The organism is Chromobacterium sp. Ag138, assembly GCF_055181315.1.
Genome location: NZ_JBUPWA010000001.1, coordinates 3,649,760 through 3,707,430, shown reverse-complemented (window position 1 = coordinate 3,707,430; position 57,671 = coordinate 3,649,760). Strand labels below are relative to the sequence as shown.

At 65.2% G+C, this 57,671-nt stretch carries 44 protein-coding genes and 2 tRNA genes (1 of these 46 cut by a window edge); 10 read left to right on the top strand and 36 right to left on the bottom strand.

What is annotated here, in order from left to right; translation table 11 throughout:
- The 6 genes from ACY3GB_RS17350 to gltB form a co-directional block, all read right to left on the bottom strand.
- Nucleotides 1–74, bottom strand: partial view of an NAD-dependent 4,6-dehydratase LegB gene (locus ACY3GB_RS17350; RefSeq protein WP_463089833.1) — the 5' portion only. It extends 937 nt beyond the left edge of the window; 74 of the gene's 1,011 nt are visible here — the first part of the coding sequence; it begins with the start codon at nt 72–74; the stop codon falls past the left edge of the window.
- Nucleotides 75–93: 19 nt separating this feature from the next.
- Complete coding sequence (gene gmd / locus ACY3GB_RS17345; protein WP_463089832.1) at nt 94–1,215, bottom strand: GDP-mannose 4,6-dehydratase; 1,122 nt, start codon at nt 1,213–1,215, stop codon at nt 94–96.
- Between the two features lie 20 nt (nt 1,216–1,235).
- Nucleotides 1,236–2,162 (bottom strand): GDP-L-fucose synthase family protein, encoded by a 927-nt coding sequence (locus ACY3GB_RS17340; protein WP_463089831.1) that lies wholly within the window; start codon nt 2,160–2,162, stop codon nt 1,236–1,238.
- Between the two features lie 5 nt (nt 2,163–2,167).
- Nucleotides 2,168–3,640 (bottom strand): mannose-1-phosphate guanylyltransferase/mannose-6-phosphate isomerase, encoded by a 1,473-nt coding sequence (locus ACY3GB_RS17335; RefSeq protein ID WP_463089830.1) that lies wholly within the window; start codon nt 3,638–3,640, stop codon nt 2,168–2,170.
- 316 nt (nt 3,641–3,956) lie between these two features.
- On the bottom strand, nt 3,957–5,372 hold the full coding sequence (locus ACY3GB_RS17330) for an FAD-dependent oxidoreductase (protein WP_463089829.1): 1,416 nt from the start codon (nt 5,370–5,372) through the stop codon (nt 3,957–3,959).
- A gap of 65 nt (nt 5,373–5,437) precedes the next feature.
- On the bottom strand, nt 5,438–9,886 hold the full coding sequence (gltB, locus tag ACY3GB_RS17325; RefSeq protein ID WP_463089828.1) for a glutamate synthase large subunit: 4,449 nt from the start codon (nt 9,884–9,886) through the stop codon (nt 5,438–5,440).
- Between the two features lie 281 nt (nt 9,887–10,167).
- Here gltB and ACY3GB_RS17320 point away from each other — a divergent pair, with 281 nt between their 5' ends.
- Nucleotides 10,168–11,685, top strand: coding sequence for a phospholipase D-like domain-containing protein (locus ACY3GB_RS17320; RefSeq protein WP_463089827.1), 1,518 nt, complete (start codon nt 10,168–10,170; stop codon nt 11,683–11,685).
- 480 nt (nt 11,686–12,165) lie between these two features.
- Nucleotides 12,166–14,424, top strand: coding sequence for an Orn/Lys/Arg family decarboxylase (locus ACY3GB_RS17315; protein ID WP_463089826.1), 2,259 nt, complete (start codon nt 12,166–12,168; stop codon nt 14,422–14,424).
- Between the two features lie 61 nt (nt 14,425–14,485).
- Here ACY3GB_RS17315 and ACY3GB_RS17310 read toward each other — a convergent pair whose 3' ends face one another.
- Both ACY3GB_RS17310 and ACY3GB_RS17305 read right to left on the bottom strand, forming a co-directional pair.
- Entirely contained in the window at nt 14,486–15,409 is a 924-nt protein-coding gene (locus ACY3GB_RS17310; protein WP_463089825.1) for a diguanylate cyclase domain-containing protein, read from the bottom strand.
- A 129-nt stretch (nt 15,410–15,538) separates the two neighbouring features.
- Nucleotides 15,539–16,168 (bottom strand): LysE family translocator, encoded by a 630-nt coding sequence (locus ACY3GB_RS17305; RefSeq protein WP_225548541.1) that lies wholly within the window; start codon nt 16,166–16,168, stop codon nt 15,539–15,541.
- A gap of 131 nt (nt 16,169–16,299) precedes the next feature.
- Here ACY3GB_RS17305 and ACY3GB_RS17300 point away from each other — a divergent pair, with 131 nt between their 5' ends.
- Both ACY3GB_RS17300 and ACY3GB_RS17295 read left to right on the top strand, forming a co-directional pair.
- Nucleotides 16,300–16,854, top strand: a complete 555-nt coding sequence (locus tag ACY3GB_RS17300; protein ID WP_463089824.1) for a GNAT family N-acetyltransferase — start codon at nt 16,300–16,302, stop codon at nt 16,852–16,854.
- 116 nt (nt 16,855–16,970) lie between these two features.
- Complete coding sequence (locus ACY3GB_RS17295) at nt 16,971–17,585, top strand: LysE family translocator (RefSeq protein WP_463089823.1); 615 nt, start codon at nt 16,971–16,973, stop codon at nt 17,583–17,585.
- A gap of 118 nt (nt 17,586–17,703) precedes the next feature.
- On the opposite strand, the gene ACY3GB_RS17290 is transcribed toward ACY3GB_RS17295, so the two are convergent.
- Together ACY3GB_RS17290 and ACY3GB_RS17285 are read right to left on the bottom strand one after the other, a co-directional pair.
- Complete coding sequence (locus ACY3GB_RS17290) at nt 17,704–18,495, bottom strand: ferredoxin--NADP reductase (RefSeq protein WP_463089822.1); 792 nt, start codon at nt 18,493–18,495, stop codon at nt 17,704–17,706.
- A gap of 34 nt (nt 18,496–18,529) precedes the next feature.
- A complete protein-coding gene (locus ACY3GB_RS17285; protein WP_463089821.1) occupies nt 18,530–18,775 on the bottom strand; it encodes a hypothetical protein in 246 nt (81 codons plus the stop codon).
- Nucleotides 18,776–18,822: 47 nt separating this feature from the next.
- Between ACY3GB_RS17285 and ACY3GB_RS17280 the strand changes: the two genes are divergently transcribed.
- Nucleotides 18,823–19,758 (top strand): isoaspartyl peptidase/L-asparaginase family protein, encoded by a 936-nt coding sequence (locus ACY3GB_RS17280; RefSeq protein ID WP_225548536.1) that lies wholly within the window; start codon nt 18,823–18,825, stop codon nt 19,756–19,758.
- On the opposite strand, the gene ACY3GB_RS17275 is transcribed toward ACY3GB_RS17280, so the two are convergent.
- Together ACY3GB_RS17275 and ACY3GB_RS17270 are read right to left on the bottom strand one after the other, a co-directional pair.
- Entirely contained in the window at nt 19,755–20,810 is a 1,056-nt protein-coding gene (locus tag ACY3GB_RS17275; RefSeq protein ID WP_463089820.1) for an NAD(P)H-dependent flavin oxidoreductase, read from the bottom strand. The two genes, ACY3GB_RS17280 and ACY3GB_RS17275, sit on opposite strands and share 4 nt — an antisense overlap.
- A gap of 57 nt (nt 20,811–20,867) precedes the next feature.
- Complete coding sequence (locus tag ACY3GB_RS17270) at nt 20,868–22,013, bottom strand: trans-sulfuration enzyme family protein (RefSeq protein ID WP_463089819.1); 1,146 nt, start codon at nt 22,011–22,013, stop codon at nt 20,868–20,870.
- 233 nt (nt 22,014–22,246) lie between these two features.
- On the opposite strand from ACY3GB_RS17270, the gene ACY3GB_RS17265 reads away from it, so the two are divergent.
- Nucleotides 22,247–24,010, top strand: coding sequence for an AMP-dependent synthetase/ligase (locus ACY3GB_RS17265; RefSeq protein ID WP_463089818.1), 1,764 nt, complete (start codon nt 22,247–22,249; stop codon nt 24,008–24,010).
- Between the two features lie 48 nt (nt 24,011–24,058).
- Here ACY3GB_RS17265 and ACY3GB_RS17260 read toward each other — a convergent pair whose 3' ends face one another.
- From ACY3GB_RS17260 to ACY3GB_RS17210, 11 genes are all read right to left on the bottom strand, one after another.
- The gene (locus tag ACY3GB_RS17260; protein WP_463089817.1) at nt 24,059–24,721 is read right to left on the bottom strand and encodes an amino acid ABC transporter permease; all 663 of its coding nucleotides are present in this window, start codon (nt 24,719–24,721) and stop codon (nt 24,059–24,061) included.
- Between the two features lie 72 nt (nt 24,722–24,793).
- Complete coding sequence (locus ACY3GB_RS17255) at nt 24,794–25,579, bottom strand: transporter substrate-binding domain-containing protein (RefSeq protein ID WP_463089816.1); 786 nt, start codon at nt 25,577–25,579, stop codon at nt 24,794–24,796.
- Nucleotides 25,580–25,745: 166 nt separating this feature from the next.
- Nucleotides 25,746–26,708, bottom strand: coding sequence for a GumC domain-containing protein (locus ACY3GB_RS17250; RefSeq protein WP_463089815.1), 963 nt, complete (start codon nt 26,706–26,708; stop codon nt 25,746–25,748).
- Between the two features lie 114 nt (nt 26,709–26,822).
- Nucleotides 26,823–27,914 carry a redox-regulated ATPase YchF gene (ychF, locus tag ACY3GB_RS17245; protein ID WP_463089814.1) on the bottom strand — a complete coding sequence of 364 codons (1,092 nt, stop codon included), beginning with the start codon at nt 27,912–27,914 and terminating at the stop codon, nt 26,823–26,825.
- A 69-nt stretch (nt 27,915–27,983) separates the two neighbouring features.
- Complete coding sequence (gene pth, locus ACY3GB_RS17240) at nt 27,984–28,565, bottom strand: aminoacyl-tRNA hydrolase (RefSeq protein WP_463089813.1); 582 nt, start codon at nt 28,563–28,565, stop codon at nt 27,984–27,986.
- Between the two features lie 92 nt (nt 28,566–28,657).
- The gene (gene rplY / locus ACY3GB_RS17235) at nt 28,658–28,945 is read right to left on the bottom strand and encodes a 50S ribosomal protein L25 (protein ID WP_046156691.1); all 288 of its coding nucleotides are present in this window, start codon (nt 28,943–28,945) and stop codon (nt 28,658–28,660) included.
- A 59-nt stretch (nt 28,946–29,004) separates the two neighbouring features.
- Entirely contained in the window at nt 29,005–29,988 is a 984-nt protein-coding gene (locus tag ACY3GB_RS17230) for a ribose-phosphate pyrophosphokinase (RefSeq protein WP_021478224.1), read from the bottom strand.
- A gap of 89 nt (nt 29,989–30,077) precedes the next feature.
- A tRNA-Gln gene (locus ACY3GB_RS17225) sits at nt 30,078–30,152 on the bottom strand.
- A gap of 6 nt (nt 30,153–30,158) precedes the next feature.
- Nucleotides 30,159–31,013 carry a 4-(cytidine 5'-diphospho)-2-C-methyl-D-erythritol kinase gene (gene ispE, locus ACY3GB_RS17220; RefSeq protein WP_463089812.1) on the bottom strand — a complete coding sequence of 285 codons (855 nt, stop codon included), beginning with the start codon at nt 31,011–31,013 and terminating at the stop codon, nt 30,159–30,161.
- A 56-nt stretch (nt 31,014–31,069) separates the two neighbouring features.
- Entirely contained in the window at nt 31,070–31,612 is a 543-nt protein-coding gene (gene lolB / locus ACY3GB_RS17215; protein ID WP_463089811.1) for a lipoprotein insertase outer membrane protein LolB, read from the bottom strand.
- Nucleotides 31,609–33,357 (bottom strand): tetratricopeptide repeat protein, encoded by a 1,749-nt coding sequence (locus ACY3GB_RS17210; protein ID WP_463089810.1) that lies wholly within the window; start codon nt 33,355–33,357, stop codon nt 31,609–31,611. Before ACY3GB_RS17210 ends, lolB begins: the two co-directional genes overlap by 4 nt.
- Nucleotides 33,358–33,448: 91 nt before the next feature.
- On the opposite strand from ACY3GB_RS17210, the gene mutM reads away from it, so the two are divergent.
- On the top strand, nt 33,449–34,261 hold the full coding sequence (mutM, locus tag ACY3GB_RS17205; protein WP_463089809.1) for a bifunctional DNA-formamidopyrimidine glycosylase/DNA-(apurinic or apyrimidinic site) lyase: 813 nt from the start codon (nt 33,449–33,451) through the stop codon (nt 34,259–34,261).
- A 45-nt stretch (nt 34,262–34,306) separates the two neighbouring features.
- On the top strand, nt 34,307–35,122 hold the full coding sequence (locus ACY3GB_RS17200; RefSeq protein ID WP_463089808.1) for a lysophospholipid acyltransferase family protein: 816 nt from the start codon (nt 34,307–34,309) through the stop codon (nt 35,120–35,122).
- A gap of 4 nt (nt 35,123–35,126) precedes the next feature.
- On the opposite strand, the gene ACY3GB_RS17195 is transcribed toward ACY3GB_RS17200, so the two are convergent.
- The 4 genes from ACY3GB_RS17195 to ACY3GB_RS17180 all read right to left on the bottom strand — a co-directional run bounded on the left by ACY3GB_RS17195 (nt 35,127) and on the right by ACY3GB_RS17180 (nt 39,615).
- Nucleotides 35,127–36,296 carry an SGNH/GDSL hydrolase family protein gene (locus ACY3GB_RS17195; RefSeq protein ID WP_463089807.1) on the bottom strand — a complete coding sequence of 390 codons (1,170 nt, stop codon included), beginning with the start codon at nt 36,294–36,296 and terminating at the stop codon, nt 35,127–35,129.
- The gene (locus ACY3GB_RS17190; RefSeq protein ID WP_463089806.1) at nt 36,293–37,285 is read right to left on the bottom strand and encodes an SGNH/GDSL hydrolase family protein; all 993 of its coding nucleotides are present in this window, start codon (nt 37,283–37,285) and stop codon (nt 36,293–36,295) included. The genes ACY3GB_RS17195 and ACY3GB_RS17190 overlap by 4 nt, the downstream gene beginning before the upstream one ends.
- Nucleotides 37,286–37,301: 16 nt before the next feature.
- Entirely contained in the window at nt 37,302–38,705 is a 1,404-nt protein-coding gene (locus ACY3GB_RS17185; RefSeq protein WP_463089805.1) for an MBOAT family O-acyltransferase, read from the bottom strand.
- Nucleotides 38,706–38,781: 76 nt separating this feature from the next.
- A complete protein-coding gene (locus ACY3GB_RS17180; RefSeq protein ID WP_463089804.1) occupies nt 38,782–39,615 on the bottom strand; it encodes a symmetrical bis(5'-nucleosyl)-tetraphosphatase in 834 nt (277 codons plus the stop codon).
- Nucleotides 39,616–39,734: 119 nt separating this feature from the next.
- Between ACY3GB_RS17180 and ACY3GB_RS17175 the strand changes: the two genes are divergently transcribed.
- A complete protein-coding gene (locus ACY3GB_RS17175; RefSeq protein ID WP_463089803.1) occupies nt 39,735–41,759 on the top strand; it encodes a UvrD-helicase domain-containing protein in 2,025 nt (674 codons plus the stop codon).
- A 260-nt stretch (nt 41,760–42,019) separates the two neighbouring features.
- Here the strand turns inward: ACY3GB_RS17175 and ACY3GB_RS17170 are convergent, their stop codons facing one another.
- Complete coding sequence (locus ACY3GB_RS17170) at nt 42,020–42,763, bottom strand: c-type cytochrome (protein ID WP_463089802.1); 744 nt, start codon at nt 42,761–42,763, stop codon at nt 42,020–42,022.
- A 137-nt stretch (nt 42,764–42,900) separates the two neighbouring features.
- Here ACY3GB_RS17170 and ACY3GB_RS17165 point away from each other — a divergent pair.
- Nucleotides 42,901–42,977, top strand: a tRNA-Arg gene (locus ACY3GB_RS17165).
- Between the two features lie 272 nt (nt 42,978–43,249).
- On the opposite strand, the gene ACY3GB_RS17160 is transcribed toward ACY3GB_RS17165, so the two are convergent.
- The 8 genes from ACY3GB_RS17160 to recC all read right to left on the bottom strand — a co-directional run bounded on the left by ACY3GB_RS17160 (nt 43,250) and on the right by recC (nt 57,514).
- Nucleotides 43,250–45,112, bottom strand: coding sequence for an ABC transporter ATP-binding protein (locus ACY3GB_RS17160; protein WP_463089801.1), 1,863 nt, complete (start codon nt 45,110–45,112; stop codon nt 43,250–43,252).
- A 161-nt stretch (nt 45,113–45,273) separates the two neighbouring features.
- On the bottom strand, nt 45,274–45,483 hold the full coding sequence (locus ACY3GB_RS17155) for a hypothetical protein (RefSeq protein WP_463089800.1): 210 nt from the start codon (nt 45,481–45,483) through the stop codon (nt 45,274–45,276).
- Nucleotides 45,484–45,766: 283 nt separating this feature from the next.
- The gene (locus ACY3GB_RS17150; RefSeq protein ID WP_463089799.1) at nt 45,767–46,648 is read right to left on the bottom strand and encodes an NUDIX hydrolase; all 882 of its coding nucleotides are present in this window, start codon (nt 46,646–46,648) and stop codon (nt 45,767–45,769) included.
- A gap of 106 nt (nt 46,649–46,754) precedes the next feature.
- Entirely contained in the window at nt 46,755–48,452 is a 1,698-nt protein-coding gene (gene recD / locus ACY3GB_RS17145) for an exodeoxyribonuclease V subunit alpha (protein ID WP_463089798.1), read from the bottom strand.
- Between the two features lie 32 nt (nt 48,453–48,484).
- Entirely contained in the window at nt 48,485–49,207 is a 723-nt protein-coding gene (locus ACY3GB_RS17140) for a substrate-binding periplasmic protein (RefSeq protein ID WP_463089797.1), read from the bottom strand.
- Entirely contained in the window at nt 49,200–50,684 is a 1,485-nt protein-coding gene (pap, locus tag ACY3GB_RS17135) for a polyphosphate:AMP phosphotransferase (RefSeq protein ID WP_463089796.1), read from the bottom strand. Before pap ends, ACY3GB_RS17140 begins: the two co-directional genes overlap by 8 nt.
- 51 nt (nt 50,685–50,735) lie before the next feature.
- Nucleotides 50,736–54,320, bottom strand: a complete 3,585-nt coding sequence (recB, locus tag ACY3GB_RS17130; protein WP_463089795.1) for an exodeoxyribonuclease V subunit beta — start codon at nt 54,318–54,320, stop codon at nt 50,736–50,738.
- Nucleotides 54,317–57,514, bottom strand: a complete 3,198-nt coding sequence (recC, locus tag ACY3GB_RS17125; protein WP_463089794.1) for an exodeoxyribonuclease V subunit gamma — start codon at nt 57,512–57,514, stop codon at nt 54,317–54,319. The genes recB and recC overlap by 4 nt, the downstream gene beginning before the upstream one ends.
- Between the last annotated feature and the right edge of the window lie 157 nt (nt 57,515–57,671).

The following is a 57,671-nucleotide window of genomic DNA, read 5'->3' as shown; positions in this document are numbered from 1 at the left end:
AAATGCTCGACGAGGTGGGAGCCGATGAAACCGTCAGCGCCAGTGACGAGGATTTTCTTGCCTTGCAGTTTCATGATCGTAATCCGCGTCGCATCATTCGTTGTAGTCGTAGGCCTTGAAACCGGCCTGTTTGATCAGGTGGTCGCGGCAGGCTGCTCGGTAGTCGCTCACGACCATCTCGCTAACCAGTTCGCGCAGCGTGGTTTTGGGCGTCCAGCCCAGCTTCTGCCCCGCGCGGGTCGGATCGCCCAGCAGCGTCTCGACTTCAGTTGGGCGAAAATAGCGGGGATCGACTTTGACGATGACATCGCCGACTTGGCATTTGGCTTTGTCACCAGTCACTGCCGTGACGCGGCCGATCTCATCCACACCTTCGCCCTCAAAAGCAATGGTGATGCCCAGCTCGGCGGCGGCAAACTCGACAAACTGGCGCACCGAGTACTGGACGCCGGTGGCAATCACGAAGTCCTCGGGCGTCTCCTGCTGCAGCATCAACCACTGCATCTCGACGTAATCACGCGCATGCCCCCAATCGCGCAGCGCGCTCATGTTGCCCAAGTAGAGACAGTCCTGCAAGCCTAGGGCAATGCGCGCGATGGCACGCGTAATCTTGCGCGTGACGAAGGTTTCTCCACGAATCGGACTTTCATGATTGAACAAAATGCCATTGCAGGCATACATGCCATAGGCTTCACGGTAGTTCACCGTAATCCAGTAGGCATAGAGCTTGGCCACGGCATAGGGGCTACGCGGATAGAATGGCGTGCTTTCCTTCTGCGGCACCTCCTGCACCAAACCATAAAGCTCGGAGGTACTGGCCTGATAGAAGCGTGTTTTCTTCTCCAAACCGAGAATGCGAATGGCCTCCAGCAACCGCAGGGCACCGATGCCGTCAGCATTGGCGGTGTACTCGGGCTCTTCGAAACTCACCGCTACATGGCTCTGCGCCGCCAAGTTGTAAATTTCGTCTGGCTGCACTTGCTGAACGATGCGAATCAGGTTCGTGGAATCGGTCAAGTCGCCATAATGCAGCTTGAAACGTTGGTCCGGGTCATGCGGGTCTTGATAGAGATGATCAATGCGATCGGTATTGAAGAGACTCGTACGGCGTTTGACACCATGCACTTCATAACCCTTGGACAGCAGGAACTCCGCCAAATAAGCGCCATCCTGGCCTGTAATACCGGTGATAAGAGCGACTTTCTTGTTCGACATCGTGTTCTTTCTTCGCAAAATCAGTATCGGAAAGGAGCAGCTTCATAGGCCAAACGTAGCCCTTCGCTCAACTGGGTGCGCGCACGCCAGCCCAGCGCTTCCAGACGGCCAACGTCCAGCAATTTCCGCGGCGTGCCATCTGGCTTGGACAAATCAAATACGATGCGCCCCTCAAAGCCCACAGTCGCCATCACCATTTCGGCCAGATCGCGGATGGTCACATCCTCGCCGGTACCGATGTTGACCAGGTCGCCGTCGTAACCACGCTCCATCAGATGAACGCAAGCATCGGCCAAATCATCGACATAAAGGAACTCTCGGCGCGGCTCGCCGCTTCCCCAGACCACGCACTCCTTGTCGCCGCGCAACTTGGCCTCATGCGCCTTGCGCAGCAGAGCCGGCAGAACATGGCTGCTGGCCAGATCGTAATTGTCGTTGGGGCCATAAAGGTTGGTGGGCATCACGCTCACGTACTGTCTGCCATACTGGCGGTTGTAGCTCTCCGCCAGCTTGATGCCCGCGATCTTGGCGATGGCGTAAGGCTCATTGGTCTGCTCCAGCAATCCGGTCAGCAGATACTCTTCCTTGATGGGCTGGGGGCAGTCCCGCGGATAAATACAACTGGAGCCCAGGAACATTAGCCGCTGCACACCCGCCAAATGCGCGCCATGGATGAGGTTGGCCTCTATCATCAGGTTCTGATAGATGAAATCAGCGCGCTGAAGGTTGTTGGCTTGAATACCTCCCACCTTGGCAGCGGCGATGAAAAGGTAATGCGGCTTCTCACGAGCCAGAAAGTCATGTACCGCGCGCGAGTCGAGCAGATCCAGATCAGAACGGTTGGCGGTAAGGATGCTTGTGTAGCCCGCGGCACGCAGTCGTCGCACAAGCGCGCTGCCAACCATGCCACGGTGGCCTGTTACAAAAATCTTGCTATCTTTGTCCATGCTGCTCACTGCCGACCATAGGTATCTTCGAAGCGCACGATATCATCTTCACCCAAATAGCTCCCAGACTGTACCTCTATGATTTCCAATGGAATCGTTCCCGGATTAGCCAACCGGTGAACCTCGCCCAGGGGAATATAGGTCGACTGATTTTCTGTCAACAGGATGACGTTGTCGCCATTAGTAATCTCAGCGGTGCCCTTGACCACAATCCAATGCTCGGCACGATGGTGGTGTTTTTGCAAACTCAGGCTGGCCTTAGGCTTGACCTGAATGCGTTTGACTTTGAAACGCCCCCCCTCGTCAAGACTGTCATACCACCCCCACGGACGGTGAACCTTGCGATGCAGCGCATACTCGTCTCGCTTTTTCTGCCCCAAGGCGCTGACAACGTGCTTGACATCCTGGCTGCGAGCCTGATCCACGACAAGTACCGCGTCAGGCGTTTCAATAACGATAACGTCGGCCACCCCAACCAGGCTGACTAGCCGGCTGGTTGCATGCACAAGCGTATTGCGGCTGTCGATTGCCAGCACATCTCCAACATGCGCATTTCCCGACTCATCCTTCGGCAAGACTTTCCAAACCGCATCCCACGCGCCCAAATCGCTCCAGCCGGCATCCAGCGGCACCATCTTAATATCGAAACGGCTGCCCGGGCAGCGCTCCATCACGGCATAGTCAACGGAATCGGAAGGGATTTTGGCAAATTCGGCTTTGCCGGGCCTGATGAATTGCGCATCGACCGTGCGTTGAGCCCAAGCCACATCAGTCGCATCCAAAATATCACGACGAAACTGCTCCAGCGCCTTCAACCACACAGAAGCCTTGAGCACAAACATCCCGGCATTCCAATAATACCCGCCCTCAATCAGATAGGACTTGGCGGTTTCCTCATCAGGCTTCTCAACGAAACGCTTAACAACTTGGGGACCAATATTTGCATCGATACTCTTGATCTGGATATAGCCGTAACCCGTTTCCGGACGGTCAGGCACTACACCCAAAATCACTATCGCATCGTTTGCAGCCTCTCGGATCGCCAACTGCGTTGCCGATGCAAACGCTGCAGCGTCCGTCACGATCTGATCGGCGGGCGTCACAACCAGAACCGGATCATCGCCACGCTCGATTGCAGCTAACGCCGCCAGCGTCAGTGCCGGCGCCGTATTACGGCCGATCGGCTCAAGCAAGGCGGCTCCCAACTCGATGCCGACTTCACGCAACTGTTCGGCGGCGAGGAAGCGATGATCCTCTCCGGTAACGATAAGCGGAGGGACAACATTCAGATCAGCGTCGCCCAAGCTGGATAGACGCTGCGCGGCTTGCTGAAACAGGCTTTCCTGACCATCCAAACACAGAAACTGCTTCGGGAAACCAGCTCTGGAAAGCGGCCACAAACGGGTGCCTGAGCCGCCACATAGAATGACAGGCATGACTTTAATCACAATTTTTGTCCCCTCTGCCTGCTTGATCAACTTCTAATTTCAGCATCCTGTCCCCTGCTTGCATATCAGAAAAGCCTTAGGCAATCCTACTCGCCGACTTCACATACCACACGTTCAGCAAACACGAACAAGAGTACTGAATGGTGAACGGATTCTAGTGAAAACAACCATTAGGGGGAAGAGGCTTCCGAACTTTTAGGCAGTATGGCGTTGAAGTCCAACGCCAAGCCTTGACGCATATCGTCTAATGGATGATCACAAGCACATGCCGTGGCGATAGGAAACGCTCGCGGCAACCTCAATACATTTTCGATGTGCCCAAATTAGAAAGCGTGATCCCGATTGGCTACCACACCCCTAAATACCCCAGCATCCCCTCCGCGGCCTGCCTGCCATCGAATACTGCCCTAACGACAAGATCCGCACCTCGGACCATGTCCCCGCCGGCAAACACCTTGGGATTGCTGGTCTGATACTTGTACATGCTATGCGGAGCGGCTTGCGTGCGGCCATTGGGCGCCGTGGCTATGCCGTGCTGTTCCGACCACGGCGCCGCTTCCGCCTGGAAACCGAAGGCAATGATCACATGGTCGCACTCTACGATTTCTTCGCTGCCCGGCACCGTCTCGGCGTTGCGGCGGCCCTTGGCGTCCGGCACACCCAGGCGGGTTTCGGCCAGCTTCACCGCCAGGGTGCCGCCTATCATCGGTTCGATGGACACCGGCTGGCGGTTCCACAGGAATTCGACGCCTTCTTCGCGAGCGTTGCCCACCTCTCGCTTGGAGCCCGGCATATTGGCCTCGTCGCGACGGTAAGCGCAGATCACGCGTTTCGCCCCTTGGCGGATGGCTGTGCGGTTGCAGTCCATCGCCGTATCGCCGCCGCCCAACACGACAACTCGCTTGCCGCGCATCGATATCGCAGCCTCTCCTGCCGGCAAAGTGCCAAGGCTTTGGCGCACATTATTGATCAGGTAGGGCAGCGCCTCCAGAACGCCCGGGCTGTCTTCTCCCGAGAAATTGCCGCGCATGTACCGATAAGCTCCCATGCCCATGAAAATGGCATCATGCTTTTTCAAAAGCTTATCGATGGAAATATCCTTTCCAACCTCGGTATTCAGCACGAACTCGACGCCCATGCCTTCCAATATCTCGCGGCGACGGCGCACAACATCCTTTTCCAGCTTGAACTCCGGGATGCCGAAGGTCAGCAGCCCGCCGATTTCTTCGTAGCGATCATACACCACGGCCTTGACGCCATTGCGCGCCAGCACGTCGGCGCAGGCCAAACCAGCCGGACCCGCGCCGATCACGCCCACCGTCTTGTCCGTCCACGCCACCTTGGACATGTCCGGCCGCCACCCCGCCTTGAACGCCTCGTCGGTGATGTATTTCTCGATGCTGCCGATGGATACCGCGCCGAAACCGCTCTGGTTCAGCGTACAGGCGCCTTCGCACAGCCGGTCCTGCGGACAGACTCGGCCGCAAATTTCCGGCAGGCTGTTGGTCTGATGCGATAATTCGGCCGCTTCGAACAGACGGCCCTCCTCCACCAGCTTCAGCCAGTTTGGGATGTAGTTGTGCACCGGGCACTCCCACTCGCAGTACGGATTGCCGCAGGACAGGCAGCGCCCGGCCTGATCGGCGGCGTCCACCGCGTGCAGCGGCTGGTAGATTTCCTTGAATTCGATCTTGCGGACCGAGGCGTCGATCTTGTCGCCGGGGTTGCGCGACAGCTTCATGAACTGGAATACATCGGACATCGTGTTCTCTCCCGCTAGGGTGGGCGGCGCCGCGCGCCGCCCTGTATTTGGATGGCTGCCGGCGCTTAGTCTTTGAGCAGGCTTTCCAGCTTGGCGGCCTTGGGCTTCACCAGCCAGAAGTAGTCGACGTAGTCGTCGAAGTTCTGCAGCATCGCGCGGCCGGTTTCCGAGCTGGTCAGCTCCACGTGCTTGGCGATCTTCTCCAGCAGGTAGGCGCGGTACATGCCCATCGCCTCGCCGTTGATCAGGTGGATGTCGATCAGCTCGTTGTTGTAGCGGTAAGCGAACTTCTCGTTGGGGTCGTAGACGAAGGCGAAGCCCCCGGTCATCCCCGCGCCGAAGTTGTAGCCGGTCTCGCCCAGCACGATCACGGCGCCGCCGGTCATGTATTCGCAGCAGTGGTCGCCCGCGCCCTCTATCACCGCCAGGGCGCCGGAATTGCGCACGCCGAAGCGCTCGCCGGCGATGCCGGCCGCGAACAGCTGGCCGCCGGTGGCGCCATACAGGCAGGTATTGCCGATGATGATGGACTCGCTGGCCTGGTAGCCGGCATCTTTCGGCGGATAGATGGTGACGCGGCCGCCGGCCATGCCCTTGCCGACGTAGTCGTTGGCGTCGCCTTCCAGCTCCAGATGCAGGCCCGCGGCGTTCCATACGCCGAAGCTCTGGCCGGCGCTGCCGGCGAACTTGACCTTCAAGCAGCCGAAGGGCAGCCCTGCCGCGCCGTGCACCCGGGCGATCTCGCCGGACAAGCGCGCGCCGATGGAGCGGTGGGTGTTCTCGATCGGATAGGCCAGCTCCAGCATCTGCTTGTTGTGGATGGCCGGCAGCGCGTCCTGCAGGATCCGCTCGGCCAATTCGCCCTTGTCAAAGGAAGGATTGCTGTCCGACACGCAGAAACGCGGCTCGCTGTCCGACACCGTGCCTTGCGACAGCAGCGGGCTCAGATCGAGCCGGCCTTGGCGCTCGCTCTCGCCTTCCAGCACATCCATCAGGTCCATGCGGCCGATCAGCTCTTCCATGCTGCGCACGCCGAGCTTGGCCATCCACTCGCGGGTTTCGCGGGCGATGAACAGAAAGTAGTTGACCACCATGTCCGGCAGGCCGGTGAAGTACTTGGAGCGCAGCTTGATTTCCTGCGTCGCCACGCCAGTGGCGCAGTTGTTCAAATGGCAGATGCGCAGGTACTTGCAGCCCAGCGCCACCATCGGCCCGGTGCCGAAGCCGAAGCTCTCCGCGCCGAGAATGGCGGCCTTGACCACGTCGAGGCCGGTTTTCAGGCCGCCGTCGGTCTGCACCCGCACCCGGCCGCGCAGGCCGTTGGCGCGCAGCACCTGCTGCGCCTCGGACAGGCCGAGCTCCCACGGCGAGCCAGCGTACTTGACCGAAGTCAGCGGCGAGGCGCCGGTGCCGCCGTCGTAACCGGAGATGGTGATCAGGTCGGCGTAGGCCTTGGCCACGCCGGCGGCCACGGTGCCGACGCCGGGCTCGGCCACCAGCTTCACCGACACCAGCGCCGACGGGTTCACCTGCTTCAGGTCGAAGATCAGCTGCGCCAGGTCTTCAATGGAATAGATGTCGTGGTGCGGCGGCGGCGAAATCAGGCTGACGCCTTCTTTGGCGTGGCGCAGCCGCGCGATCAGGCCCGACACCTTGTCGCCGGGCAGCTGGCCGCCTTCGCCCGGCTTGGCGCCCTGGGCCACCTTGATCTGCAGCACTTCGGCGTTGACCAGGTAGTGCGGGGTGACGCCGAAGCGGCCGGACGCCACCTGTTTGATCTTGGACATCTTCTCGGTGCCGTAGCGCGCCGGGTCCTCGCCGCCCTCGCCGGAATTGGAGCGCCCGCCCAGGCGGTTCATCGCGATGGCCAGCGCCTCGTGCGCCTCCGGCGACAGCGCGCCCAGCGACATGCCGGCCGAGTCGAAGCGCTTGACGATGGCCTCCACCGGCTCCACCTCGTCCAGCGCAATCGGCTCGCCGGCCAGCTTCAGTCGCATCAGGTCGCGCAGCATCGCCACCGGACGGGTGTTCACCGTCTCAGCGTATTGCAGGTAGACGCCGTAATCGCCGTTCTGCACCGCTTTCTGCAACAGCTGCACCACGTCCGGGTTGTAAGCGTGGTACTCCTCGCCATGCACGTATTTCAGCAGGCCACCCTGGTTCAGGCTGCGCATGGGGTTGAACGCCAGCCTGGCCAGCTGTTTCTGATCGGCCTCGAAATCGGCGAAATTGGCGCCGGAAACGCGCGATACCGTGCCCTTCAGGCACAACGCCACCACTTCCTCGTGGATGCCCACCGCTTCGAACAGCTGCGCGCCGCGGTAGGAAGCGATGGTGGAGATGCCCATCTTGGACAGCACCTTGAGCAGGCCCTTGTTGATGCCCTTGCGGTAGTGCTGCAGCGCCTCGTTGGCTTTCAGCTTCACATCGCCGTTGCTCACCAGCTCCAGGATGGTCTGGTAGGCCAGGTAGGGATAGACGGCGGTGGCGCCGTAGCCGATCACGCACGCCATCTGGTGGGCGTCGCGCACGGCGGCGGTCTCCACCACGATATTGGTCTTGCAGCGCAGGCCGGCGTCGATCAGCGCGTGATGCACGGCCCCGGTGGCGAACAGCGCGTGAATCGGCAGCCGCGCGCCGGTAGCGTGGCGGTCGGACAGCACCACCACCACCGTGCCCTCCTGCACCGCTTCCACCACGTGGCGGGCCAGACAGGAAATCGCCTCGCTGAGCGTGGTCTCGTCCGGGTCGTAGCACAGGTCGAAATTGGTGGCCTTCAAATACGGCTCCGGCCGGGTGGTGACGCGGGTGAACTTCTCGTGGCTCAGCACCGGGCTGCGCACTTCCAGCCGCTTGGCGTGCTCGGCGCTCTCCTCGAACATATTGCGTTCCGGGCCGAACACCGTGTTCAGCGACATCACCACCGCCTCGCGGATCGGGTCGATAGGCGGGTTGGTCACCTGGGCGAACTGCTGGCGCAGGTAGTCGAATGGCGAACGCACCTTTTGGCTTAGCACCGCCATCGGCGTGTCGTCGCCCATCGACCCCACCGCCTCCTGGCCGTCGGCGGCCAATACGCGCAGGATCTGGTCGCGCTCTTCGCGGCTGAGGTTGAACAGCTTCTGCAGCCGCGCCAGCTCATCCTTGGACAAGGGCTCGACGCCGGCGTCGTCCTCGATCGACAGCTCCAGATACTTGGCGCTGTCCTTGATCCACTGCCGATACGGCTTGGCGCTCTTCAATTGCGCGTCGATGTCTTCCGGCATCAGCAGCTCGCCATTCAACAGATCGGCGCCGAACAGCTGGCCCGGCTTGACGCGGCCTTTCTTCACCACATCCTGGGCCCGGTAGTCCCACACGCCCACTTCGGAAGCGATGGTGAGGATATTGTCCTTCGTCAGCACCCAGCGCGCCGGGCGCAGGCCGTTGCGGTCCAGCATGCAGGCGGCGTAGCGGCCGTCGGTCAGCACGATGCCGGCCGGACCGTCCCATGGTTCCATGTGCATGGAGTTGAATTCGTAGAAGGCGCGTAGGTCCTTGTCGGTGCTGTCCACGTTCTGCCAGGCCGGCGGCACCAAGAGGCGCAGCGCGCGGAACAGCGGAATGCCGCCCATCAGCAGGCCTTCCAGCATATTGTCCAGGCTCATCGAGTCAGAGCCGTCGGTCTGGACGATGGGGCGCACCGCGTCCATGTCGAGGTGCGGTGAGTCCATGATGCGCTCGCGCGCGCGCGCCCAGTTGCGATTGCCCTGCACCGTGTTGATCTCGCCGTTGTGGGCGAGGAAGCGGAAGGGCTGGGCCAGCTTCCACTGCGGCCAGGTATTGGTGGAAAAGCGCTGGTGGAACACCGCCAGGCTGGACTCGAAACGCGGATCGGCCAGATCCAGGAAGAAGCGCGGCAGATTGTCCGGCGTCACCAGGCCTTTATAAGAGATGGTGTGCGGCGACAGCGTGGGCAGATAGAAACAGGGATCGTCGTCCCGACAGGCCTTTTCCGCCTGGCGGCGGCCCATGTACAGCCGGCGCTGGAAGGCCGGCTCGTCCATGCCGAACGGGCAGTTCACGAACACCTGGGAGATCGCCGGCAAGGACGCCAGCGCGGTGTCTCCGCAAGCGGACAGGTCCAACGGCACGACGCGGAAACCGGCCACCTCCAGCTGCTGCGTTTCCAGATGCTCGCGCAGGCGGGCCAGGCTGCGCTCGCCGATGGCGCGGTCCGGGTGGTGGAACACCAGTCCGGCGGCGTACACTGACTTCAGCGCGATGCCGGCTTCGCCGGCCACCTCGCGCAGAAATCCATCCGGCTTCTTGAACAGCAGGCCGCAGCCGTCGCCCGATTTGCCGTCCGCCGCCACCGCGCCGCGGTGCGTCAGCTTGGCCAGCGAGGAAATGGCGGTGGCCACCAGCCAGTGGCTGGGCTTGTCGTCCAACTGGGCGATCAGGCCAAAGCCGCAGCTGTCCTGCTCGAACTCGGGTTTATACAATGTGCCTTGCAGGCGGCTCTGTCTGTCCATTTCTCTGCCCATTTATACTTTGTAGTGATGCGTTCGATTCTACGGGCAAGATCGCGCCAGCCGCAAGACCGTTTGGCGCAGCGCAACAATCATTTGATTTCAATCATTTGAAGCGCAATGACTTGTTTTGATATGTAATTCCACTACTCGATTACTGCATTTTTTTTGAGTTTTTGAGACAAAAATTTTCAAAAAAACGACAATGTTTCTCCTTGAAAACCAGATACAAAGTAGCCATTCTGGCAATATTTTGTATTCTGTCAGACAAAATTCATAAAATCATGAACCGAGACGAGCAGTCGCAACAGACCCTGCAATTCGTCCGCCAGCTGGCGGAACAGGCGCTTTCCCGCTCCGCCGGCGCGCCGCTGGTAGGCGGCAATCAAGTGAGCCTGCTGTACGACAGCGCCGAGAACTTCCCCGCCTGGGAAAAATCCATCGCCGCCAGCCAGGATTCTGTCTTCATTGAGATGTATATTTTCGCCAATGACCAATTTGGATTTAAAATACGAAATATCCTTATAGATAAAGCTAAATCAGGCATCCAAGTTTGCCTGCTCTATGATTGGCTGGGCAGCTGGCGCGCTCATTTGTCCAGTTTCTTCAAACCCTTGCTGGAGGCAGGCGCCGAAGTGCGCGCCTATCATCCGCCCAGCCTGAGCGCCGGGCTTGCGCTGCTGGGGCGCAACCACCGCAAGATGATCATCGTCGACCGGCGCGAGCTGTTCGTCGCCGGCCTGTGCATCAGCCAGAGCTGGCAAGGCCAGCCGGACAAGGATCTGGCGCCGTGGCGCGACACCGGCCTGACGCTGCGCGGCCCCTTGCTGGCGCCGGCGCTGGCTGCCTTCGCCGACAGCTGGGCCAGCTGCGGCGAGCCCTTGGACGCGCGCTGGCTGGCCCCTGCCGATACGCAGCCCTGCGGCGAGGCGGCGGCGCGGCTGATCGCCACCACGCCGTCCACCGCGCGGATGATGCGGCTGGACCTCTTGGTGGCCAGTTTCGCCCGCCGCACGCTGTGGCTGACCGACGCCTACTTCATGGCCACCAGCCTCTACCTGTCCGCGCTGAAGCAGGCGGCGCGGGACGGCGTCGACGTGCGCCTGCTGGTGCCCCGCTCCAGCGACATCCGCTGGATCGCCGCCGTGTCCCGCACCCAGTACCGCCCGTTGCTGGAGGCCGGGGTGCGGGTGTTCGAATGGAACGGGCCGATGATCCACGCCAAGACCGCCGTCGCCGACGGTCGCTGGGCCCGCATCGGCTCCACCAACCTCAATCTGTCCAGCTGGCTGGTCAACCGCGAGCTGGACATCGCGCTGGAGGACGCCGGCCTGGCCGGGGAGCTGGCCGACCGCTTCCTGCAGGATCTGGAACAGTCGACCGAGATCGTGCTGCACCAGGAACGGCGCAAACCGGTGCCGCGCCCGGTAGGCAAGCAGGAAAAACGGCCGCGCGGCACGCCGAAGGAAATGGCGCTCAGCAGCGCCAGCGCCGCGGCGCGCCAGGCGATGCGCATCGGCGACGCGCTGGGCTCCGCGGTGCGCGGCAGCCGGATGGTGGAAAGCAGCGAGGCGCCGGCCTTCCTCAGCATCGGCGTCGCCCTGTGCCTGCTGGCGCTGGCCATCGCCTACTTTCCGTGGCTGGCCGCGGCGCCGCTGGTCGCGCTGCTGGCTGCCGGCGGCCTGGCGGTAGTGTTCAAGGCCGCCGGCCTGTACTTGGAAAAACGGAGGAAAAAACAACAGTTGCGGCTGGCGCAGTCTCCCTCCGGCGACACCCGGGATCCTCCCGCCGACTGCCAATGAAAACAGCCGCTTAACCGCCCCGGAAGGGCGCTCGGACAGGGCCATTGCCCTCCTCTTGCCTCAGGCGATTGTTCAAGGCGCGATTTTTTCACGTCATCCACCGCAGCGCACAACAACATGGCAGGCAAAAGGTCTACAATGCGCGCTTCTTGGGATGTTCTCCAGGCCGGCTGACGTGAAGCGACCGATGGTCGCCAGGTACGGACCGCGGCGCAAAGCGACCCTGTTTTAGATCGGCTGTTCCGCGCCTGGCGCGGCGTTCCGCCTGTTGACCAGACACGGCTCGCCCTCTCACGGCAAGGCACAGTCCACTATTTCGCGCCTCAAGGCCAGCCTCCAGGGCGGCGGCGAAGACCCGTTCTTCTGCCCGTGCGTACAGATCTGCGCCCCACGCGCACCTAGCGACATTGCCGCGGCAAAGTCCGGTGACGCCACCGGTCCCGCTGCAGTGTCCGAGTTAACAGCAACAAGGACTCAGGTATGCGTTTTCACTTCCCCATCGTGATCATCGACGAGGATTTCCGCTCGGAAAACACCAGCGGCTCCGGCATCCGCGAACTGGCCGCCGCCATGGAGGCGGAAGGCATGAGCGTGATCGGCTACACCAGCTACGGCGACCTCACCTCCTTCGCCCAGCAGCAGAGCCGCGCCGCCGGCTTCATCCTGTCGATAGACGACGAGGAGTTCCAGACCGAGGATTCGGCGCAGCAGGCGCTGGGCAACCTCTACGGCTTCGTCGCCGAGATCCGCCGCCGCAATCCGGACATCCCGGTCTACCTGTACGGCGAAACCCGCACCGCGCGCCACATCCCCAACGACATCCTGCGCGAGCTGCACGGCTTCATCCACATGCATGAGGACACGCCGGAGTTCGTCGCCCGCCACATCATCCGCGAGGCCAAGAGCTATCTGGACAACCTGGCGCCGCCGTTCTTCCGCGCGCTGGTGGACTACGCCTACGACGGCTCCTACTCCTGGCACTGCCCCGGCCACTCCGGCGGCGTGGCTTTCCTGAAGAGCCCGGTGGGCCAGATGTTCCACCAGTTCTTCGGCGAGAACATGCTGCGCGCCGACGTCTGCAACGCGGTGGACGAGCTGGGCCAACTGCTGGACCACACCGGCCCGGTGGCGGCTTCCGAGCGCAACGCCGCCCGCATCTTCAACGCCGACCACCTGTTCTTCGTCACCAACGGCACCTCGACATCGAACAAGATCGTCTGGCACAGCTGCGTCGCCGCCGGCGACATCGTGCTGGTGGACCGCAACTGCCACAAGTCCAATCTGCACGCCATCATCATGACCGGGGCCATCCCGGTGTTCCTGATGCCGACGCGCAACCACTACGGCATCATCGGCCCGATCCCGAAATCCGAATTCCACCCGGACACCATCAAGAAGAAGATCCTGGCTAATCCGTTCGCGCGCGAGATGCTGGAGAAGCACCCCAATCGCAAGCCGCGCATCCTGACGCTGACCCAGTCCACCTACGACGGCATCCTGTACAACGTCGAGGAGATCAAGGGCCTGCTGGACGGCGAAGTGGACACGCTGCACTTCGACGAAGCCTGGCTGCCGCACGCCTGCTTCCATGATTTCTACCGCGACTTCCACGCCATCGGCGAGGGCCGTCCGCGCTGCGAGGACAGCCTGGTGTTCTCCACCCAGTCCACCCACAAGCTCTTGGCCGGCATCAGCCAGGCCTCGCAGATCCTGGTGCAGGACCCGCAGAACCGCCAGCTGGACACCGCCTGGTTCAACGAGGCCTACCTGATGCACACCTCGACCAGCCCTCAATACTCGATCATCGCCAGCTGCGACGTGGCCGCCGCGATGATGGAACAGCCGGGCGGCCAGTCGCTGGTGGAAGAGTCGCTGGTGGAGGCGATGGAATTCCGCCGCGCGATGCGCAAGGTGGACGAGGAATACGGCCGCGACTGGTGGTTCAGCGTCTGGGGCCCGGACGACCTGTCCGACGACGGCATCTGCGACCAGAGCGACTGGACGCTGCGTCCCGACGAGCGCTGGCACGGCTTCGCCGGCATCGAGGACGGCTTCAACATGCTGGACCCGATCAAGGCCACCGTGCTGACGCCGGGCCTGGACGTGGACGGCAGCTTCGAGGAAATGGGCATCCCGGCCGCCATCGTCACCAAGTACCTGACCGAGCACGGCGTGGTGGTGGAAAAAACCGGCCTGTACAGCTTCTTCATCATGTTCACCATCGGCATCACCAAGGGCCGCTGGAACACGCTGATCTCTCTGCTGCAGCAGTTCAAGGACGATTTCGACAAGAACCAGCCGCTGTGGCGCGTGATGCCGGAATTCGTCGCCAAATATCCGCAATACGATCGCGTCGGCCTGCAGGACCTGTGCCAGCGCATCCACGGCCTGTATGCCAAGCACGACGTGGCGCGGCTGACCACCGACATTTACCTGTCCGACATGGAGCCGGCGATGCGGCCGGCCGACGCCTTCGCCATGATGGCGCACCGCGAGATCGAGCGGGTGCCGGTGGACCAGCTGGAAGGCCGCGTCACCGCGGTGCTGCTGACGCCGTACCCGCCGGGCATCCCGCTGCTGATCCCGGGCGAGCGCTTCAACAAGACCATCGTCGACTACCTGCGCTTCGCCCAGGCCTTCAACCGCGAGCTGCCGGGCTTCGAAACCGACGTCCACGGCCTGGTGGCGGTAGAGGTGCAGGACCGCAAGGTTTACTGCGTCGACTGCGTCAAGCAATAAGACGGGCAGCCGGAAACGACAAAGGCGGGAGCGATCCCGCCTTTTTTCATGCCCGAACGCCTTACAGCCGCACGCGCCAGGTGTTGCGGCCGCCGGCCTTGGCTTGATACAAGGCTTCGTCCGCCCGCCCCAGCGGCGCCGACAGATCATCGCCGGCGCGCAGCAGCGACATCCCGATCGAACAGGTGTAGGAAAACCCCGGATCATCCGCCAGCGGCCGCGACGACTGCACATCGGCCAGAATCGTCCGGATCAGGGCCTCCGCCTGTTCCAGACCGCTGCCCGGCAACAGCAGCAGAAACTCCTCCCCGCCCAGCCGCCCCAGGCTGTCGTGCGGCTTCAGCAAGGGCTGCAGCCTATGCGCGAAATCGCGCAGCACCGCGTCGCCGGCCAGATGGCCTTTCAGGTCGTTGATCAGCTTGAAATTGTCCAGGTCCAGGATGGCCACCGCGGCCGCCTGGCAGGCGCCGCCATGGTATTGCTCCACCAGGCCGTCCATCTGCTGCAGGATATGGCCGCGGTTGCCGATGCCGGTCAAGGGATCGGTCAGCGCCGCGCGCTGCGCCATGTCGCGCGCCTGCCGAAGCTCGCGCTCGCCGACGCGCAGCTCGGTGATCTCGCTGCCGACGCACAGCATCCAGCCGCCCGACTGCGTGGTCTCGGTCATCCAGATCCAGCGGCCGTCGGCCAGATCGGTTTCGAAGGCGCGGAACGGCAGCTTGGCGCGGCGCGATTTCGCCGAGGCCAGCCAGGATTCGAAATCCCGGGTCTGGATCTGCGTGCCCTGGCGATTTTGATAATTGCGCCGCATCATCCGCTCCCAGCTGATGCGCTCGTCCGGCGCCACGCCCAGCGCCGCGCAAAAAGCCGGGTTGGCGTAGCGCAGGCAATCGCGCTCGTCGAACAGGGAGATCAGCAGCGGACAATCCCGTTGCAGCGACATCAGGCGGAAGGCGATGTCTTGGTCTTCTTCGGCAGGCTTCATACACTGGCATCCGGCGGCACCCGGGCCGATGGACATCGGCCCGCCGCCGCCCATTGCGGACGGCGGTCATAAGCCATGGTAGAGCAAAACCGGGGCGGGATTAAGCGCCGTCGCCCGGACCCTCCCCGTTCACTTCTGCCCCGCCGCCAGCAGGCGCAAGGCCAGGCCGCCGAATACCGTCGCCAGCAGATACTGCGGCCAGCGTCCGCCGCCGCCTCCCGCCAGCATGCGGCCCATGCGGCTGCTGGCGACGATCACCAGCGCGTTGACGCAGAAAGCGACCGCGTTCAGCACCGTGGCCAGCAGCATGATCTGCAGCGCCACCGGGCCGGCCTGCGGCTCGACGAACTGCGGAAACAGCGCCAGCACGAACAGCGCCATCTTGGGATTGAGCAGATTGGTGGTCAGCCCCTGCAGCGCGATGCGCGCCAACGGCTTGCCGTCGGCGCCGGGCGCGGCCGCGCGCAGCACGCTCTTGCTGCGCAAGGTGGTCCAGGCCAGGTACAGCAGATAGGCGGCGCCGGCGATGCGCACCGCGTCGTAGGCCACCGGCACCAGCACGAACAGCTGGGCCAGGCCCAGCGCCGCCAGCAAGGCGTGGCAATAGGTGCCGATCTGGATGCCGAACAGCGTGGCGAAGCCGGCGCGCAGCCCCTGTCCCGCGCTGCGGCTGGCGATCAGCAGCATGTCCGGGCCAGGCGTGGCGGCCAGCGCGAGACAGGCGAGGGAGAACAACAGCAGGGTGGACAGGGTGGGCATGCGCGGGGCTCCGTTGTCGGTGACGAAGGCATTCATCATACCGGCATCATCCGGACGCGAACAGCCGCGCGTCCAGGTTTGAAGAGCGGCGGCGTTTAGGGTATACCTATTTGTCCTGACCAGGAGAATGAATGGACTTCCCCATCCTGCATACCCCGCGGCTGGCGCTGCGCGAAATCACGCTGGACGACGCGCCGGCGCTGCTGGGCATCCACGGCGACGCCGACGCGATGCGCTGGTACGGCACCGATCCGCTGGCCACGCTGGAGCAGGCCCGGCAGATGGTGGAGAAGTTCGCCGGCTGGCGAAACCTGCCCGCGCCCGGCGTCCGCTGGGGACTGGCCCTGCGCGAAGGCGGCCCCCTGATCGGCAGCCTCGGCCTGTTCAAATGGAACCCGGGCTGGCGCTGCTGCACGCTCGGCTATGAACTGGCGCGCGGCCTGCAGGGGCAAGGCCTGATGAGCGAGGCGCTGCGCGCCGCGCTGGCCTGGGGCTTCACGCATATGGAGCTGAACCGGATAGAAGCCCAGGTGCACCCTGACAATCTGGCTTCGCTGAAGCTGCTGGAACGGCTGGACTTCAAGACGGAAGGCCGCGCCCGCCAGGCCGGCTTCTGGCTGGGCCGCTACCAGGACCTGATCAATCTGTCGCTGCTGCGCGAGGAAAGCGCGCTGGCCGCGGCTTAGCGCGGCTGACAAAATGCTGTTTCATGCCTGAGGCAGGGCGCGCCGACGCAGACAGTACGGCCAGTCGGCGCAACGCGGCATCAGGATTTCTATTTGCGGCTCTTGGGAGAAACCCGATGCACCACTATCCGTTGTTCCTGCTGATGGCCAGCCTCGCCATCCTGACGCCCGGCCCCGGCGTCCTCAACTCGCTGGGCAACGCGCTGCGTTTCGGCCTCAGGGGCAGCCTGCCCGGCATACTCGGCGTCGCCGGCGGCAGCTTCATCGTCGCCGCGCTGTCAGCCACCGGCCTGGGCCTGCTGCTGGCCACTTCCGCGCTGGCTTTCACAGCATTGAAGTGGCTGGGCGCCGGCTATCTGTTCTACCTGGGGATCAAGCTGCTGCGCGCGCCGGCCTTCCGTTTCGACGCGCCTGAAGCCGAACGGACCGGGCCGTGGCGGCAATTCGCCGGCGGCATGCTGCTGCAGTTGAGCAATCCCAAGTCCATCTTTTTCTTCCTGGCCATCTTCCCGCAGTTCATCGCCGCCGGCAGCGCCCATTACACCAGCGACTTCCTGCTGCTGGTCAGCAGCTACAGCGCTTTGCTGGTGCTGATCCACAGCGCTTACGCCTTGCTGGCCCACTCGCTGCGGCGCTGGCTGGACAACGAGCGCGGCGGCCATCTGATCAACAAGGCCAGCGGCGCCAGCTTCCTCGTGTTCGGCAGCCTGCTGGCCGCCTCCAACCGTTAAGCCGCTGGCAAAACCCAGCGAAGCGCCTGAGGCAAGGCGCGCCGACTCAGGCAGTGCAATCAGTACGGCAAGTCGGCGCAACGCGGCATCTGGGGATTTTGTCGGCGGCGCCCAGCGCTTACCAGCCGTTTTCCAGCACGATATGGCCCGGCGCGTTCTGCCGGGTCATCCGGTAGCCCATCTTCATCAGCTGGCGGTGGGTGTCCTCCACCATCTTCGGGTTGCCGCACAGCATGAAGCGGCTGTGCTCCGGCGACATCTCGATGCCGGCGCGTGCCGCCAGCTCGCCGCTTTCCAGCAAGGCCGGCACGCGCTGGCTCAGCATGCCCTCGGGCGCATTGCGCGTGACCACCGGCAGGTATTGCAGCTTGTGGCCATGCTCATGCCACAGCGGATGGCCGCGCAGCGCGGCTATTTCGTCCTGGAACGACAGCTCCGCCGCCTCGCGCACGCAATGCGCCAGCACGATGCGCTCGAAGCGCTGCCACTCACCAGGCTGCTTCAGGATGGACAGGTAGGGCGCGATGCCGGTGCCGGTGGCGATCAGCCACAAGTCCTTGCCGGCCGGCAGCCGTTCGGCCTGGAAAAAGCCCATCGCCCGCTTGTCCAGCATCACCTCGCCGCCCGGCTGCAACTTGGCGAGCCGGGAGCTGAACAGCCCGTCCGGGACCACGATGGAATAGAAATCCAGGAACTCGTCGTACTCGGCCGAGCACATCGAATACGCGCGCCACACCTGGCCGCCGTTCTCCAGCGGCAGGCCCAGCCGGGCGAACTGGCCGGCCGCGAAGCGGAAGCCGTCGGGCCGCGTCAGCCGGAAGCTGATCAGCTTGTCGGTCCAGCGCTTCATGTCGGTGATGGTTTCAACGGTGTATTTCTGTTGAATCTCGGCTTCCAGCGCGGCGTCCATCTTCACTCCAATTGTTGAGTAATTTACTCGACAATTATGCTCCCGCCGCTCCCCGCTTGCCAAGCCAGTCCGCCAGTTGCGGATGCAAGGCCTGCTTCCGCAAGGCCTGCGACGGCGTGGGCAGCAGTTCCGCCGCCTCCGGCCCCAGCCGCCAGGACTCGGGCAGCGGGGCCTCGCACAGCGCGCAGCGCTCGCCATCCAGCCGCATCTCGCCCAATGGGCGCAACGGCAAGCCGGCCACGCCCATCGTCTTCGCTGCGCATCGCTGGCGAACTCCCATCAAAAGCCTCATGCTAACAGTCCACCCGCCACCTTGGAGATCGACACATGACCATCGCCCTCGCCTTGCACGGCGGCGCCGGCACCCTGCGCCGCAGCGACATGGACGCCGAACTGGAGCGCGCCTACCGCGCCGGCCTGGAACAGGCTTTGGAGGCCGGCCACGCGGTGCTGCGCGGCGGCGGCTCGGCGCTGGACGCGGTGTGCGCGGCCGTCTGCGCGCTGGAGGACGATCCGCTGTTCAACGCCGGCCGCGGCTCGGTGTTCAATCTGGACGGCAAACAGGAAATGGAGGCCGGCGTGATGGACGGCAGCCGCCAGGACGCCGGCAGCGTCGCCGGCCTTTCCGGCGTGCGCAACCCGGTGCTGCTGGCCCGCGCGGTGATGGAGCGCACTCCCCACGTGACGCTGGGGTATGCGGCGGCGGAGGAGTTCGCCCGCCGGGAAGGGTTGGAAATGCGGCCACCGGAATACTTCCACACCGACAAACGCTGGCAGGCGCTGCTGGCGGAAAAGGAAAGACTGGCCAACGGCGGCTCGGACGAGGACATCTCCGAGGACCGCAAGCACGGCACCGTCGGCGCGGTGGCGCTGGACGCGCAAGGCCGGCTGGCGGCGGCCACCTCCACCGGCGGCCGCACCGCCAAATGGCCGGGCCGCATCGGCGACACGCCGGTGATCGGCGCCGGCACCTGGGCCGACGCCCATTGCGCGGTGTCGGCCACCGGCCACGGCGAATACTTCGTCCGCGCCGCCGCCGGGCACGAGATCTCGGCCCGGGTCCGCCACCTGGACGAAACCCTGGCCCAAGCCTGCGACGCCGTGGTCTACGGCCAGTTGCTGACCATGGGCGGCACCGGCGGCGTGGTCGCCGTCGACCGCTACGGCCGGGTGGCGCTGCCATTCAATTGCGAGGGGATGTACCGGGCGGCGATAGACGGCGCGGGCTTGCGCACCGTCGCCATCTACCGCGGCGAAGACTAGCGGTAGGCGGCCTGCCATTCCGCCTGCAGCTGGGCGATCAGCTCCGCCGCCGGCAGTTCTCGTGCGTCGGCGACGCCCTCTCCCGCCCACAGCGACATCAGCTCGCTGCGGCCGGCCTTGGCGGCGGCGGCGCGCATCGCACCGGTGAGCGCGTTCATCACCGGATAGGCGGGCAGTCGGTCCTGCCACGGCGCCATCTCTGCCATGTAGCGGTTGTCCAGGCCGCGCGCATAGCGGCCGGAAAACGCCCGGGTCAGCCGGGTGGACCCCGGCTTCGCCGTCGCCAGCGCCTGTTTCCACAACTGAGAGATGCCGGACTCCGGGCAACGCAGGAAAGCGGTGCCCAACTGGCAGGCGACGGCTCCATGCCGCATCGCCGCCGCGATGTCGCGGCCGTGCATGATGCCGCCGGCGGCGATCACCGGCAGCGGCAGGTTCTGCGCCAGCTCGTACGCCAGCGACAGCATCGGCCGCAGCGACTGCCGCTGCTCGCCGATGAAGGTGCCGCGGTGGCCGCCGGCCTCGCGCCCCTGCGCGCACACCGCGTCCGCGCCCAGCGCGGCCCAGGCCAGGCCCTCGGCCAGATTGGTGGCGGTGCCGACCACCAGGATGCCGGCGTCGCGCAGCGCGCGCATCTGCGCCGCGTCCAGAATGCCGAAGGCAAAGCTGGCCACCGCCGGCTTCAGCTCCAGCACCGTCTCCAGTTGCTGGTCGAAAGGCTGGCAGAAGCTGTCCGGCGCGGCGGGCGCCGCCAGGCCCAGCTCGGCGTGCCAGGGCTTGAGCAGGTCCAGCGCCAGCGCCAACTCATCCGGACTGGGCTGCGGCCGCCCCTGGACGAACAGGTTGATCCCGAACGGCTTGTCGCTCAAGGCGCGGATCTTGTCCGCCTCTTTCCTGATCTGCGCCGGGGACAGCAGCGCGCCGGCCAGAAAACCCAGCCCACCCGCCTCGCCCACCGCGGCCGCCAGCTGCGGCGTGGTCGCGCCGCCGGCCATCGGCGCCTGTATCACCGGCAACTTCAGTTGCAAGTGCTGCCATCTCGCTGCAGACATCCGTATTCTCCTTGTTCTAGGGTCTCGCCAGCTGTCCGTGCCCCGCGCCCGGTTCGATCAATCGCGCAGCGCCTGCGTCAAATCCTCCAGAATATCGTCCAGGTCCTCGATGCCTATCGACAGCCGCAAACCGCCCTCGACGATGCCCAGCGCCGCCTTCTGCTCGGCCGGCATGCCGCCATGGGACATCGTGTAGCTGTGGTTGACCAGCGACTCCACGCCGCCCAGCGACTCCGCCAGCGCGAACAGCTTCAGCTTCTGCGCGACGCGGCTGGCCGCCTCCCGGCTGTTGTCCTGCAACTGGATGCTGATGATGCCGCCGAAACGCCTCATCTGCCGCTTCGCCAGCTCATGCCCCGGATTCTCGGGCAGGCCGGGGTAAAACACCTTGGCCACCGCCGCTTGCTCCAGCAGCCAGGCCGCCACCTTCTCCGCGCTGTCGCAATGGCGCTCCATGCGCAACGCCAACGTCTTGATGCCGCGCAGCGTCAGGAAGCAGTCCTGCGGCCCGGGCACCGCGCCGGCGGCGTTCTGCAGAAAGCGGATGTCGTGGTATAGCTTGTCGTCGCTGACCGCCACCAGGCCCAGCAGCACGTCGGAGTGCCCGCCCAGGTATTTGGTGGCCGAATGCACGACGATGTCGGCGCCGAGCAGCAGCGGCTGCTGCAGGTAGGGCGTGGCGAAGGTATTGTCCACCGCCACTTTCACGCCATGGCGGCGGGCGATGGCCGACAGCGCGGCGATGTCGGCCATGCCCAGCAAGGGGTTGGTCGGCGACTCCAGCCACAGCAGCCGCGTGGCCGGCGTGATCGCCGCCTCCATCCGCGCCGGGTCGGACAGGTCGACAAAGCTCACCTTGATGCCCGCCGGCTGCATCACCCGGGTCAGCAAGCGGTAAGCGCCGCCGTAAAGGTCGGCCACCGCGATCACCTCGTCGCCGGGCTTCAGGCAGGCGCGCAGCACCGCGTCTATCGCCGCCATGCCGCTGGAGAACGCCAGGCCGTGCCTGGCTTCCTCCAGACTGGCCAGGCAGTCCTGCAGCGCGCTGCGGGTGGGATTGCCGGTGCGGGCGTAGGCGTAGCGCAAATCTTCGCCGACATGGTCGAAGGCGAAGGCCGAGGTCTGGTACAGCGGCGGCATCACCGAGCGGTTGTGTTCGGCATTGTCGTAGCCGACATGGATGGCGCGGGTAGCAAATTTCACGAAAATCCCTCTAAATCATGAGCTTGGGCCAAATTGCCCGACAATCAAACCCTAACCCCTTGCAAATCATGCATTTGCCATGCTCATTTCATCACGATGCCAAAATTTCAGGTCAATTGCGAGCAAATATCGGCAAATTGTCCTGATTTTCGCCAAGCTAGCGCCGTTTTTTACTTTACAGCGGCGGCCAATAGGGCTATTTTGCTGCGTTTCGCATTAAAACCATCGTTTGCATGAAGCTAGAACGCGTTTTTGACATCTTGTCCCATCAGCTGGCCAACCATCCGCGCCCGGACTGCCTGGCGGCGAAATCCGGCAAGGCCTGGCGGCAATTGTCGACGGCCGAGGTCCGGGACACCGTCAACCGCGTCAGCCTGGGCCTGATGGAAATGGGCATCCAGCGCGGAGACAAGGTGGCCATCGCCGCCGACAACAGCATCGAATGGGTGCTGGTGGATATCGCGCTGCAACAAATCGGCGCGGTCAGCGTGCCGCTGTACCCCACCATCACCCTCGATGATGCACGCTATATCCTGGCGCATGCCGAGGTCAAGCTGGCTTTCGCCGGCAGTGCTGCATTGCAACGAAAACTGCACGAGGCATTGGGCAGGCTGTCCTGCCCGATCTACGGCCTGGCCGACATCGACGGCGCGCCATCCTGGCGCGAGATCGCCGAGCGCGCGCGCCTGGAGCGGATGGCCGAGCTGGACGCGCTGCGCGACGCCACGCGCGCCGACGACGTCTATACCATCATCTACACCTCCGGCACCACCGGCCGCTCCAAGGGCGTGATGCTGAGCCATCGCAACGTGCTGAGCACCGTGGTGGCCACCGCCGCCTTCACCGGCCTGCCGCAGGGCCGCTGCCGCGCGCTGAGCTTCCTGCCGCTGTCGCACATCTTCGAGCGCGCCGGCGTGTTCTATTACCTGTACAGCGGCACCGGCATCTATTTCGCCAGCGTGGAATGCCTGTCGTCGGCGCTGGCCGACGTCAAGCCGCACACCTTCAGCTCCGTGCCGCGCGTGCTGGAGAAGGTGCACGAGAAGCTGGTGGGCAAGGCGCGCGACCTGACCGGCGCCAAGCGCCGCATCTATCAATGGGCGCTGGCCCGCGCCGAGCGCTTCGACCCCAACCGCCGCCGCTCGCCGCTGGACGCGATCCAGCACGCGCTGGCCGACAAGCTGGTGTACAGCAAATGGCGCGCGGCGATGGGCGGCGAGCTGATCTCCATCAACGTCGGCTCCGCCGCGCTGCAGCCGCGGCTGGCGCGGATGTTCTGGGCCGCCGGCATCGCCGTGGCAGAGGGCTACGGCATGACCGAGAGCTCGCCGGTGATCTCCGCCAATCCTTTCACCGCCCGCGGCGTGCGCATCGGCAGCGTCGGCCTGCCCCTGCCCGGCGTCGAAGTGCGCCTGGCCGACGACGGCGAGATCCTGGTGCGCGGCGACAACGTGATGTCCGGCTACTACAAGGAGCCGGAACAGACCGCGGACGCGCTGCGCGACGGCTGGCTGCATACCGGCGACATCGGCGTGCTGGAAAACGGCTACCTGCGCATCACCGACCGCAAGAAGGAAATGTTCAAGACCAGCAACGGCAAGTACATCGCGCCGCAGGCGCTGGAGAACAAGCTGAAGGAGTCGGCCTTCATCGACCAGATCATGGTGGTGGGCGACGGCCAGAAGTACGCGGCCGCGCTGATCGTGCCGCTGTTCGAGAAGCTGAAGGAATGGTGCGCCGAGCACGGCATCTCCTACACCACCGACTGCGAGATGAGCCGCCACCCCAAGGTGGTGGAGCTGATCGACCGCGAGGTGAAGCGCTTCAACCGCTACTTCGGCAGCTGGGAGCACATCAAGAAGTTCTCGCTGCTGGACAAGCCGTGGTGCGTGGACGCCGGCGAGCTGGCGCCGACCTTGAAGCTGCGCCGCAAGGTGATCACTGAGCGCTGCCGCGCCTTGATAGACGGCATGTACGGCATGCCGGAGCCGGCGTAAACGAAAAGCCCCGCATCGCGGGGCTTTTTCCTATGCCAGCCGTCACGCTCAGCGCTGGTGCGCCAGGTTCAGGCGGTTTTCCACATGACGCTGCACGCGCTCGAACAAGGCGCTGAGCAGCCAATAGATGGCGGCGGCGGCCAGGTACAGCGGCAGCGGCTGGAAGGTCTGGGCGATCACCTCTTTCGTCGCCAGCATCAGCTCGGTGACGGTGATCACCGATACCAGCGAGGTGTCCTTGATCAGCGAGATCAGGCTGTTGGACAAGCTGGGCACCGACAAGCGCAGCGCCTGCGGCGCGATGATGTGGCGCATCGTCTGCCACCAGGTGAAACCCAGCGAGAAGGCCGCGTCCCACTGCCCCTTGGCCACGCCGGCGATGCCGCCGCGCAGGCTTTCCGACAGATAGGCCGCCACGTTCAGCGTCAGGGCCAGCACGCCGGCCGGCACCGGGTCCAGCTCCAGGCCCACGCCCGGCAAACCATAATAGATGACGAAAATCTGCACCAGGAGCGGCGTGCCGCGCATCGCGCTGACATAGAACGACGCCAGCTGCGACAACACCGGCAGCTTCGCCACCCGGACCATCGCCACCGCGAAACCCAGCGCCAGGCCCAGCACCATCGCCACCAGCGCGAACAGCAGCGTATGCGCCGCGCCCTGCAGCAGCACCGGCAGCGCCGCCTCGAACAGAGCCATCCAATCGCTCATTCCATCCCTTCCCTGAAAAGCCGACGCCCCCGCGGAAGCAGGGGCGTGCGGTTCATGCTATCACAAACCGGCTTATTTCTTCGCCGCGGCAGGCGCCTTGGACACGTCGATGCCGAACCACTTCACCGAAATCTTCCGGAAGGTGCCATCGGCCTTCATGCCGCCCAGGGCCTTGTCGATCTCGGACTTGAATTGCGGATTGCCCTTGGCGAACGGAATCGCCATCGTCGCCACGTCGCCCACCGGAGCGCCGGCCTTCAGCGGCAGCTTGGCCTGCTTGATCGCGAACGGGATCAGCAGACTGTCGTTCAGCGCCGCGTCCAGGCGGCCGGTGGCCAGGTCCTGCAGGTATTCCGGCGCGCCGGGATAGGTCTTCACCTGCACGCCGGCGGCCGCCTTGGCCATGTCGGCGTAGTTGCTGCCCTGGCCGACGCCGAGCTTCCTGCCCTTCAGGTCGGCCAGGTTCTTGAAGTCGCGGCTCTCGTTCCTGCGCACGATCAGCTGGGCGCTGGAGTAGGTGTAAGGCTGGCTGAAATCGAACACCGCCTGGCGCTGCGCGGTCACGCCCACCTGGTTGACGACGATGTCGAACTTGCCGCTTTGCAGGCCGGCCAGCAGGCCGCTCCACTCGGCGGTGGCGAACTCCGGCTTCACCTTCATCCGGCGCGCGATCTCGGTGGCGATCTCGACGTCGAAACCGGTCAGCTGCTGTCTGGCGTCCTTGAAGTTGAACGGCGGATAAGTGCCCTCCAGCGCGATCTTCAGCGTGCCGCGCTGCTTGACCGTGTCCAGCAGGTCCGCCGCGAAAGCGAGATTGCCGATTGCGGCAGCCATCAGAGCGAGCATCAACTTCTTCATATCAATATAACCTTTTGAAATATACAATTCAAAAAACAATTCTATGGAGAATATCAATAAAACCACATATTGCACAAGCTCAACCCGCCGCCGCGCCAGTCCCGCTCTCAAAGCAAACAGCCCCGCCGGCAAAGCCGCGGGGCTGTGGTTCAAGCCAACCAATCGTTCATTTTCCAGGAGACAGGACCAGGCGCCCCGAGCGGCGCCATTGCAAGACGAGCGCCAGCAGCGTGGCAATCGCCAAGCCGATCAAGCCTGCGACGAACACGATCACACTGCGCTTGGGCGCAGACTTCATCAGAGGCGGAGTCGCTTCAACCAACACTTGCACATCCTGCGACGCCACCAGCTCCGCCTGTTGCACCTGTCTCGCCAATTCCTGAGTCAGCGCGCGATGGTAGTACAGGTCCCGAACTTCGGTGAACAAATCCGGCGGCAAGGCCACCACTTCACCGCTGGCCTTGGCCAACTCCATCTTGATCTGCATCAGCGCGCTATCGAGATTGTTGGTATCACCGGCGGCAAGCATGCCTTCCAGACTGGCGAAGCCGCTTACCATTTGAACCGCAGTCGAATCCAGCTTCAAGCGGCCGCTCTGAATATCCGCTCGCACCTCTTTCTCCGCCTGCTTCAAGCGCTCCCGGGAAGTCGCCAATCGCCCTTGCAGCACATAAAGCTTGCGGCTCTGCTCTGTGATATGCGCGCCCAGTATCTGCTGACGGCAGAGATCAGCCAAGTAGTTGGCTATGCGCGCCGCCATAGCTGGATCCGTGTCCGTCACCATGATCTCCAACGGCTGATCCTTTGCCACGCTGACTTTCATGTGGTCATTCAATAATGCCAGCTTGGCTTCGCCTTCGCTGTCGCGCTTGTAACGCGCCGCCAGGCCGAACTTTTCCACCGCGCGCTTCAACACGGGATCGCTCTGCAGCAGCGCGGCCCCTCCTTTCGCTCCAAGCGGCTCAGCAATCAGCAACTGGGTCTTTGCCGAAAAAACATTCGGCATACTCAATGACCAAGCCAGCCCCAGCATGCCGAACAGAACGCAACCGGATAACAGTAAACGCCAATTCGCCAAACAGAACTGCGCAACCTGCAAAAAACTGATTTCATCTTCTTCGCGCTTCACCACTGCACCCCAAGTCTCCGACAACACTGGCAACACAAATCAATTTGATTAGCAAAACAAGCCCTTATAGCAAAAGTGGCGGCGACTCGCCACCACCCGCTTCAGAAGAGTTGCTTAGACGTTGAACAAGAAGTTCATCACATCGCCGTCCTGCACCACGTATTCCTTGCCTTCGGCGCGCATCTTGCCGGCTTCCTTGGCCTTGGCCTCGCCGCCGTAGCCGATGAAGTCAGTGTAAGAGATGGTTTGCGCGCGGATAAAGCCGCGCTCGAAATCGGTATGGATCACGCCAGCCGCTTGCGGCGCGGTGTCGCCGACATGGATGGTCCAGGCGCGCACTTCCTTGACGCCGGCGGTAAAGTAGGTCTGCAGGCCCAACAGCTTGTAGCCGGCGCGGATCAGGCGATCCAGGCCCGGCTCCTCCAGGCCCAGCGTTTCCAGGAACTCGGCTTTGTCGGCGTCTTCCAGCTCGGCGATCTCGGATTCGATGGCCGCGCACAGCGCGACGACCGGCGCGCCTTCCTTGGCGGCGTACTCTTCCACCTTGGCCAGCAGCGGATTGTCGCTGAAGCCGTCTTCGGCCACGTTGGCCACGTACATCGCCGGCTTGATGGTCAGCAGGCACAGCGGCTTGATCAGCGCCTTGTCCTCGTCGGACAGGCCCAGCGAACGGGCCGGCTTGCCCTGGTCCAGGTGCGGCACCAGCTTTTCCAGCACGGCGATCAGCGCGCGCGCGTCCTTGTCGCCGGCTTTGGCCTTCTTGCCTTCGCGCTGCATCGCTTTTTCCACCGCGGACAGGTCGGCCAGCGCCAGTTCGGTGAGGATGGTCTCGATGTCGGCGATCGGGTCAACCTTGCCTGCCACGTGCACGATATTGTCGTCATCGAAGCAACGCACCACGTTGACGATGGCGTCGGTCTCGCGGATATTGGCCAGGAACTGGTTGCCCAGACCTTCGCCCTTGGAGGCGCCCGCCACCAGGCCGGCGATGTCGACGAATTCGACGATGGCCGGCTGGATCTTCTGCGGATTAATGATCTTGGCCAGTTCAGCCAGCCGCGCATCCGGCACTTCGACGATGCCGACATTGGGCTCGATGGTGCAGAACGGGTAGTTGGCGGCTTCGATGCCGGCCTTGGTCAAGGCATTGAACAGGGTGGACTTGCCGACGTTGGGCAAGCCGACGATACCGCATTTCAGACTCATTGCTGTCTTCCTAAAGAAATTCTATTTCAATCCATTATGGCGGCGGACCGTCGGACCGCCAGTCCGCAATCATTTGGCTTCGGTGTGCAGCGCCTTCATCGCCTCGGCCATCTTGCCGGCGATCGCACGCGGCAGCTCGCGCAGGGACGACAGGATGGCCTCGTCCAGCGCCTGCTGCTCCTCGGCGCGCGGCTTTTTCAGCACGAAGTTGGCCACTTCCTTCTTGTCACCCGGATGGCCGATGCCAAGCCGGAGACGCCAGAAGGCCTGCGAGCCCAGCCGCGCCGCGATGTCCTTCAAACCATTATGGCCGCCATGGCCGCCGCCCTGCTTGAAGCGGGCGACGCCGGGCGCGAGGTCCAGTTCGTCATGCACGATCAGGATCTCGTCCGGCAGTATCTTGTAGAAATGCGCCAGCGCCAGCACAGCCTGGCCGGACAGGTTCATGTAGGTCATCGGCTTCAACAGCCAGACGTCCTGTCCTTCGATCTGGATCCTGGCGACGTCGCCATGGAACTTGCCTTCGGTGCGCCAGTTGCCCTTGAACTGCCAGCACAGCTCGTCCACCAGCCAGAAACCGGCGTTATGGCGCGTCTTTTCGTATTCGGGGCCCGGGTTGCCCAGGCCGACAATCAGGCGGATGCCAGACATATCGCTCATTCCAATGAAAAAAGCCCGCTGCCCGCCACCTGGGCGCACAACGGGCTTTTCACCGTCACCGCGAGCGGCGACGGCAGCAGAAATCACACACGAGCGAAGTCGATGTGCATCACTTGCTGTTTGTACGGGTGCATCTGGAACGCAGCCACTTTCACTTGCTCTTTCTGGCCGTCGATGACCAGATCCAGCACGGAAGCGTGGAAGCCTTCGTTCTTCAGCGCGTAGTACATGGTGTTGTGATCCAGCACCAGGGAAACGGCTTCCTTGCCGGCGCCGTAAACCACGGCCGGCACTTGGCCAGCGTGACGCAGGCGGCGGCTCGCACCCGTACCCAGATCAACACGCTTGCTAGCAATCAGTTCAAAAGACATTGTAAAACTCCAGTTTCAGTTAAAAGCACCCGGCCCGCCGCGACCAGCAGGCCAGATGTTTACGGCAGGCAAGCGCCCGTCGCAACCAGTTCCTCATTGAAGAGGTAGGACACCGATTCTTCATTGTTGATCCTGCGCAGCGTCTCGGCCAGCAGGCCGGCGATCGAAGCCACCCGGATGTTCGGGCAGGCCTTGGCCGCGGCGGTCAACGGGATGGTGTCGGTCACCACCACCATATCGATGTCGGAATTCTTGATGCGGTCCACCGCCTGACCGGAGAAAATCGGGTGGGTCGCATAAGCCAGCACGCGTTCGGCGCCGCGCTCCTTCAGAGCGCTGGCCGCCTTGCACAGCGTGTTGGCGGTGTCGATCATGTCGTCGACGATCAGGCAGGTGCGGCCCGACACGTCGCCGATGATGTTCATCACTTCGGCCACATTGGCCTTCGGACGGCGCTTGTCGATGATCGCCAAGTCCGTGTTCAGCGCCTTGGCCACCGCGCGGGCGCGGACCACGCCGCCCACATCCGGGCTGACCACGATCAGATCGTCGAAGCGCTGGGCGCGGATATCCTTCAGCAGCACCGGCGTCGCGTAGACGTTATCCACCGGGATGTCGAAGAAGCCTTGAATCTGGTCGGCGTGCAGATCGACGGTGAGAACGCGGTCGATGCCGGCGCTGGTCAGCATATTCGCCACCAGCTTGGCCGAGATCGGCACGCGGGCGGAGCGCGGGCGGCGATCCTGGCGGGCGTAGCCGAAATAGGGAATCGCCGCGGTGATCCGGCCGGCGGACGCGCGTTTTAGCGCATCGGCCATGGTCAGGATCTCCATCAGGTTGTCGTTGGTCGGCGCACAGGTGGATTGCAGAATGAAAACGTCGCGGCCGCGAACATTCTCCAGCAGCTCCACCGCCACTTCGCCATCGCTGAACTTGCCGACATCGGCGCGTCCCAACGAAATATCCAAATGTTTGACTACGTTCTGAGCAAGTTCCGGATTAGCCGTACCGGTAAATACCATCAAACTGTCGTATGCCGCCATGATTCGCTTTGCCTTAGCTGGATAAAGAAAAAGCGTGTAAGGCTCTCTTACACGCTTTTTTCATGCTCTCTCTTATTCGGAGAAAGTCCTGGCTGGGGAGGTAGGGATCGAACCTACGAATGCCGGAATCAAAATCCGGTGCCTTACCACTTGGCGACTCCCCAGTAACCTTATTCAGCGCTGTCGAACAGGGGGTGGACACTTAGCCCTTCCGCTACAAATCCCTGATATTTTTCCGACAACACTCGGTAAACTTTATCGGCTTCGTCTTTCGACTCGAATTCCAGAAACACACAAGCACCGGAACCGGTCATCAGCGGCGAACCATATTTTCTTAACTCGCTCAGTACTTCATTCACCGCTGGAAATCTTTTCTCTACAACGCTTTGCAGGTCATTTCTGCGCTGCTGCGTTGTTTCGAGGATTCGCATTATGCCGAGGCGACCTACCTCTGTCAACATGCTTTGCGAAAAATTCCGGAATATCTCGGCCGTCGGCACATGAACCTGTGGGTGAATTACCAAATACCAGGCAGGCTTCAAAGAAAGGGGCTCCAACACCTCTCCGACCCCGGTGGCCAACGCATTGCGGCCGAAGATGAAGACCGGCACGTCGGCTCCCAGTTTCAAGCCCAGCGCCTGCAGCCTCTCACGCGGCCAGCCCAGCCCCCACAGCCGGTTCAGCGCGATCAGCACGGTGGCGGCGTCGGAACTGCCGCCGCCCAGGCCGCCGCCCATCGGCGTGCGCTTTTCCAGCTCGATGCTGACGCCAAGCCGGCAACCGCTTTCCCGCTGCAGCAGCCGGGCCGCGCTCACGGTCAGATCCTGCTCCGGCGGCACGCCGTCGGTCGGCGTCAAGAGCTCGATCGCGTCGTCGTCGCGGACGGCCAAGCGCAACGTGTCGCCGAAATCGATGAAACGGAACACCGTCTCCAGCAAATGGTAGCCATCAGGCCGTTTGCCGACCACGTGCAACAGCAGGTTGAGCTTGGCCGGAGCCGGATAGGTGTGAAACGGATGCCGCATGTCTATCTTGTTCTGTATCTGAATAATGCTTAATTCGGAGCGCGCGGGCGGGCGGCTTACTGCCAGCTCTGCACCACCACCTTGACGGTCAGGCCTTCGCGCTGCATTTCCACCCGCTTGGGATGATCGGCCTCGACGTCCGCGTCGCGGACGAAGCGAATATGCCAGCCCTGCTGCTCCAGATTGCCGTCGGCGTCGACGCGGCTTTCCAGGCCAGGCGCCGGCAGGCCGCGTATCCACCACACCAGATTGGACAGCGGCAGCGGCCACCCCATAACCTGCCGGGTCAGGCTTTCCACGTCGTCGGCCTGCCAGCTTTTGCCGTCGGCCAGCAGCGTCACGCCGCCGGGATCGCGCAGCACCTTGGCCACGGTGTTGCCCAGCGGCGAGTTGATCGCCACTTCATCGCGCGGCGGCTGGTGCCGCCAGTCGAAATTGGCTACGTGGCCCTTGCCGTCCAGATTGGCCGACAGGCGGCCGCTGACGCTGAACGGCGCGTCGGCCGCCGCTTCCAGCGACGGCTTGGGACGGAACAAGGCCTCGTTGGCGCAGCCGGCCAGCAGCAGCGCCGACGACAGCAGCAGCGCGCGCCGGATCACGGCTTGGCCCCCAAGCGGCGCATCGCCTCAGTGATCACCTCATGGCCGGGATGCTGCGCCAATTCCTTGCTCCATACCGCCATGGCCTCGTCGCGCCGGCCCTGCTTCCACAGCACTTCGCCCAGATGCGCCGCCACTTCCGGATCCGGCATCGCGGCGTAGGCTTTCTCCAGATTGCGCCGCGCGGCGTCCAGCCGGCCCAGCTTGTACTGCACCCAGCCCAGGCTGTCCTGGATCACCGGATTGCCCGGTTCCGCCTTCAGCGCCTTTTCGATGTAGCCATAGGCTTCCTGGTAGCGCGTGGTCCGGTTGGCCAGCGTGTAGCCGAGCGCGTTCAAGGCCTGGGCGTCGCCGGGTTTGTCCTTCAAGATCTGCTTCAGATCGCGCTCGGAATTGCCGGTGTTGCCCAGCATGTCGGACACCAGCGAGCGCTCGTACAACAGCTCGGTCGAACGCGGCTGCCGCTGCAGCGCCTGGGTCAGCACCTCGTAAGCGCGGCGCGGCTGCTTGGCCTCGCGCGCCAGCTGCGACTGTAGCAAGGCCACCGAGACCTTTTCCTGATCGTTGCCGCCCAGGCCGTTCAGACGCGCCAGCGCGTCTTCCAGATGATCATCCCCGGCCTCGAGTATCGCCAGCCGGGATTGCGCGGGCAGGTATTGCTGGCCGGGGCCGACCTGGCGGTACCAGTTTCCGGCGCGCTCGGCATCGCGGCTGTCCTCCGCGATCTGGCCCAGCGTGTAGCGGACGAAGTCCTGTTCCGGATACTGGCTGGCCAACGCGTGCTGCAGCCGGTCGTCGGCGGTTTTCAGATCGCGCATCTGGTAGGCCAGCAGGCCAGTCGCGTACAGCAAGTCGGCATTGTCCGGATGCGTCTTCAGCAAGGCTTCGAACGCGGCGCGCGCTTCCGGGAAACGCTTGGCGCCGACCAGCAGGCGCGGATAGGCGCTCTGCAGCTCCAGCCCGGCGTCGGGCCGGCGCGCCAGCTCGCGCTGCAGGAATTCGGCCGCCGCGTTGATGTCTTTGCGGCGCAGCCTGTCCACCTGCCACGCCACCGGCAGGTCCCATTTCGGCGCGATCCGCGCCAGGCGGTCGAACTCGCGATCCACCGCGGCCTGGTCATTATTGTCGGCGGCGGCGGCGAGCACCGCGAAGCGGGCCTCCGGCAGATCGGGGTAGCGATCGGCCAGCTCCTCCACCAGGCGGTAAGACGGCGCCGAGCCGCCGTCCTGCCTGGCGCTCAACCTAGCCAACTGCACGAAGATCGCGGGCGCGCGCTGCGGCTCCAGCCGCAGCAGCTCTTCGATCAAGGGTTTGCTTTCCGCCAGCTTGCCGCCGCGCATCAGCGTGATGAACAGCTGCTCGCGCGCCGGCAGGGAATTGGGGTCCAGCGCTATCCACAGCTGCAGCGCCTCGGTCGCCGGCTTCAACTGGCCGGACAGCAGGCAGAATTCGGCGGCGCGCTGGGCCATCCGCGGATCGCGGGTCTCTCGCGCCAGATCGAGATAGGTGAGCCCGGCGGAGCCGGCCGCGCCGCGGCGGGCGGCGATTTCGCCGGCCAGCACGCCATAGAGGATTTCGGGCGACAGCTCGACCTTGGGCAGATTGGCCTCGTCCGGCTCGGCCGCGGCCGCCGGTTTCGTTTCGGGCTGAGCGGGCGCCGACGCCGGTGGCTTGACGCCGGCGCAGGCCGACAGCAGCAGCGCCAGCAGCAACGGGAGGGATCGTTTCAGCGGTTTCATTCGCATGGATTAAGTTGCCTGCTCAAAGCCTGTTGAACGCGTAGAATAGCATGTCCGCTTTTCATCTTTGCACCATTTACCGAATCGCAGCCCGACCATGCCCGAATTGCCCGAAGTCGAAACCACCCGCCGCGGCGTAGAGCCGCATCTAGCAGGCCGCATCCTGCGCGGCGCCGTCGTCCGCAACCCCAGTTTGCGCTGGCCAGTCCCGCCCGATCTGGCGGAGCGCGTCGCCGGCGAAAAAGTGCTGGCCGTGCGCCGCCGCGCCAAATACCTGCTGCTGGAATGCGAGAGCGGCACCCTGCTGATCCACCTGGGCATGTCCGGCAGCCTGAGGGTGATGCCGGCCGGCTCGCCGCCGCAAAAGCACGACCACCTGGACCTGCTGCTGGGCGACCAGGTGCTGCGCTTCCGCGATCCGCGCCGCTTCGGCGCCGTGCTGTGGCACATCGGCCCGCTCGAGCTGCATCCGCTGCTGAAGGCGCTGGGGCCGGAGCCGCTGTCCGACGCCTTCGGCGGCGAAGCGCTGTTCCAGGCCATCCGCCGCCGCGGCAGCCCGATCAAGCTGGCGATCATGGACAACCACGTGGTGGTCGGCGTCGGCAACATCTATGCCAACGAATCGCTGTTCCACGCCGGCATCTCGCCGTCGCGTCCGGCCTGCGATCTGTCCCGTCCGGATTGCGACCGCTTGGCGGCCGAAATCAAGGCGGTGCTGCGGCGCGCGATCGACGCCGGCGGCAGCACGCTGCGCGATTTCGTCGACAGCGAGGGCAAGCCCGGCTACTTCCAGCAAAGCTATATGGTGTACAACCGCCAGGAAGAGCCGTGCCGGCGCTGCGGCACCCCCATACGCCAAATCCGCCAGGGTCAGCGCAGCACTTACTATTGCCCGCTGTGCCAGCCGTGATAGAGTGGCGGCCTGTCATCCCTCAGACTTGAAACCGTAACGATCTTGAAGTCACACGCCACCACTTCATTCGCCACCCGCTGCGGCCGCGTCTTGCGGCTGCTCGGCCATCTGGCCGTCGGCGTTTTCATCGTCGCCACCCGCTATTCCAGGCTGGCCCAGGCCGAACGCGCGGTGGTCACCCGCCGCTGGGCGCAGCACGCGCTGAAGATACTCGGCGTCAGCATCAAGGTGCAGGGCGTCAATCCGGGCTTTTATCCGCCCAATACCCTGCTGGTCGCCAACCACGTGTCCTGGCTGGACATCGTGGCGCTGAACAGCTGCACCGTGTCGCGCTTCGTCGCCAAGCGCGAGATCCGCAAGTGGCCACTGATAGGCTGGCTGGCCTATGTGGCCGGCACGCTGTTCATCGACCGCGGCAACCGCCGCGACGCCAGTCGCGTCAACCAAATCCTGGCCGAGGCGATGCGAAACGGCGGCTGCATGGCGGTGTTCCCCGAATCCACCACCTCCGACGGCAGCGGCCTGCTGCCGTTCAAGGCGTCGCTGTTCGAGGCCGCGCTGCTGGCAGGCGGCACCGTGCAGCCGGTATCGCTGCGCTACCAGCGGCCGGACGGCAGCCTGCTGCGCGAGGCCGCCTACATCGACGACATCTCGCTGCTGCAGAGCATAGGCAAGGTGTTGAGCGTGCCGCAGATCGAGGTGGAGATCAGCTACGGCCAGCCGCTGAAGGCCGGCGACGCCGGTCTGGACAACCGCTTCCTGCTGGCCGAACAGGCCCGCAGCGAGGTGGCCCGCGGCCTGCGGCTGTCGCTGGAAGCGCAGCCGCAACCGGCGCCGGCCGCGGAAACCGGCGCCTGAGCGCTCAGCGCGCCAGCCGCTGGCTCAGGCCTTCGTAGAGATCGTCGCCCAGCCGGGTATAGCCGGGCGCGGTAAAATGAACCATGTCCGGGCGGCCCAGCTGCTGCTGCCGCCACGTCCGCATGCTGCACGGCCCGCCCATCGCCTGCTGCCAGTCCCAGTACAGCAAATGATTGTCGCGCGCCAACTGGCGCTGCGCCTGCTGCACCGCGCTCAACAGCAGCGGCCGCTGCGGGCCCGGCGCGCACTCGCGGCTGACCGTCCCACCCTTGCTTCGCGCCGAATCGGGCGCGCCCAGCAGCAGGATGGCCGCCTGCGGCAATTGGCTGCGCACCAGGCTGACCGCGCCCTGCAATATGGCGCGGTATTCGTCCAGATCCAACTTGGGATCGAAAGCCTCATTGGTGCCGTAGGCCAGAATCACCAGATCGGCTTCCCGCGCCGCCAGCTGCCGGCCCCAGCCGCCGCCCCAGCCGCGCCACAAGGCCAGCTCCGCGCCATTCCTGCCGACGGTATCGAGCACCACGCCGGGCGCGAGCTTTTCCAGCTCATAGCCGCCCACCTCCGGCGCCGGCAGGCTGTCCGCGCGCAAGGTGAACGGCAGCTTCAGCTTCATTTCCACCCGCTGCCAGCCGGCGCCCGCGGCCACCTGCGCCCGCCGCGGGCCGCTGCCGTCGTCTACGATCAGCCCCTGCCCGTCCGCGCTCTGCCGCAGCCAGATCCGCACTCGCCACAAGCCATTGTCCTCGGTGCGCGGATGCACGGTGATGGACGCTCCGGCCCGCTGGGCGATGCCGACGTAGCCCCCCAGCGGAAAATCGGAATCGGCGTCGCGGCGGCTGTTACGCAGGGTCCAGCCTTCGCTACGCATATAGGCCAGCGCGTTGCGCTGTCCCGGCACGTTGACCGGCGGCAGCCAGCCTATGCCGGCGTCGCCGTAACGTGCCTGCAGCCTGGCGCGCAATTGGCCGCTGAAGTAGTCGGCGGCGGTGTGGGAGTCCCCGAACTGGATCACGCGCACCGGCGGCTGGGCGTCGCCCTGCAGGTTGAAGCGGGCGGCCAGGCGGGCCAGGTTGGGCTCGCCGAAGTCTTGCACCGGAGCGGCCTGCGCCTGGGCCGCCAAAGCGGCCGCCATCATCCAGCGCGACGCGCGCGCGATTGCCTTGAATGTCATTCGAACCTCAATTCCGCCAGCACGCGGCGCGCCAGCAGCAGCTGGCCCTGACGGGTGAAATGCACGCCGTCGGCGGCGCGCACCGCCACCTCGCCCTGGCCGGGCAATGTCATGAATTTATTGAAGCGGTCGTCCTGGCTGCCCAGCGCCTCGCGGGTGGAGATGAAGCGCCCGCCGCCGGCCGCCACTTCCTCCCGGTACAGGCGGTTCAGGTAATGCACGCCGTCGTTCATCTTGTCGCGGCTCATATTGGGCAGGCCCAGCCACAGCACCTTCACCTTGCGCTTGCCGGCGCTGGCGAGAATGCTGCGTATCCGCTCGCGGTAGCGCTGCTCCCAATCTGGAGACGCGAAGCGGATGTAATGATTGCCGTTGACCATGTCCCAGGTATCGTTGGCGCCGACGAACATCACCAGCAACTGCGCTTTAGGATTGGCCGCCAGCTGGCGCTCCACCGTCGCCGGCCAGTTGAAGAAGTCTGGATAGGTGAGGCCGGTGCTCTGCTTGCTAATGTCGATCGCCTTAACCTGGTGCTGCCGGAACAGCGGCGGCAATAGATGCAGCGCCACGCCCTGCATCATCGAATCGCCGGCCAGCAGCACCGGCAGCCCCTCTTGCAGCAGCAGGCGCGAATCCACCGCTTTGACGGCCGCGGCAGCCGACGCCTGCGGCTTGGGCGCCGCGACCTTGGCCGCCGCAGCGGCCGGCGCCGGCCTCGGCTTCAGGCAGCAGGCGTTCAAGCTGTCTATCATGCGGCGGTCCCAACTGCCCACTTGCTGCTGCAGCGCTTCGCTGTGCCGGCGCAGCCCTCCGCCCAGCGAGCCGCCCTCGCGCCATGGCGACAGCGCGTCCAGCCGCTCCAGCAGGCTGGGCGCGTGGAAGGTTTGCCGCCAGTAGGCGTTGACGGCGGCCTGCTCCAGCCAGAACAGCAACAGCATGCAGCTGAGCAGGATGACGAGGATGCGGCGGTGCGGGTAGGCGGCGAGCATGGCGAGGGTCGAATCGTCAGAATTGGTAGTAAATGAAAGCGGGGATGCCGGACGGCGCCAGCGAGATCACCAGCAGCGCGATGGCGCTCAACAGCAGCGGCTTTCCCCACCACGGCAGCGCGGCCAGCCGGCCGAAGCAGCGCTCGGGCAGAGCAGACAGCATGGGCAGCGCGGCCAGCCACAGCCCCAGCAGCAGCAGCAATCCCGGCGCGTTCAGCGTCAGCTCCTGGCCGGAGGGCGCGAACATCGCGCCGAGGAAATCCATCGCCTCGTCCAGCGACTGGGCGCGAAAGAATACCCAGGCCAGGCACACGTAATGGAAAGTGATCAGCCGCGCCAGCCACGGCGACGCGCCGCTGACGGCGTCGCGCCGCCACAGCTTGTCGCCGACATTCAACGCCACCACGCCCAGGCCGTGCATCGCGCCCCACACCAGGTATTTCAGGCTGGCGCCGTGCCACAGGCCGGACAGCAGCATCGCCGCCAGCAGGTTGACCTGAGCGCGGGCGAAGCCATCGCGGTTGCCGCCCAGCGGGATGTAGACGTAGTCGCGGATCCAGCTGGACAGCGAGATGTGCCAGCGCCGCCAGAAATCACGCAGGTTCAGCGCCAGGTAGGGCGCGTCGAAGTTGCGCGGCAGCTGGATGCCCAGCAGCAGCGCCAGCGCGGTGACCAGGTCGGTATAGCCGGAGAAATCCAGGTAGATCTGCAGCGCGTAGGCGTAGAACGCCGCCCACACTTCCAGGGTATGGAAAGTATCGGGCGCGGCGAACACCGGGTCCACCCAGGCGCTGGCCAGCCAGCCGGCCAGCCACAGTTTCTTCAGCAACGCCAGCGCGATCAGGCCCAAGGCGCGGTCCAGCTGTGCCACCTGCCGCCGCGCCGGGCTGCGCAGCTGCTCCAGCAGGTCGCCGGCGCGGCAGATCGGCCCCGCCAGCAAGGTGGGAAAGAACGCCAAGAACAATGCGAACTGCGGCAGCGCCGCCGGCTTGATCTCCTTGCGGTACACCGACACGAAGTAGCTGACCGACTGGAAGGTATAAAAGGAAATGCCTACCGGCATCAGGATGTCCAGCGCCGGCAGCAGCGCCGTCACCCCCAGCGCGTTTAGGCCGGCCTGCGCGCTTTCGCGGAAGAAATCGAAATACTTGAACAAGGCCAGATTGCCGATGGCCAGCAGCAAGCAAGCCTGCAGCCAGCGCCGCGGGTTGGCGGACGCGGCCATCCGCCGGCTCAGGCCATGCTGAGCCAGCGTGTAGGCGGCAAGAATGGAGGCGAAACGCCAGTCGAGCTTGGCGTAGAACAAGTAGCTGGCCAGCAGGAGCAGAAGGTTCTGCATGCTGGGCATGCGGCGGCAGCCCCAGTAGACGGTAAAAAAACCGACGAAAGCCAGGGCGAACTCAATGGACAGATAGCTCATGCTAAGGTAACAAGCTGGCGGAGGCGGCAATTATGACAACAAGCCCCGCCGCTTGCCAGCTTTGATAAAGATTTATTTATCTGCCTGTTGCAAGCGCGATTTCGCGGTAAGCCTGGCAGGGCAGAGAAAACAATTGCCTGTCATTCAGCCGCAGCGCCGACAGGCTGCCGCCCCACAGGCAGCCCGAGTCTATCGCCAGGATATCCTCGTCCAGATGCACGCCCAGCGCCGACCAGTGGCCGCACACGATGGGCGTGCCGCCATGGCGGCGGCCCGGCGCCTCGAACCACGGCACCAGATTGGCCGGCGCGCCCTCCAGCTCGCCCTTGTAACTGAGGTCCAGCTCGCCATCCCGCGTCAGGAAGCGCATCCGCGTCATCGCGTTGACGATCAGGCGCAGCCGGTCCGCGCCCTTCAGGTCGTCGCTCCAGCGCGTAGGCTTGTTGCCGTACAAGCGGCCGAGGAATTCGCGGTGCCGCTGGCCGGACAGGCCGAACTCCACCTCCTCCGCCAGCCGGAGCGCCTTGGAAATCGTCCATTCCGGCAACAGGCCGGCGTGCACCATCGCGTAGCCTTGCCCCTCCAGCATCAACGGTTGGCAGCGCAGCCAGTCCAGCAGCACCTTGCCATCGGCGGCATTGAGCACATCCTCGATGGTGTCATCGCGATGGAGCTTGCCGAAACCCTCCGACACCGCCAGCAAATGCAAATCGTGGTTGCCCAGCACCATCTCCACTTGGTCCTGATGGTGGAACACCCAGCGCAGCACTTCCAGCGACTGCGGGCCGCGGTTGACCAAATCGCCGGTCAGCCACAGCGTGTCCTTGCCTGGATTGAAGTCGATCAACCGGAGCAACTGCTGGAACGGCTCGAAACAGCCCTGGATGTCGCCGATTGCGTAGATGGCCATATGGTTTCCTTGTGAGGCGGATCGGGCTTGGGATTCCATCCGCGATAAGCCATGATACCCCATGCTACAATGCATGGCCTTGATTACCGATTTGCTGCGCCCGTCCGGGCCCGACCGCCATGTCCGCTCCCCTGCTCAATCCGCCGCAACGCGCGGCCATCCATTATCTCGACGGCCCCTTGCTGGTGCTGGCGGGCGCCGGCTCGGGCAAGACCCGGGTGATCACCTACAAGATCGCCCACTTGGTGCGCGAGGGCGGGATACCCGCCCGCCACATCGCCGCCATCACCTTCACCAACAAGGCGGCGCGCGAGATGCTGGAGCGGGTCGGCAAGCTGATGAGCTCGGCCGAAATCCGCGGCATCACGGTGTCCACCTTCCACTCGCTGGGCATGCACATCCTGCGCCAGGAAGCGCCCCACCTGGGCTACAAGACCCAGTTCTCCATTCTGGACGCCTACGATGCCGGCAAGATCATCGCCGACATCCTCAACACCACGGCCAAGGACGAGATCCGCAAGGTGCAGAGCCAGATCTCGCTGTGGAAGAACGATCTGAAAACGCCGGACGACATGCTGCTGGCGGCGCAGGACCAATGGGAAAGCGTCTGCGCCAAGACCTATCTCGCTTATCAGGACACCCTCACCGCCTACCAGGCGATGGACTTCGACGACCTGATCCGGCTGCCGGTGCAGCTGTTCCGCGAGCACCCGGAAGTGCTGCTCAAATGGCAGGGCAAATTGCGCTACCTGCTGATAGACGAATACCAGGACACCAACACCTGCCAGTACCAGCTGGTGAAGCTGTTGACCGGCGTGCGCGGCCTGTTCACCGCGGTGGGCGACGACGACCAGTCCATTTACGCCTGGCGCGGCGCCAATATGGAAAACCTGCGCCTGCTGCAGCAGGACTTCCCGGCGCTGAAGGTCATCAAGCTGGAGCAAAACTACCGCTCCACCGCGCGCATCCTGCGCGCCGCCAACAGCGTGATCTCCAATAATCCCAAGCTGTTCGAAAAACAGCTGTGGAGCGAGCTGGGCCTGGGCGAGCCGATACACGTGGTCCAGTGCAAGGACGAGGAGCACGAAGCGGAAACCGTGGTGCAGAAACTGCTGGCCCACAAGTTCGAGTGCCGCACCGAGTTCAAGGACTACGCCATCCTCTACCGCGGCAACTACCAGGCGCGGATCTTCGAGCAGGCGCTGCGCAACCAGCGCATCCCCTACCAGATGGCCGGCGGCCAGAGCTTCTTCGACAAGCCGGAGATCAAGGACCTGCTCGCCTATATGCGGCTGATCACCAACTCGGACGACGACCCGGCCTTCATCCGCGCGCTGACCACGCCCAAGCGCGGCGTCGGCGCCGGCACGCTGGAAAAGCTGGGGGCCTGGGCCGGCCAGTACGGCAAGAGCCTGTTCGCCGCCGCCCACGACCCCGGCCTGCGCGTGCAAGTGCAGCAGGCGCAACTGGCGCCGCTGGAGCAATTCTGCGAATTCATCACCCAACTGCAGTACCGCGCCACCCGCGAGGAAGCCGGCAAGCTGTCGCTGGAGCTGCTGCAGGCGATAGGCTACGAAGCCTGGCTGTACGACAGCGAGGACAGCCCCAAGATCGCCGAGACCAAGTGGAAGAACATGCTGGAAATGGTGGCCTGGCTGGCGAAGAAGGGCGAGGCCGACGGCAAGAACCTGATCGAGCTGACCCAGACCATCGCGCTGATCACCATGCTGGAAGGCCGCGACGAGGGGGAAGTGGACGCGGTGAAGATGTCGACGCTGCACGCGTCCAAGGGCCTGGAATACCCGCACGTGTTCCTGGTTGGCTGCGAGGAAGGCATCCTGCCGCACAGCGAGTCGGTGGAAAACGGCATGGTGGAAGAAGAGCGGCGGCTGATGTACGTCGGCATCACCCGCGCCCAGCGCAGCCTGACGCTCAGCTACTGCGTCAAGCGCCGCCGCGCCGGCGAATGGCAGTTCATCGAACCATCGCGTTTCATCAGCGAAATCGACGGCGAAGACCTGCGCCATTTCGGCAAACCCGGCGCCGAGCCGCTGGTCAGCAAGAGCGAGGGCAAATCGCGGCTGGCCAATCTGAGCGCGATGCTGGCCGGCAAGGACAAATCGGGTGAAACGCCTACGGATTGAACAGGCAAGAAAAATGGCGCCGCGAGGCGCCATAAAGAAGAATGAGGAACATCTCTGGGTGAAGCGAGGCTGGGGAACCTCACCTGACTGAAGGGCTGGAAAGCCAATCGGTCAATCAGATGAACGCATGATGCCCGATATCGCCCAGCGTGCCACCTGTCCTTTTTAGCAAGTCATAAGCATTGACATTTCACAAAACCCAAAAGGCATTAAAAAAGCACCCAATGCCGATTGGGTGCTTTTTTTACATCAAGCTCTGCTTATTTTGAATTATTGACCATGTATTCGATAGCCGAGCGGAATTCCGCATCACTGCCGGTATAGCCGCCTTTGGGCGGCATCGCATTCAGCCCCTTGGTGGCGATCTTCACCACTTCGTCCATGCCCGGCTTCAGCCGCGCCGCCCAGGCTGCCTTGTCGCCGAACTTCGGCGCACCGGCAACGCCCGCGCCGTGGCAAGCCACGCACACGCTGTCGTAAATCTTCTTGCCCACCACGGCCGGATCGGCAGCCGCCGCAGCGCCCGCCGCGCCGCCCACTGGCGGCTCGGTGAACTTGGCGCCGCCGGCATTGCCCATATAGGCGACCGCGCGCTTCACTTCGTCATCGCTCAGATCGGTCGCGCCGCCCTTGGCCGGCATCGCATTGAAGCCGTGCAGCGCGTGGTCGACCAGCATATCCCAGCCCTTGGCGATGCGCGGCCCCCAGGCGCCGGCGTCGCCGAACTTGGGAGAGCCGGCCAGGCCGGTGGCGTGACAGGACATGCAGATGCCCTTGTAGACCTGCTCGCCGGTGCGCATGCCCGGCGGCGCGTCGCTGGCCTTGGACTCGCCGACCGGTTTCAGGCGGGCGGCCACGGCTTCCTTGGTCATCACCTCGGCATCCACGTTGAAACCACTGGTGGCCAGCTTGGCCAATAGCCAAATCGCCACGACAAGGAAGACAACGACGCTGACCAGAACCTTTACGATCTGGCCGGGGGCCATTCCGTTCTCATTACTCATCCCAAGCCTCGCCTGAAAAAATGACAATTAAAACTGGTTAATTATACGGTATGCAAGTTCACAAGGCAAAAAACCATACTCTGGACTCGGATTAGATGTTTGCTGTATGATGCATCCACTTGATCTCAAGTATCAGCGCACCCGTAGCTCAGTTGGATAGAGTGTCAGTTTCCGAAGCTGAAGGTCACAGGTTCGATCCCTGTCGGGTGCGCCAATCAAAACAAGTACTTGCCTCGCTGCCTGCTTTTCCCGATTCCCAGCATTAATATCTTTTTCGCTCATTTCTCATAAAACCCGCATTAATTACCTGGCTTCGCCGCTTTCGTCTTGCAGCCCCGCGCCTGTCGTTCTTTTCTGACGCGTCGCCCGCAACGCGATGGGTAAAACAACGCACGCCGTCCCGAAGGCATAAATTTACCACCCCGCTCCAATAAAAAACCCTCCGGCATGCCGAAGGGTTTGCGTGTTTGCATCATCAGGCCCAACTCAGCCCATCAGGGACAGGCTGGACTCCTCGTCGCCATCCTCCTCGCCGAGGAAACCACCACTTTGGTGCGCCCACAGCCGGGCATAGAGACCGCCCTGCGCCAGCAACTGCTGATGCGTGCCCTCCTCCACCACCTGGCCCTGGTCCAGCACGATCAGCCGGTCCATCGCCGCGATGGTGGACAAGCGGTGGGCGATGGCGACCACGGTCTTGCCTTCCATCAGCCGGTACAGGCTGCGCTGGATCGCCGCCTCCACTTCCGAATCCAGCGCGCTGGTCGCCTCGTCCAGCAGCAGGATGGGCGCGTCCTTCAGCATCACCCGCGCGATGGCGATCCGCTGCCGCTGGCCGCCGGACAGTTTGACGCCGCGTTCGCCGACATGCGCCTCGTAGCCGACGCGCCCCTTGGGATCGGTCAGCGAACGAATGAAATCGTCAGCCTCGGCCTTGCGCGCCGCTTCAATCATTTGTTCGTCATTGGCGTCCGGCCTGCCGTACAGCAGGTTGTCGCGCACCGAGCGGTGCAGCAAGGACGTGTCCTGGGTCACCATGCCCACCTGCGAGCGCAAGCTGTCCTGGGTCACCCCGGCGATGTCCTGGCCATCGATCAAGATGCGGCCGCCATCCAGGTCGTAGAAGCGCAGCAGCAGGTTGACGATGGTGGACTTGCCGGCGCCGGAACGGCCGACCAGGCCGATCTTCTCGCCCGGACGTATCGTCAGGTCCAGGCCGGAAATCACCTGCTTGGCGCCGCCATAGGAGAAATCGACATTATCGAAGCGGATCTCGCCGCGCGGCACTTCCAGCTTGGCCGCGTCCGGCTTGTCCACCACCGCCACCGTGCGCGACAGCGTGGTGATGCCGTCCTGCACCGTGCCGATGTTCTCGAACAGGCTGGACATCTCCCACATGATCCAGTGCGAAATGCCGTTCAGCCTCAGCGCCATCGCGGTGGATGCCGCCACCGCGCCGATGCTGACCTGGCCCTGGCTCCACAGCCACAGCGCGGAACCTGTGGTGATGCCGATCAGCAGCATGCTGGTCAGCTGGTTGACGACCTCGAAGCCGCTGACCAGCCGCATCTGGCGATAGGCGGTGGACAGGAACTCCTGCATCGCGCCCTTGGCGAAGCGCGCCTCGCGCTGGCCGTGCGAGAACAGCTTGACCGTGGCGATATTGGTATAAGCGTCGGTGATGCGGCCGGTCATCAGACTGCGCGCGTCGGCCTGCAGGCTGGCGGCCTTGCCCAGCTTGGGCACGAAGAACCACAGCGTCGCGACGTAAAGCGCCAGCCAGGCCAGGAAAGGCAGCAGCAGCATGATGTCGAAATGGCCGAGCACCGCGATCATGGTGACGAAGTAGATGACGACGAACACCAGGATGTCGGTGATGATCAGCACGGTGTCGCGGACCGCCAGCGCGGTTTGCATCACCTTGGCCGACACCCGGCCGGCGAACTCGTCCTGATAGAAGCTCAGGCTCTGTCCCAGCAGGTGGCGGTGGAAATTCCAGCGCAGCCGCATCGGAAAATTGGAAAACAGGCCCTGATACTTGCTCATCGCCTGCAGCGACACCAGCAGCACGCTGGCCAACAGAATGCCGGCCAGCAGCAGCAGGTGTCCGCTCTCGCGCTGCCACAGCTGGTTGGCCGGCACTTTGGCCAGCCAGTCCACCACCGAGCCCAGCATCGAGAACAACAGGGCCTCGAAGGCGCCGATCAACGCGGTGAGCAGGGTCATGCTCAGGATCAGGCCGCGCATGCCGCGGGTACAGAACCAGATAAAGGAGAAAAAGCCGCGCGGGGGCTGGGCGGCAGGCGTGTCCGGATAGGGGGATATCCGGCGTTCAAACCAGGAAAACATAAAGATCGCTCCATTCCCGACAACCAGGGCGGTCGCCGGACAGGGGGTTTAGTGGAGCGATGACGGTAGCCTATCTTCAGCAGGTCTGCAACGGGAAAGTTTGTCCGCAGTCATTTTCGCGCACGAAAATAGCCGAGACTGGCGGCATCCGGCAGTTTGCCTCAGTTCTGCGGCTCCAGCCGGATGTACACCTCCTCCAGCTTTTCTGACGTGCGCGTCTTCAGGTCCACTTTGTGAACCTCTGCCCTCAGCCTGCCCTTGTAGACATGCAGCATCAGTTCGGCGGCCTTGCGCGCCTGCTCCTGGGTGGGATGCAGGGGCCCGGTGTCATCGATGCCGAAATCCGGTGAAATCAGTTTCAACCGATACATTATTATTTTCTCGAAAAATGGCGCTGCCGGATATTTTTATACGGAATGCATTTCCAGCACTCGATTCTACATGAGTTTACCTGATAGAAAATCGATGCCGCGCCATGTAAGGAGAAATCCGATCTTGTTTACAATTCAATGCAAACATACTAACAAATGCGGATAATGCCGGAAAAACGCCTGGACAAACGAATGAGAAAATTGAATATGGGAAAACCGGCGAGAAAAAACCCGGCCACGCCGGGTTGTCGATAAGCGCGCGGCGTCCGCCGCAAGCCGGCGCTCAGGCCGGCACGGCCATTTCCTGGCCCTGCGCGTAGCGGACCCGGGAGAGCGCGTCGGCCATCTTCTGGTTGTGGCGCTCCCAGTAGCCATGCCGGCACAGGCAATCCATGCCGACCAGCGCCGCGTCTATCATGAAGCGCTCTTCCACCAGCAGCTGCTCCACCTCGGAGAACGGCAGCAGCAGATGCTCGGCCACCTCGCCATCCTGGCAAGCCGGCGACTCTCCCGGCGCCAGCCACAGATCGTAGGCGTACAGCCATTCGCGGTGCAGGCCCCGCGCCACCGGCCGCTGCGCCAGCAGCAGCGACGACGGCGCCAGGCCATCCACCCGTTCGCGCGCGATGCCGGCCTCTTCCCACGACTCGCGCTCCAGCGCCAGCGCCAGGGTTTCCCCGGCGGCGACGCCGCCGCCGACCAGGTTGTCCATCCGGTTCGGGTCCACCGCCTTGTGCGGGCTGCGCCGCCCCACCCACATCCGAACCTCGCCGTCGTCGAGCCGGCACAGGCCGTTGACATGCACCGCGCGGCTGGTCAGGCCCAGCGGACGAAAAGCCGCGCGCTCCAATTCGAAATAGGGGCTGCCGTCCTGGCGGAAAGCGGTGAAGTTCTCGTTGCGCCAGCCGTTGAGCCAGCCAGCTTGTTGCCAGCGCCGCGCGGCCTGGGCCAGCGCGTGGCTGATGCTGCGATAGCTGCCCTTCGCCATGCAACGCAGACCCTGGAAGGTTTCCTCGAACAACCGCGGTTCGTGCTGCAGCAGGCGCTCTTTCCACTGGGCGTTGACGCACCCCATTCTTTCGGTGCCGATGAACAGCGGCGTGAACTGCTGAGCATCGAAGCGGCTGACCTTGTCCAGATAGCCGAGTACGGCGTCCACCTGCATGACCACTCCCCCTGCGTTGTTCCGGGAAGGCTGCATATTAGGATGTCTGCCGACGCTTGACTATCCTTCGTCGCACAAAGCCGGAGACTGTTGCATTCCCGCGATTTCAACGCAGCCGGTCGCCGAGCCCGGAATCCCGCCGCGGCGCCAATTCCGCCCCGCGCAGCCAGACCTCGGCGTCCCCCACCGCGGCGAAACGGGAGCGGGCGCGGGTGATGGCGGTATACAACAGCGCGCGGTTCAGCAGCGCGCCGGCCTGCTGCGGCAACTGCAGCCACACCTCGTCGTACTCCGAGCCCTGGCTCTTGTGAACCGTCATCGCGAACACCGTGTCGTGCGCCGGCAGCCGCCCGGGCGCGAACTCGCGCCAGCCGCCGTCGGCCGATGGGAACAGCACCCTCAGGCCGGACGGCCGCTGCAAGGCGAAGCCGATGTCGCCGTTGAACAGGCCCAGCCCGTAATCGTTCTCGCCTATCATCACCGGCCGGCCCGGATACCAGTCGCGGCCTTCCTGCTTGACGCCGGCCGCTTCCAGCTCGCGCTCGATGCGGCGGTTGCAGTCGGCCACCTGGCGCCGCTCGGCAGCCAGCAGCATGAAAGCGGAAAACTCGCGCTGCGCCTCGTCCGCGCCAGCGCCGGCGGCGACCGCGTCCAGGTAGCCGCGCCGGCGAGCGAGCAGCGCCGCGTCGTCGGCCGCGTCCTGCCGCCAGACATCGGGCCGGCCGGCGTCGTCCAGCACTTGCAGCGAGGCCCGCCCCTCGCCGGCGTTGACCCGCCGCGCCAGCTCGCCGATGCCGGAATCCGCGCCGAAGCGGTGGCTGCGCGTCAGCAACGCCACGCAGTCGGTCAGCGCGCCGCCGGGCGCGGCGTCGCCCCGCAGGCTGGCGCCGGCCACCCGCTGCAGCCATTGCGAGGTTTCGTCGCGATAGGCGATGCGCCCGCACAGCTCGCCCAGCACCGCGCCGGCCTCCACCGACGACAGCTGGTCGCGGTCGCCCAGCAGGATCAGCCTGGCCTGCGACGGCAGCGCCGCCACCGTGCGCGCCATCAACGCCAGGTCTATCATCGACGCCTCGTCCACCACCAGCACGTCCAGCGGCAGCGGATTGCCGGCGTGGTGGCGCGGCGCCTCCACGCCGGGGCGCAGGCCGAGCAGCCGGTGCAGCGTCTCCGCCTGGGCCGGCAACTGGCGGCGCACCGCGTCATCCACGTCCAGCCGGTCGCGCGCCGCGCGCACCGATTCGGACAGCCGCGCCGCCGCCTTGCCGGTCGGCGCCGCCATCGCCATCACCAGCGGGCGCGGCGACATCGCCGCCAGCAGCGCCAGCAGCCGCACCACGGTGGTGGTCTTGCCGGTGCCGGGCCCGCCAGAAATCACCATCAGCCGCTGCCGCGCGGCCAACGCCGCCGCCAGCTTCTGCCGGTCCGGCTCGCCGTCGGCCGCGCCGGGAAACAGTCGCGCCAGCAAATCGGCCAACCGCGCCTCGTCCGGCGGGGGCAGCGGCTGGGCCAGCCGCGCCAGCCCCTCGGCCAGCCTGTCCTCGTCATGCCAGTGGCGGGCGAAATACAGCCGTCCGGCCTCGTCCAGGATCAGGGGCGCGTAATCGCCCGGCTGGCCGACCAGCGGGCTGCCGCGCAGCGCCGCCGCCTCGCCGCGATGGGCGAGCGGCAGGCAGACGTGGCCGGCCAGATTGGCGCTGCTCAATTCGCCTATCAGCGCCAGCACCCTGTCGTCGGCGCCGGGCGCCAGGCGTTGGAACAGCTTGACCAGTTGGCCGGGCAATAGCGGGATATCGGATTTCATCGATGGAACTTCCGGATGGACTGACGCCGCGCTCAACGGCGGGCGAACAGCGGCCGCAAGCGGCCTTGCTCTTGCAGTTGCTGGATGGCCTGGTTCAGGCCCGGCAGCAAGTCCCGGTAGCGCGGATGCAGCCGCAGCGCGACCGGCAGACTGCCCAGCGACTCGCCCGGCAGACAGCGGCCGCCTTCGTCGCGCCGGCCCCAGTATTGCGCGCGGCGGCGCTCCAGCACCACGGCCTGGACCCGGCCCTGGCGCAGCTTGTCCAGCATTTCGTCCTCGTTGGCCGACCCGTCGCGCAGCAGCTTGCGGCTGGCGAACGCGCTCTCCAGCGAAGGGAAGCGCTGGCCCAGCAGCGTGCCAATGGTGCCGCCCTTCAGCGAGGCCAGGGTGGCGGGCCGCTTGCCCTTGTCAGGCGGCAGGCACAACACGAACTCCGCGTCGGCGATGGGCTGGGTGTAGAAGCCGGCCACCGGGGACAAGGCGCGCCATGACGCGTTGACGCCGACTTCGACATCCAGCTTGCCTACCTGGAACAGCTGCTCCAGACGTTGCGAGGGGTAGTAATCGAGCTGGAAATGGACGCCGCTTTGCCGGGCGATCAAGGCCAGCGCGTCGCGGTAGGCCAGCGAGAGCCCATCGTCGGCGTTCGCGCGCAGCGATTCGCCGCTGTCGTTGGCCAGCCCGGCCCGAAGCGTGGGCTGGGCCAGCGCCGGCAGGCACAGCAACAGCATCAGTCCCCACCACAGCCTATTCACTCAGCCTGGCCTCCAGCGCGTCGCAGATGGTGGACAGTATCTTGATGCGCGCGAAATACTTGTTGTTGGCCTCCACCAGCGTCCACGGCACCTTGCTGGTGCTGGTGCGATCCACCATGTCGCTGACCGCCTGGCGGTAGAGGTCCCATTTGTCGCGGTTGCGCCAATCCTCGTCGGTGATCTTGAAACGCTTGAAGCCCGTTTCCTCCCGGCCCTTGAAGCGCGCCAGCTGCTCATCCTTGCTGATCGCCAGCCAGAACTTCAGCACGATAGCGCCGTTCTCGGTCAACTGGTGCTCGAAGTCGTTGATCTCGTAATAGGCGCGCATCCAGTCGGCCTCGGCGGCGAAGCCCTCCACCCTCTCCACCAGCACCCTGCCATACCAGCTGCGGTCGAAGATGGCGATGCCGCCCTTGCCCGGCAGATGCCGCCAGAAGCGCCACAGCCAGGGCTTGGCCTTTTCCTCCTGCGTCGGCGCGGCCACCGGCACCACCCGGTAGCGGCGGGCGTCCAGTGCCTGGGTGATGCGGCGTATGCTGCCTCCCTTACCGGCCGCGTCGTTGCCCTCGAACGCCAGCACCAGCGAGTGGTTGCCGAAGCGCGGATCGCGGGTCAGCTTGTTCAGCCTGCCCTGCAGCTGGTCCAGCTTTTTCTGGTAGCTGGCCTTGTCCAGCTTCTGGTCCAGCTCCAGCGTGTCCAGCACCAGCTTGTTGTCTATCGGCGCCAAGAGCGGCGGCGCCTCCACCCGGTCGGTGGACAACGCCGGCTGGCCGATGCGGCTGCGTATCGCCTCCAGTATGGTATTGGCCACCGTCAGGCTGCGGTAGTTGGCGTCCTCGCCGTCGATGACGATCCACGGCGCGTGCGCGGTATTGGTCAGCCTGAGCATGTGCTCGCCGTACTTGCGAATCTTGTCGTACCGCTCATAGTGCTCCCAGTCGGTCTTGGTCACGCGCCAGCTGGTGGCCGGGTCTTGCTCCAGCGTCTTCAGCCGCTGCTTCTGCTTGTCGCGGCTCAGATGGAACCAGAACTTCAACACCACCGCCCCGTCCAGCGTCAGCATGCGCTCGAAGCGCAGGATGTCGAAAATCTGCCGGTCGAAGGCGTCGCGGTCGCTGCGGCTGAACACCCGCTCGAACAGGGTGTCGGAATAATAGGAGCCGAAGAACATGCCGATGCGGCCGGTGGCGGGCAGCTCGTTCCAGTAGCGCCACATCCACGGCCGGGCGCGCGCCTCGTCGTTGGGCTTGTCGAAGGCGACGGTGTGAATCAGCCTAGGGTCCAGCCACTCGTTGATCAGATTCATCGTTTCGCCGCGGCCGGCGCCGTCGAAACCGTGGATCAGGATCAGCACCGGGAAATCGGCTTTTTCCTTCAAGTCGTACTGCACGTCCAGCAGCGCCTCGCGCAGCGCCGGCATCATCTTGCGGAAAGTGTCTTTGTCTATGCTGTGGCCGATTTCGGCGGATTCAAACATGTTTTACATCCTTGTCCACTTGCTTAGCTTAGTTGCCATCCCCGGTCGCCATCACTGCGTAGAACTACCAGGGCCTCTCTTGGTTCCGGATCCCGCCAGCAGCGCGTCCAGCGCGTCCAGCAGCGCCGCGGACGGCGCATCGGCCCACACGCCGCAGCCCGGCTCGCCCATGCCGCGCAGAAACAGGTAGCGCACGCCGCCGAAGCGGCCGTCCCAATCCGCGCCGCGCGCGGCGAAGTAGCGCCGCAGCGCCACCAGGTAAATCAGGTACTGCAGGTAATAATGCTCGCGCGCCACCGCGTGGACCAGACTGTCGTCGCGATAATCGTCGTAAGCGTCGCCCAGATGGTTGGACTTGTAGTCGATCAAATAGACGCGGCCGTCCGCCTCGCACACCAGGTCGACGAAGCCTTTCAAAAAACCCTGCACGCTGGCGAAATCCAGCGCGCCGGCGGCGCGCCGGAACGGTTCGGCCAGGCCGTGCTCCGGCTTTTGCAGCGCGGCGATCAGCGCCGCCACGTCCAGCCTCTTCACCGGCAGCGTGAATTCCAGCTCGATCAGCCGCTGGTGGTCGGCGACGCCGCGCAGCCGCGCGCCGGGGGCGATCTCGGCGTTCAGCGCGTCCAGGATCAGCTCGCAGCCGGCGTCCAGCCACTCCTCGCCGAAGCCGTGCCGCGCCAGCGCGCGCGCCACCGCCGCGCGGATGTCGTCCTCGTCCGCCCCGAAGCTGATGTTCTCGAAAATCTCGTGCAGGCAGACGCCGGCCTTGGCACCGCGCGGGAAGCTGAAGCGATCCCGGACCGGATCTTCCGGCTGAACCGCCGGCGCCGCCGCGCGGTCGTAGTCCGGCGCTTCGGCCAGATGGCTGCCGGCGTCATGGGTCAACGAGGTGAAGCTGGCGATCTTCCACGGCGTGTACAGCTTGCGCTCGAACGGCCGCGCGGCGTAGGCGCGGCCGGGATCGCGGCCGCCGGCCAGCGTCTGCCGCCCCTCGCCGGCCAGCCAGCGCGCCGCGTCGCCGCGCTGGTCGAGAAAGGCCCGCAGCTGCGCCTCCACGGTGCCGCCGTCCAGCTCCAGCGCCTCCAGCGCAGCCAGGTCGCGCGCGCCCGGCGCGTGCAGCAGCCAGGACAGCGCCGCGGTCTTCAGCTCCCGCACCCAGCCCCAGGCGATGTACTGCCGGTATTGGGCGCGGGTCAGCGCCACGTACAGCAGGCGCAGCTTCTCGGCCAGCATCTCGCTCCGCGCCGCCTGCCGGATGCCGTCGTCGGCGGCCGCCTCCGGCGCCAGCCACGGCTCGTCGCCGTCGTGATAGCTCCAGAAGCCGGCGCCGCGCCGCTCCAGCGCGCCGTTCCACAAGAAGGGGCAGAACACCACCGGGTACTGCAGGCCCTTGGAAGTGTGGACGGTGACGATCTTGACCAGCGCGGCGTCGCTCTCCAGCCGCAGCACCGCGTCCTCGCCGCGCGGCGGATCGGCGACGCGGGCGGCAAACCACGCCAGCAGCGGCGCCATGCCCTGGCGCCCCTCGCTCTCCTGCTGGATCAGCTCGGCCAGATGCCCCAGATTGGTCAGGCGCCGTTCGCCGTCCGGCAAGGGCAGCAGCCGCTCCGCCGCGCGCTCGCGGGCGAAATAATGCCGCCAGGCGGCCATGAAGCCGCGCTCGCGCCAGCGTTGGTGGTCGTCGGCGTTCTTCAGCAACTGCCGCTCCCAACGCGTCTCGTCTTCCAGCTCGGACTTGATCCGCGCGGCGTTGAGGCCGGCCAGCTCGGTGGCCAGCGCGCGCCGCAGCCGGCCCTCGTTGGCCGGCTCGGCCCAGGCGTGCAGCAGGGCCAGCATCTCGCCGGCCTCGCGGCTGGCGAACACGCTCTCCTGGGTCAGCGCCACGCTGGCCACGCTGCGCGCGCGCAGCTCGGTCCGCACCCGGTCGCCCTGGCTGTGGGTGGCCACCAGCACCGCGATGTCGCCGCCGGCCAGCGGCCGCCGCGACGCGCCCTTGACGATGGCGGCGCGGTCGTCTGCCGCCAGCGTCAGCAGCCGGGCGATCTCGTCGGCGCAGGCTTCCGCCGCGGCCTGCTCGGCCACTTCCTTGCTCAATTCTTTTTCGCCGGCCTGCATCCATTGCGCGTTGAACGGCGCGCGATCGTCGTCCACCTCCAGCCTGCCCCCGGACGAGGGGCTGGCCGCCACCGGCTGGTAGGCGATGCCGTCTAGCAGGAACGGCAGCTCGCGGCCGAACAGGGCGTTGACGGTGGCCACCAGCGGCTCGTCGGAGCGGCGGTTGGTGTCCAGCGTGTACTGCCGCTCGGCGTCGTGGCGGGCCGCCAGATAGGCGAAGATGTCGGCGCCGCGGAAGCTGTAGATCGCCTGCTTCGGATCGCCGACCAGGAACACCGGCCGCGCCTCCTCGACGAAGCAGCGGCGGAAGATCCGGTACTGGGTGGGGTCGGTGTCCTGGAATTCGTCGATCAGCGCCACGGAGAAGCTGTCCGCCACTTGCGCCGCCAGCAGCGGCCCGGTTTCCGGATGGTCCAGCGCCGCGCCCAGATCGGTCAGCAGATCGTCGAAGCTGCGGCTGCGCTCCACACCGCGCCGCCGCGCCAGCTCTTCGTTGGCCCAGGCGATCAGTTCCAGCTTCAGCCCGGCCAGCGAGTTGGCCACCTGGTCCATGTAGACGTCCCAGGCGGCGAGCCAGGCCTCCAGCCGCTCGAACAAGGGGTGGGCCGGCGCATCGCAGCCCTTCTTCATGCCCTTGGCCAGCGCCTCCGGCCGCAGCTTGTCCAGCAGCTTGCGGCTGTCGCTGTCCAGCTCGGGCAGCGCGTCGGGCTGCGCCAGCCAGCCACGCAGATTGTCGGCGGCGCGCGCCATGGTGTCGGGCCGGTAGATGTTGGCCTTGAAGCCGGGATGGGCGAGGAACAGCGCCAAGCCCTCTTCCGCCAGCGCCGGCTCGCCGGCCAGCGCCCGCCAGCGCTCGAAAACCAGGCGCTGGGCGGTCTCCAGCCTGACGGCGTCCGGCGCGCGCAGCTTGAGATAGGGTTTGGACAGATAGGGACGGATCTCGGCCAGCCACGCGTCCGGCGTCTCGCCGCGCTCCACCAGCACCTGGGCCAGCAGCGGCGCGGCGACGATGCGGCGGCGCCAGAAGTCGTCGACGATTTCGGCCAGCCGCGCGGCGTCGTCCTCGACCAGCTCGGCCTGGAAGGTCTGGCCGCTCTCGAAGGCGGCGTCGGTCAGCACCCGTTGGCAGAAGCCGTGGATGGTGTAGATGGCGGCAGCGTCGAAACCGTTGACCGCGGCGATCAGCCGCTGGCGGGCCACGTCGCGCGCCGGCCCCTCGGGAAAGCGCGCGGCCAGCGCCTGCAGGAAGTCGTCGCCGTCGGCCTTGCCGTCCAGCAGCGCCAGCATCTCGGCCAGCCGTCGGCGCAGCCGCTCGCGCAGCTCGGCGGTGGCGGCCTTGGTGTAGGTGACCACCAGGATCTGCTCGATGGCCGGCGGCGGCGCGCCGTCGCGCTCTTCCAGCAGCAGCCGGGCGAACAGCGCGGCGATGGTCCAGGTCTTGCCGGTGCCGGCCGAGGCCTCGATCAGGTTGACGCCCGCCAGCGGGCAGTTCAGCGCGTCCAGCGCCTGCGGCGCGTTCATGCCTCGCCTCCCTGCAGGCGCTCGGCCAGCGGCAGCAGCAGCGTCTCCGCCAACTGAGCGAACAAGGGGTCTTCCAGCGGCGACTGGTGGCGGAAGGCCAGCGCGATCGCCGGCTCGTCCTTCTGCGCGATGCCGTCGCCGGCGATGAAATTGGGCTCCCACTTCTGCCAGGCGGCGGCCAAAGCTTTTTCGCGGTTTTCGGGCGCTTTGGCCAGCGCCTCGGCGTAGGCCCAGCTGGTGCGGCCGAAGAACGGCAGCGGCTGGGCCTGGCCCTGCTTCCAGCGGACCAGCCACGGCGCCAGCAGGCCGGCGGCGTCGATCTCCTCGTTAAGCAGCGTGCTGCCGGCGTCGTCGTAGCAGGCGCTGTGCGGAACCACGCCCGCCGGCCGCGCCGCGCACAGGATCAGATGGCTCAGCCACAGCGCGACGCGCTGGGCGGCATTCAGCTTGCCGACGATGAAATCCAGCCGGCCCTCGGGCCGCAGGCCGTACAGCTCGCCCACCAGCGTGAAGCCGGCGATGTCCAGATGCACCGGCTGCGGCGGCAGCGTCTCCTCGCCCAGCGCGCGCGGCAAGCGGCCGGCCAGCCGGGCGCTGGCCCGGCCCTCCTCCTGCAGCCAGGCCTGGCCCAGCTCGCCGGTGGGCAGCAGGCCGGCGGCGGCCGCTCTTTGCCGCACCGGCGCCGACGGCTTGCGGTGCAGCATCGCCTCCACCAGCTGGCGGCGCAGCGCGTGGCTGGCGTCGCGCTCCATCGCGAACGGCTCCCGCGCCGGCTGCGCCTCGCCGCGGTAGGCGACGCGCAGTGCCAGCCGGTCGGCCAGCCAGGCCCGCGCCGGGTTCTGCCAGAAGCGGATGAAATCGTGCAGATTGACCACCGTCGCCGCCGTCTCGTCCGGCAGCGGCGCGACGAAGGGCTCGGGCTCGGCAGCCGGCGCGGCCAGCGCGGCGGCGAAAGCCGGCTCGAAGCTGGCCAGCCGCGCGTCGCCGCCGTCGAACGACTTGGGCGAGAACGGCTGCAGCGGGTGGCGCAGCGTCAGCCGCGCCGCCATGTCCTCGCCGCACATCGCCGACAGCGTGTCCAGCAGCTCCGACACCAGCGGCGACGGCGGCAGCGGCTCGCCGCTGCGCGCCGACTGGCCGACATAAGAGAGATACAGCCGGCCGCGGGCGGACAGGATCGCCTCCAGAAACAGGTAGCGGTCGTCGAAGCGGCGCGAACGGTCGCCGCGGCGCGGATTGCGCGCCACCAGGTCGAAGCTGACCGGCCGCTCGTCGCGCGGGTAGGCGCCGTCGTTCATGCCCACCAGGCATAGCGCCTGGAACGGTATCGAGCGCATCGGCACCATCGCGCAGAAGGTCACGCCGCCGGACAGGAAGCCCTGCGCCGACGACGAGGACAGCTTGCGCAGCAGCCAGTCGCGCGCCACCGCCAGCCCCACCGGCTGGCCGAAGCCGGCCAGGTCGGCGTCCTCGGCCAGCTCGGCGAAGGTTTCCCGCAACAGCTCCAGCGCCGCCTCGTCGTCGCCGTCGGCCAGGAACAGGCTGTCGCAGGCCAGGTGGAAGCGCTGCGCCCACTCTTGCGGCGAAGCCGGCGTCGACCATTCGCCGGCCAGCGCGTCCAGCGCGTCGTAGAAATCGGCGAAACGGGCCAGCGCCTCGCCCAACTGCCCCTGGGCGGCGGTGTGCGGCAGCAGGCCGGCGAACAGGCCGGCGTCGTCTCCGGCCAGCGCCGGCGGCAGCACGGTGCCCAACAGCAGGCGATCCAGCCCCCAGCGCCAGGTGTAGGCGGCTTCGGCCGGCAGGCCCAGCGACGCTTTGTGCGCGGCATCCCGCCCCCAGCGGATGCCGGCGCCGCGCACCCAGTCCTGGATGAAGGCGAGGTCGGCGTCGGCCAGGTCGAAGCGGGCCAGCAGCGCCGGGCAATCCAGCAGCGCCAGCACCTCGTCGGCGGCGAAGCGGGAATCGGCCAGCTTCAACACGGCAGCGAAGGTGGACAGCAGCGGCTGCTCGCGCTCGACGCGGCGGTCGGCGATGCTGTACGGGATGTTGGGCGCGTCGTCGCGGCGGCCGAACACCGCGTCGATGTACGGCGCGTAGGCGTTGATGTCCGGCGTCAGCACCGCCACGTCGGCCGGGCTGAGCCTGGGATCGGCGGCGAACATCGCCAGCAGCCGGTCCTTCAGCGCCTCCAGCTCGCGCATCGGGCCATGGCAGGCGTGCACTTCCACCGAGTCGTCGGCCGGGTTGAAAGGCCGCGGCAGCTGCGCCGGATCGTTGAGCTCCAGGATGTCGCGCTGCAGCCGGGCCAGCAGGCTGTCGCCCTTGGGCGCGGCGAACAGCGGCTTGGCGTCCAGCTCGGCGTCCTCGGCGATCAGCTCGAAAAAGTCCCGCCCCTGCTTGCCCAGCGACGACAGCAAGGGATGGCCCTGGGTGGCGAATAGGTCGCCGGCCTGCCTGAGCTTCAGCATCCGGCGCGCGTCGACGATGTCGCCCCAGTAAGCCTCGCACGGATTCAACGTGAACAGGCAGACGTCGGTCAGCTCGGCCAGCCGCTTGACCAGCGCCAGATACATCGGCGCCAGGCTGGCGATGCCGAACAGCGTCACCCGCGGCGGCAAGTGCTCGGGCTTCAGCTCGGCGAAGAACTGGTCCAGCATCCGCACCCGGTGGCGGCCCGGGTCGCTTTCGGCCAGTTGCCGCCACAACGCTGCCTGCCAGGCCTCGTCTTCGCCCAGGCCCAGCAGCTCGTCGGCCTCCCAGGCGCGGATCCAGTCCGGGCGGAACACCAGATACTGGTCGAAGATGTCGGCGATCTTGCCCGCCAGCTCGAAGGCCGCGGCCTCGCCGCCCTCCAGATAATGCAGCACCGGACCGAACGGCTCGCCTTCCAGCTTCGGCAGCAGCGCCAGCAAGCGCCAGACCAGCACCTCGGGCACGAAGGCCGACTTGCGCGGCAAGTCGGGCATCACCTGCTGCATCAGCCGCCAGGCGAAGGCTGCCGGCAGCGCGAAATCGATATTGGCGGCGATGCCGGCCTTGCGCGCCACGTCCAGGGTGATCCAGCGTCCCATGCCGCGGCTTTGCACGATCACGGTTTCCGCCGCGAACGGGTCGGCCAGCGGCATCGCCTGGGTCATGCCGCAGAACAGCTCGCCCAGTTGCTCGAGACGATTGGATTGATAGAGAAACAGCATGGAATGGAGTGCGCGCGCCTGGATGCGGATATGGCCGGATTGTAGCATCGCGCGGCGGCCGGCCGGGGAACCGGCGGCGATTGACGCCCATCAATGCCCGCCCCGCGCGGATGACATTCAATACGGCCATGATGATGACATTCCACATTCCCGCCCC

Bases quoted from the DNA above. Each gene is read 5' to 3' on its own strand.
- gmd (WP_463089832.1), bottom strand. From the start codon at position 1,215: ATGTCGAACAAGAAAGTCGCTCTTATCACCGGTATTACAGGCCAGGAT.
- recC (WP_463089794.1), bottom strand. From the start codon at position 57,514: ATGCTGTTTCTCTATCAATCCAATCGTCTCGAGCAACTGGGCGAGCTG.
- ACY3GB_RS17275 (WP_463089820.1), bottom strand. From the start codon at position 20,810: ATGTCTGCAGCGAGATGGCAGCACTTGCAACTGAAGTTGCCGGTGATA.
- ACY3GB_RS17280 (WP_225548536.1), top strand. From the start codon at position 18,823: ATGACCATCGCCCTCGCCTTGCACGGCGGCGCCGGCACCCTGCGCCGC.
- ACY3GB_RS17285 (WP_463089821.1), bottom strand. From the start codon at position 18,775: ATGGGAGTTCGCCAGCGATGCGCAGCGAAGACGATGGGCGTGGCCGGC.
- ACY3GB_RS17150 (WP_463089799.1), bottom strand. From the start codon at position 46,648: ATGCAGGTGGACGCCGTACTCGGCTATCTGGACAAGGTCAGCCGCTTC.
- ychF (WP_463089814.1), bottom strand. From the start codon at position 27,914: ATGAGTCTGAAATGCGGTATCGTCGGCTTGCCCAACGTCGGCAAGTCC.
- ACY3GB_RS17170 (WP_463089802.1), bottom strand. From the start codon at position 42,763: ATGAGTAATGAGAACGGAATGGCCCCCGGCCAGATCGTAAAGGTTCTG.
- ACY3GB_RS17315 (WP_463089826.1), top strand. From the start codon at position 12,166: ATGCGTTTTCACTTCCCCATCGTGATCATCGACGAGGATTTCCGCTCG.
- ACY3GB_RS17230 (WP_021478224.1), bottom strand. From the start codon at position 29,988: ATGGCGGCATACGACAGTTTGATGGTATTTACCGGTACGGCTAATCCG.
- ACY3GB_RS17260 (WP_463089817.1), bottom strand. From the start codon at position 24,721: ATGAGCGATTGGATGGCTCTGTTCGAGGCGGCGCTGCCGGTGCTGCTG.
- ACY3GB_RS17175 (WP_463089803.1), top strand. From the start codon at position 39,735: ATGTCCGCTCCCCTGCTCAATCCGCCGCAACGCGCGGCCATCCATTAT.
- ACY3GB_RS17265 (WP_463089818.1), top strand. From the start codon at position 22,247: ATGAAGCTAGAACGCGTTTTTGACATCTTGTCCCATCAGCTGGCCAAC.
- ispE (WP_463089812.1), bottom strand. From the start codon at position 31,013: ATGCGGCATCCGTTTCACACCTATCCGGCTCCGGCCAAGCTCAACCTG.
- ACY3GB_RS17330 (WP_463089829.1), bottom strand. From the start codon at position 5,372: ATGTCCGATGTATTCCAGTTCATGAAGCTGTCGCGCAACCCCGGCGAC.
- gltB (WP_463089828.1), bottom strand. From the start codon at position 9,886: ATGGACAGACAGAGCCGCCTGCAAGGCACATTGTATAAACCCGAGTTC.
- ACY3GB_RS17295 (WP_463089823.1), top strand. From the start codon at position 16,971: ATGCACCACTATCCGTTGTTCCTGCTGATGGCCAGCCTCGCCATCCTG.
- ACY3GB_RS17320 (WP_463089827.1), top strand. From the start codon at position 10,168: ATGAACCGAGACGAGCAGTCGCAACAGACCCTGCAATTCGTCCGCCAG.
- ACY3GB_RS17305 (WP_225548541.1), bottom strand. From the start codon at position 16,168: ATGCCCACCCTGTCCACCCTGCTGTTGTTCTCCCTCGCCTGTCTCGCG.
- ACY3GB_RS17210 (WP_463089810.1), bottom strand. From the start codon at position 33,357: ATGCGAATGAAACCGCTGAAACGATCCCTCCCGTTGCTGCTGGCGCTG.
- ACY3GB_RS17160 (WP_463089801.1), bottom strand. From the start codon at position 45,112: ATGTTTTCCTGGTTTGAACGCCGGATATCCCCCTATCCGGACACGCCT.
- mutM (WP_463089809.1), top strand. From the start codon at position 33,449: ATGCCCGAATTGCCCGAAGTCGAAACCACCCGCCGCGGCGTAGAGCCG.
- ACY3GB_RS17185 (WP_463089805.1), bottom strand. From the start codon at position 38,705: ATGAGCTATCTGTCCATTGAGTTCGCCCTGGCTTTCGTCGGTTTTTTT.
- ACY3GB_RS17255 (WP_463089816.1), bottom strand. From the start codon at position 25,579: ATGAAGAAGTTGATGCTCGCTCTGATGGCTGCCGCAATCGGCAATCTC.
- ACY3GB_RS17155 (WP_463089800.1), bottom strand. From the start codon at position 45,483: ATGTATCGGTTGAAACTGATTTCACCGGATTTCGGCATCGATGACACC.
- ACY3GB_RS17195 (WP_463089807.1), bottom strand. From the start codon at position 36,296: ATGACATTCAAGGCAATCGCGCGCGCGTCGCGCTGGATGATGGCGGCC.
- ACY3GB_RS17180 (WP_463089804.1), bottom strand. From the start codon at position 39,615: ATGGCCATCTACGCAATCGGCGACATCCAGGGCTGTTTCGAGCCGTTC.
- ACY3GB_RS17340 (WP_463089831.1), bottom strand. From the start codon at position 2,162: ATGGACAAAGATAGCAAGATTTTTGTAACAGGCCACCGTGGCATGGTT.
- rplY (WP_046156691.1), bottom strand. From the start codon at position 28,945: ATGTCTTTTGAACTGATTGCTAGCAAGCGTGTTGATCTGGGTACGGGT.
- pap (WP_463089796.1), bottom strand. From the start codon at position 50,684: ATGTTTGAATCCGCCGAAATCGGCCACAGCATAGACAAAGACACTTTC.
- ACY3GB_RS17310 (WP_463089825.1), bottom strand. From the start codon at position 15,409: ATGAAGCCTGCCGAAGAAGACCAAGACATCGCCTTCCGCCTGATGTCG.
- ACY3GB_RS17290 (WP_463089822.1), bottom strand. From the start codon at position 18,495: ATGGACGCCGCGCTGGAAGCCGAGATTCAACAGAAATACACCGTTGAA.
- recD (WP_463089798.1), bottom strand. From the start codon at position 48,452: ATGAAATCCGATATCCCGCTATTGCCCGGCCAACTGGTCAAGCTGTTC.
- ACY3GB_RS17190 (WP_463089806.1), bottom strand. From the start codon at position 37,285: ATGCTCGCCGCCTACCCGCACCGCCGCATCCTCGTCATCCTGCTCAGC.
- ACY3GB_RS17300 (WP_463089824.1), top strand. From the start codon at position 16,300: ATGGACTTCCCCATCCTGCATACCCCGCGGCTGGCGCTGCGCGAAATC.
- recB (WP_463089795.1), bottom strand. From the start codon at position 54,320: ATGAACGCGCCGCAGGCGCTGGACGCGCTGAACTGCCCGCTGGCGGGC.
- pth (WP_463089813.1), bottom strand. From the start codon at position 28,565: ATGTCTGGCATCCGCCTGATTGTCGGCCTGGGCAACCCGGGCCCCGAA.